47 protein-coding genes and 2 pseudogenes (1 of these 49 only partly in view) are annotated in these 57,671 nt (G+C 73.3%); 11 read left to right on the forward strand and 38 right to left on the reverse strand.

Annotated features, from left to right (window positions below; translation table 11 throughout):
* The 3 genes from JS756_RS11520 to JS756_RS11530 form a co-directional block, all read right to left on the reverse strand.
* Positions 1-669: the 5' portion of an AAA family ATPase gene (locus tag JS756_RS11520; protein WP_128803106.1), read on the reverse strand. 312 nt of this gene lie to the left of the window's left edge; 669 of the gene's 981 nt are visible here — the first part of the coding sequence; its start codon is at positions 667-669; its stop codon lies beyond the left edge, outside the window.
* Between the two features lie 1,048 nt (positions 670-1,717).
* Positions 1,718-2,131: a PIN domain nuclease gene (locus JS756_RS11525; RefSeq protein ID WP_205382947.1), complete on the reverse strand. Its 414-nt coding sequence runs from the start codon at positions 2,129-2,131 to the stop codon at positions 1,718-1,720.
* Positions 2,128-2,385, reverse strand: coding sequence for a type II toxin-antitoxin system VapB family antitoxin (locus JS756_RS11530; RefSeq protein ID WP_205382948.1), 258 nt, complete (start codon positions 2,383-2,385; stop codon positions 2,128-2,130). Before JS756_RS11530 ends, JS756_RS11525 begins: the two co-directional genes overlap by 4 nt.
* Positions 2,386-2,590: 205 nt before the next feature.
* Here JS756_RS11530 and JS756_RS11535 point away from each other — a divergent pair, with 205 nt between their 5' ends.
* The 3 genes and pseudogenes from JS756_RS11535 to JS756_RS36680 form a co-directional block, all read left to right on the forward strand.
* Positions 2,591-2,980, forward strand: coding sequence for a hypothetical protein (locus JS756_RS11535; RefSeq protein ID WP_205382949.1), 390 nt, complete (start codon positions 2,591-2,593; stop codon positions 2,978-2,980).
* Between the two features lie 158 nt (positions 2,981-3,138).
* Positions 3,139-3,240, forward strand: a pseudogene (locus JS756_RS38545) (XRE family transcriptional regulator); the annotation flags it as partial.
* Positions 3,222-3,371 (forward strand): annotated as a pseudogene (locus JS756_RS36680) (IS3 family transposase); the annotation flags it as partial. The pseudogenes JS756_RS38545 and JS756_RS36680, both read left to right, overlap by 19 nt.
* Positions 3,372-3,449: 78 nt before the next feature.
* On the opposite strand, the gene JS756_RS11540 reads toward JS756_RS36680, so the two are convergent.
* The 10 genes from JS756_RS11540 to JS756_RS11585 form a co-directional block, all read right to left on the reverse strand.
* Positions 3,450-4,631, reverse strand: a complete 1,182-nt coding sequence (locus JS756_RS11540) for a PAS domain-containing sensor histidine kinase (protein WP_205382950.1) — start codon at positions 4,629-4,631, stop codon at positions 3,450-3,452.
* 35 nt (positions 4,632-4,666) lie between these two features.
* Positions 4,667-5,716, reverse strand: coding sequence for a SpoIIE family protein phosphatase (locus tag JS756_RS11545; protein WP_205383133.1), 1,050 nt, complete (start codon positions 5,714-5,716; stop codon positions 4,667-4,669).
* On the reverse strand, positions 5,713-6,141 hold the full coding sequence (locus JS756_RS11550) for an ATP-binding protein (RefSeq protein ID WP_205382951.1): 429 nt from the start codon (positions 6,139-6,141) through the stop codon (positions 5,713-5,715). Before JS756_RS11550 ends, JS756_RS11545 begins: the two co-directional genes overlap by 4 nt.
* On the reverse strand, positions 6,138-6,524 hold the full coding sequence (locus tag JS756_RS11555) for an STAS domain-containing protein (protein ID WP_205382952.1): 387 nt from the start codon (positions 6,522-6,524) through the stop codon (positions 6,138-6,140). Before JS756_RS11555 ends, JS756_RS11550 begins: the two co-directional genes overlap by 4 nt.
* On the reverse strand, positions 6,521-7,741 hold the full coding sequence (locus JS756_RS11560) for a PAS domain S-box protein (RefSeq protein WP_205382953.1): 1,221 nt from the start codon (positions 7,739-7,741) through the stop codon (positions 6,521-6,523). The genes JS756_RS11555 and JS756_RS11560 overlap by 4 nt, the downstream gene beginning before the upstream one ends.
* Before the next feature lie 404 nt (positions 7,742-8,145).
* Positions 8,146-8,949 carry a sigma 54 modulation/S30EA ribosomal C-terminal domain-containing protein gene (locus tag JS756_RS11565; RefSeq protein WP_205382954.1) on the reverse strand — a complete coding sequence of 268 codons (804 nt, stop codon included), beginning with the start codon at positions 8,947-8,949 and terminating at the stop codon, positions 8,146-8,148.
* A gap of 481 nt (positions 8,950-9,430) precedes the next feature.
* The gene (locus JS756_RS11570; RefSeq protein ID WP_205382955.1) at positions 9,431-10,048 is read right to left on the reverse strand and encodes a TetR/AcrR family transcriptional regulator; all 618 of its coding nucleotides are present in this window, start codon (positions 10,046-10,048) and stop codon (positions 9,431-9,433) included.
* Positions 10,049-10,156: 108 nt separating this feature from the next.
* Positions 10,157-12,505: an ABC transporter permease gene (locus JS756_RS11575; protein WP_205382956.1), complete on the reverse strand. Its 2,349-nt coding sequence runs from the start codon at positions 12,503-12,505 to the stop codon at positions 10,157-10,159.
* Between the two features lie 8 nt (positions 12,506-12,513).
* Positions 12,514-13,239, reverse strand: coding sequence for an ABC transporter ATP-binding protein (locus tag JS756_RS11580; RefSeq protein ID WP_205382957.1), 726 nt, complete (start codon positions 13,237-13,239; stop codon positions 12,514-12,516).
* Positions 13,240-13,682: 443 nt separating this feature from the next.
* Positions 13,683-14,546 carry a LysR family transcriptional regulator gene (locus JS756_RS11585; RefSeq protein ID WP_205382958.1) on the reverse strand — a complete coding sequence of 288 codons (864 nt, stop codon included), beginning with the start codon at positions 14,544-14,546 and terminating at the stop codon, positions 13,683-13,685.
* 91 nt (positions 14,547-14,637) lie between these two features.
* Between JS756_RS11585 and JS756_RS11590 the strand changes: the two genes are divergently transcribed.
* Together JS756_RS11590 and JS756_RS11595 are read left to right on the forward strand one after the other, a co-directional pair.
* Positions 14,638-15,375 (forward strand): SDR family NAD(P)-dependent oxidoreductase, encoded by a 738-nt coding sequence (locus tag JS756_RS11590; protein WP_205382959.1) that lies wholly within the window; start codon positions 14,638-14,640, stop codon positions 15,373-15,375.
* Between the two features lie 176 nt (positions 15,376-15,551).
* On the forward strand, positions 15,552-15,860 hold the full coding sequence (locus JS756_RS11595) for a thioredoxin family protein (protein ID WP_205382960.1): 309 nt from the start codon (positions 15,552-15,554) through the stop codon (positions 15,858-15,860).
* Between the two features lie 88 nt (positions 15,861-15,948).
* Here the strand turns inward: JS756_RS11595 and JS756_RS11600 are convergent, their stop codons facing one another.
* Positions 15,949-17,349, reverse strand: coding sequence for a ricin-type beta-trefoil lectin domain protein (locus JS756_RS11600; RefSeq protein ID WP_205382961.1), 1,401 nt, complete (start codon positions 17,347-17,349; stop codon positions 15,949-15,951).
* 1,120 nt (positions 17,350-18,469) lie between these two features.
* On the opposite strand from JS756_RS11600, the gene JS756_RS11605 reads away from it, so the two are divergent.
* On the forward strand, positions 18,470-19,558 hold the full coding sequence (locus JS756_RS11605; protein ID WP_205382962.1) for a sugar ABC transporter substrate-binding protein: 1,089 nt from the start codon (positions 18,470-18,472) through the stop codon (positions 19,556-19,558).
* Positions 19,559-20,059: 501 nt separating this feature from the next.
* Positions 20,060-21,730, forward strand: coding sequence for a hypothetical protein (locus tag JS756_RS11610; protein WP_205382963.1), 1,671 nt, complete (start codon positions 20,060-20,062; stop codon positions 21,728-21,730).
* A 233-nt stretch (positions 21,731-21,963) separates the two neighbouring features.
* Here JS756_RS11610 and JS756_RS11615 read toward each other — a convergent pair whose 3' ends face one another.
* From JS756_RS11615 to JS756_RS11680, 14 genes are all read right to left on the reverse strand, one after another.
* Complete coding sequence (locus tag JS756_RS11615; RefSeq protein WP_205382964.1) at positions 21,964-22,686, reverse strand: potassium channel family protein; 723 nt, start codon at positions 22,684-22,686, stop codon at positions 21,964-21,966.
* Positions 22,679-24,058: a TrkH family potassium uptake protein gene (locus JS756_RS11620; protein WP_307790519.1), complete on the reverse strand. Its 1,380-nt coding sequence runs from the start codon at positions 24,056-24,058 to the stop codon at positions 22,679-22,681. Before JS756_RS11620 ends, JS756_RS11615 begins: the two co-directional genes overlap by 8 nt.
* Before the next feature lie 91 nt (positions 24,059-24,149).
* Positions 24,150-24,425: a hypothetical protein gene (locus JS756_RS11625; protein ID WP_205382965.1), complete on the reverse strand. Its 276-nt coding sequence runs from the start codon at positions 24,423-24,425 to the stop codon at positions 24,150-24,152.
* A 265-nt stretch (positions 24,426-24,690) separates the two neighbouring features.
* Positions 24,691-25,728, reverse strand: a complete 1,038-nt coding sequence (locus JS756_RS11630; protein ID WP_205382966.1) for a rod shape-determining protein — start codon at positions 25,726-25,728, stop codon at positions 24,691-24,693.
* A gap of 198 nt (positions 25,729-25,926) precedes the next feature.
* Entirely contained in the window at positions 25,927-30,399 is a 4,473-nt protein-coding gene (locus tag JS756_RS36685; RefSeq protein ID WP_240203612.1) for an SAV_2336 N-terminal domain-related protein, read from the reverse strand.
* Positions 30,389-31,420: an AAA family ATPase gene (locus JS756_RS11640; RefSeq protein ID WP_205382967.1), complete on the reverse strand. Its 1,032-nt coding sequence runs from the start codon at positions 31,418-31,420 to the stop codon at positions 30,389-30,391. The genes JS756_RS36685 and JS756_RS11640 overlap by 11 nt, the downstream gene beginning before the upstream one ends.
* Before the next feature lie 166 nt (positions 31,421-31,586).
* Positions 31,587-33,356, reverse strand: a complete 1,770-nt coding sequence (locus JS756_RS11645) for a VMAP-C domain-containing protein (protein WP_205382968.1) — start codon at positions 33,354-33,356, stop codon at positions 31,587-31,589.
* Positions 33,353-33,697: a CU044_2847 family protein gene (locus JS756_RS11650; RefSeq protein WP_205383135.1), complete on the reverse strand. Its 345-nt coding sequence runs from the start codon at positions 33,695-33,697 to the stop codon at positions 33,353-33,355. Before JS756_RS11650 ends, JS756_RS11645 begins: the two co-directional genes overlap by 4 nt.
* A gap of 634 nt (positions 33,698-34,331) precedes the next feature.
* The gene (locus JS756_RS11655) at positions 34,332-35,690 is read right to left on the reverse strand and encodes a carboxyl transferase domain-containing protein (protein ID WP_205382969.1); all 1,359 of its coding nucleotides are present in this window, start codon (positions 35,688-35,690) and stop codon (positions 34,332-34,334) included.
* The gene (locus JS756_RS11660) at positions 35,683-37,131 is read right to left on the reverse strand and encodes an acyl-CoA synthetase (protein ID WP_205382970.1); all 1,449 of its coding nucleotides are present in this window, start codon (positions 37,129-37,131) and stop codon (positions 35,683-35,685) included. The genes JS756_RS11655 and JS756_RS11660 overlap by 8 nt, the downstream gene beginning before the upstream one ends.
* Before the next feature lie 152 nt (positions 37,132-37,283).
* Positions 37,284-37,907 (reverse strand): O-methyltransferase, encoded by a 624-nt coding sequence (locus tag JS756_RS11665; protein WP_205382971.1) that lies wholly within the window; start codon positions 37,905-37,907, stop codon positions 37,284-37,286.
* Positions 37,908-37,936: 29 nt separating this feature from the next.
* Positions 37,937-38,998 carry a MerR family transcriptional regulator gene (locus JS756_RS11670; RefSeq protein ID WP_205383136.1) on the reverse strand — a complete coding sequence of 354 codons (1,062 nt, stop codon included), beginning with the start codon at positions 38,996-38,998 and terminating at the stop codon, positions 37,937-37,939.
* Positions 38,999-39,414: 416 nt separating this feature from the next.
* A complete protein-coding gene (locus JS756_RS11675; protein ID WP_205382972.1) occupies positions 39,415-39,822 on the reverse strand; it encodes a DUF3224 domain-containing protein in 408 nt (135 codons plus the stop codon).
* Between the two features lie 114 nt (positions 39,823-39,936).
* A complete protein-coding gene (locus tag JS756_RS11680; protein ID WP_205382973.1) occupies positions 39,937-40,560 on the reverse strand; it encodes a hypothetical protein in 624 nt (207 codons plus the stop codon).
* 274 nt (positions 40,561-40,834) lie between these two features.
* Between JS756_RS11680 and JS756_RS11685 the strand changes: the two genes are divergently transcribed.
* Both JS756_RS11685 and JS756_RS11690 read left to right on the forward strand, forming a co-directional pair.
* Complete coding sequence (locus JS756_RS11685) at positions 40,835-41,608, forward strand: IclR family transcriptional regulator (RefSeq protein ID WP_205382974.1); 774 nt, start codon at positions 40,835-40,837, stop codon at positions 41,606-41,608.
* Positions 41,605-42,456 (forward strand): SMP-30/gluconolactonase/LRE family protein, encoded by an 852-nt coding sequence (locus JS756_RS11690; RefSeq protein WP_205382975.1) that lies wholly within the window; start codon positions 41,605-41,607, stop codon positions 42,454-42,456. Before JS756_RS11685 ends, JS756_RS11690 begins: the two co-directional genes overlap by 4 nt.
* A 199-nt stretch (positions 42,457-42,655) precedes the next feature.
* On the opposite strand, the gene JS756_RS11695 is transcribed toward JS756_RS11690, so the two are convergent.
* Genes JS756_RS11695 through JS756_RS11705 form a run of 3 tightly spaced genes read right to left on the reverse strand, consistent with a single transcriptional unit; the run spans position 42,656 to position 45,931 of the window.
* A complete protein-coding gene (locus tag JS756_RS11695) occupies positions 42,656-44,080 on the reverse strand; it encodes an FAD-dependent oxidoreductase (RefSeq protein WP_205382976.1) in 1,425 nt (474 codons plus the stop codon).
* Complete coding sequence (locus JS756_RS11700; protein ID WP_205383137.1) at positions 44,073-45,317, reverse strand: MAB_1171c family putative transporter; 1,245 nt, start codon at positions 45,315-45,317, stop codon at positions 44,073-44,075. The genes JS756_RS11695 and JS756_RS11700 overlap by 8 nt, the downstream gene beginning before the upstream one ends.
* A gap of 35 nt (positions 45,318-45,352) precedes the next feature.
* Positions 45,353-45,931, reverse strand: a complete 579-nt coding sequence (locus tag JS756_RS11705) for a toxin-antitoxin system, toxin component family protein (protein WP_205382977.1) — start codon at positions 45,929-45,931, stop codon at positions 45,353-45,355.
* 268 nt (positions 45,932-46,199) lie between these two features.
* On the opposite strand from JS756_RS11705, the gene JS756_RS11710 reads away from it, so the two are divergent.
* Positions 46,200-47,156, forward strand: a complete 957-nt coding sequence (locus JS756_RS11710) for a sulfite exporter TauE/SafE family protein (protein ID WP_205382978.1) — start codon at positions 46,200-46,202, stop codon at positions 47,154-47,156.
* A 502-nt stretch (positions 47,157-47,658) separates the two neighbouring features.
* The gene (locus JS756_RS11715; RefSeq protein WP_205382979.1) at positions 47,659-48,324 is read left to right on the forward strand and encodes a DUF4360 domain-containing protein; all 666 of its coding nucleotides are present in this window, start codon (positions 47,659-47,661) and stop codon (positions 48,322-48,324) included.
* A gap of 36 nt (positions 48,325-48,360) precedes the next feature.
* On the opposite strand, the gene JS756_RS11720 is transcribed toward JS756_RS11715, so the two are convergent.
* The 7 genes from JS756_RS11720 to JS756_RS11750 form a co-directional block, all read right to left on the reverse strand.
* Entirely contained in the window at positions 48,361-49,893 is a 1,533-nt protein-coding gene (locus JS756_RS11720; RefSeq protein WP_205382980.1) for a pyridoxal phosphate-dependent aminotransferase, read from the reverse strand.
* A 168-nt stretch (positions 49,894-50,061) separates the two neighbouring features.
* A complete protein-coding gene (gene mmsB / locus JS756_RS11725; protein WP_205382981.1) occupies positions 50,062-51,309 on the reverse strand; it encodes a multiple monosaccharide ABC transporter permease in 1,248 nt (415 codons plus the stop codon).
* Between the two features lie 4 nt (positions 51,310-51,313).
* Positions 51,314-52,855: a multiple monosaccharide ABC transporter ATP-binding protein gene (mmsA, locus tag JS756_RS11730; protein ID WP_205382982.1), complete on the reverse strand. Its 1,542-nt coding sequence runs from the start codon at positions 52,853-52,855 to the stop codon at positions 51,314-51,316.
* Between the two features lie 32 nt (positions 52,856-52,887).
* Positions 52,888-53,994, reverse strand: coding sequence for a multiple monosaccharide ABC transporter substrate-binding protein (gene chvE, locus JS756_RS11735; RefSeq protein ID WP_205382983.1), 1,107 nt, complete (start codon positions 53,992-53,994; stop codon positions 52,888-52,890).
* Between the two features lie 153 nt (positions 53,995-54,147).
* The gene (locus JS756_RS11740; RefSeq protein ID WP_205382984.1) at positions 54,148-55,116 is read right to left on the reverse strand and encodes a hypothetical protein; all 969 of its coding nucleotides are present in this window, start codon (positions 55,114-55,116) and stop codon (positions 54,148-54,150) included.
* Between the two features lie 252 nt (positions 55,117-55,368).
* Positions 55,369-56,373, reverse strand: coding sequence for a zinc-dependent alcohol dehydrogenase (locus tag JS756_RS11745; protein ID WP_205382985.1), 1,005 nt, complete (start codon positions 56,371-56,373; stop codon positions 55,369-55,371).
* Positions 56,370-57,536 (reverse strand): mandelate racemase/muconate lactonizing enzyme family protein, encoded by a 1,167-nt coding sequence (locus JS756_RS11750; protein ID WP_205382986.1) that lies wholly within the window; start codon positions 57,534-57,536, stop codon positions 56,370-56,372. Before JS756_RS11750 ends, JS756_RS11745 begins: the two co-directional genes overlap by 4 nt.
* Positions 57,537-57,671 lie beyond the last annotated feature (135 nt).

The raw sequence follows: 57,671 nt of genomic DNA on the forward strand, positions 1-57,671 counted from the left end.
CAAGCTCTCCGCCGGCGCCTGATCCAAGAAGAGCAGGAACGAGTTCAAGATCCGACGAGCCTCACCGACATCATTGCCGTTGGCTCTGTCCGCACCCAGCGCGTCGAACTCGTCGAACAGATACACAGCCCGCGTCTGTGCCGCCGCATCGAACACCAGCCGAAGCTTTGAGGCAGTCTCGCCCATGAACCGGCTGATCAGCCCATCCAGGCGGATCGTGAACAGCGGAAGACCAAGCTCCTTGGCCAACGCCGCAGCGGTCATGCTCTTGCCCGTGCCCGGCGGCCCGGACAGCAGCAGACGGTGAACCGGCGTGAACCCAAAACGCTCCAAACGGCCACGCTGCCGCTGTTCATGCAGCACCTTCTCCAAGGCCGCCCGCGTCTCATCAGCCAAGGTCATGTCTGCCAGCCGGGTCTCTGGATAGTCTGCGGTGAGCAGACTCGCCAGCTCCCCACGCGGCTGCACAACTGGAGTAGGAGCAGGTCGACGGCTGATCTTCTCCGCACGCGATGTATCGATCAGCTCTCGCAGCTCCGCTGCAAGACGGCCATGGCCCTGTCGCGCAGACTTCGCCGCCACCTGCAGCGCAACGCTGTAGAACCGATCATCATCACCGGCCGCATGCGCGCTGAGCAGTGCTTTTAGGTGATCGGCGCTCGCCGACACGGTCCACGCCTCCCTCGCTCCTAGGTTCAGCCACCGTAACGCGAACCTCGGACAGTCAGCATCACTCCCGCCGACACCCGGACCTCAGAGTAATAGTTCCCAGCCAGCGCGCAGGCCAGCGCCCCCTGCTTTGCCGGACCGCTGGCGGCTCGATGGATCCTGTGACCGCTGGCTCCACGTGAACGGGGCTAAACTCTGCGTAGGCACCTGGCCTGCGGAAAGGCCACAGAGGCTCCGCCCCGGTTCAGGGGCGGAGCCTCTCCGCGTTGGAAGCAGAATCCGCTGCTGGCGAGTTCGACCGCTGAGTCCGACCTGCCGGGATCCTTCCCCAGGTACTGGAGTCCGTCCCCGCGGGGACGTGTTGGGGACGCGTTGGGGACGCAAGGACAGGAACAGGCTGACAAAGGCTGCTGAGAACGAGCGCGCTGCACGCGCTCTGAGCAGGGAAAACGTCAATGGTGAGCATAGAAAAGCAAGGGCCGCCAAGATCCTCAAAGGACTCATAATCCGTCGGCCGTGGGTTCGAGTCCCACCCGCCCCACCTAGCACGCTTCTGACCTGCGGAAACGTCTCTTCTGCGGTGTTGGAACGTCAACTCGGGCTCATCGGACTTAATCCGCTGCTCGTGAGCTCGGCGGCGAGTTGACGGATGGGGGCAGCCGTTGCGCTGACCTGTGTGAATGCGCCGGAGCGTGGTGGGGGAGGGGCCCAGGAGCGGCCTCAACGACGGGCCGGGGGCGTATGTGGGGACGCTGTGAGGACACGGGTACGGCGAAGTCTGCCTTCGAGGTCACCTCAGGGCAGGGTGCACGGTGCGGGCTCAGTGCTGCATGGGTGCCTGGCGTACATCCGAAGTGCGTCCTCGGCCACTCGGGACCGAGAGCAAGGGGTCACGAGCAAGGTTGACGAACGCTATGGGCCGCGGGTGAGTTCCCGGTTGGCCGGTCAATCCTGCGGCTCGGGCGCCCGGGCTTTGGTTGAGTTCTCGACAGGCCGTTGCCATAGGGCCACCCTGCGCCTCATCGCCGACTGTGCGGCTGTGGAGGCTCTACTGCCTGAGGTCCATCGTGCGGACCGGCTGTCCCGTGGTGCGGGCGATGGTGTCGAAGTCGTGGTCGCAGTGGAGCAGTGTGAGCCCGGCTTCCTCGGCGGCGGCAGCCACCAGGAGGTCGACGGGGCCTGCGCTGCGGTGCTCACCCTTGGCGGTCAGCTGTTCCTGGACGACGCGGGAGCGCCGGTAGACGCCGTCCGGCACGGGGCACCAGACGTAGTGGGCGTCGAGCGCCGCCTTCAAACGCGTACGGTCTGCGGCCGAACGGGCTGAGTAGAGGACCTCGAGTTCGGTGATGTCGCAGATCGCGACGAGGCCGGCGCCGATCCTGTCATCCCAGTCGGCCGTGTTCTGGCGGAGCAGGACGCGGGCGAGCGCGGAGGTGTCGATGAGGTAATCGGCGACGGTCACTCATGCGCTCCGGTGTCGGGGGTGGCGTCGGCCGTGCTCGTGGGCCGGTACTTGCTCTTGTCCAGGAGAAGGTCCATGTCCAGCGCGCCGTCGGCCACCAGCTCGCGGGCTTCGTCGAGTGCGCGCAGACGCCGGTAACGGGCCGTGACTTCCCGCAGGGCGGTGTTGATGGTCTCGCGCTTGGTCGTGGTGCCGAGTTCCTTGGCCGCTTCTTCCAGGGCCTCGTCGTCGAGGTCGATCACGGTGCGACTCATGGGCGCCTCCTTTGTGTATCAACTAGAGTATACCAAGATACAAGATCTTTTATATATGGGTCACCGATGAAGGTGCCTGCTCGCGGGGGGCTGAACCGAACCGCCGACTTGTATGGGGGTAGCGGGACGCGGTCGGGTTGGCCGCTCGTAGCGTGCCGTAGGACGCACGCAGGCCCAGGCTGCGACACCGTCAGCGAGGCGTCGCTTGGCGGGGATCATCGCCGACGGTGTCTTCAAGGTAGTGCTCGGTGCCGCCTACTTAATTGGCGCTTCCTGGCTTGGCGATCTACTTGGCGTGTCCGCCTGGTTGATGGCCGTCTCCGGCGTCGCCCTGCTGATCGGCGGCGGGATCGAGATCAAGTTTGTGCGCAGTCGCCCGATCCGGACCTACATGCGGCTCATGGTTGCCTACGACAGCGGCTGGGTGCTGACGGCGCTTGTCGGCTTACTGATGGCGTGGCAGGACGGCAGTGCCGGGGGTGAGGTGTGGATCGGGTACCAGACAGCTGCTCCCCTTGTGTTTGCCGCACTGTTGCTGGTTGCCACCCCCGTGCCGCCAGCCTCCGACATCCGTGCGAAGGGCGCCGGACACTGACACCGAACCTCTGCTGCGGGGTCGGCAATCCCGCTTGGCGAACCGGCAGTGGCGCCACAGGTGTTGCACACGATACTGTCGATCACACCGGCGCTGAGCTGCACAAAGTGGTCTCCACTTGCCTCGCGCCACACGGTGACCCCCAGAGAATGCGGCGGACGACGACGGAGGAGTCCGCCCAGCTCAAAGCGCTGAAGAAGGAGAACGCCGAGCTGAAGCGGGCCATCGAAATCCTCAAGGCCGCGGCGAGTTTCTTCGCACCACGCTCCCCGACCAGCAAGCCGAGCGGGCGCCCGACCGCGTCGAGCGCGACTTCGTCGCCAGCGCGCCGAACCGCTGCTGGGTTGCGGACTTCACGCACGTGGCGACCTGGGCCGCAGTGGTCTACGCGCCGCCGTGGACGCCGCGCATGCCCGCGGACGCACGGCACCGGACGCGTCCGCACCCGGTCCGGCCTTCGGGGAGCCTCTCAGGGGGTGTGGGCCGGGTCGCGGGAGGCGAGGGGGATGCGCCAGCACAGGCGGGTGCCGCCGCCGGGACGGCCGGTCACCTCGAAGGTGCCGCCCAGACTCTCCGCGCGGCGGCGCAGGTTGGTCAGACCGCTGCTGCGGGTGACTGCCGGATCGATGCCACGGCCGTTGTCGTGCACCTCCAGCAGCAGTTCGTCGCCGGCGCGGACGGTGACCCAGGCGGCGGAGGCGTGGGCGTGCCGGGCGGCGTTGGACAGGGCCTCGCGCAGTACCGCGAGCAGGTGGGCGGCCGTCTCGTCGGGCAGCGCGGCGTCGACCGGGCCGTCGAACCCGACCGTGGGGGTGAAACCGAGCCGGTCCTGGGCAGCGGTCGTCTCGCCGAGAACCTGGGCGCGCAGGCTCGCCGCTCTCTGGGCGGGCTGGTTGAGGTTGAAGATCGTGCCCCGCAACTCCCGGATGGTGGCGTCGAGTTCCTGGATGACCTTGTTGATGCGGTCGCCGGTGTCCGCCCGGTCGAGGCGGGCGCCGATACTCTGCAGGGCGAGCCCGGCGCCGAAGACCCGCTGGATGACCATGTCGTGCAGGTCCCGGGCGATGCGGTCGCGGTCGGCCATCACCTCGCGCTCCGCGCGGGCGGCGGCCAGCTCGGCCTGCGCGGCGAGTTGATGGGTGATGTCCCGTGCCGTCGTCGAGAAGCCGATCAGGGAGCCTTCCTGGTCGCGCATCGGGGAGACGGTGACGGCTACGTCCACCTCCGTGCCGTCGGCGCGGCGCCAGCGACTCGGGTAGGAGTCCGTGCGTCCCTGGGAACGGATCTGCTCCGTCGCGGTCCGCAGCGCGTCGAAGGCCGTCCCGGACATGAGCGTCTGGACCGGTCGGTCGAGGATCTCCTGCTCGGAGTGGCCGAACAGTCTGTGGGCGCCCGGGTTCCAGGTCCGGACGAGCAGGTCCGGATCCAGCGAGATCATGGCGTCGTCGGACGAGGCCACGACGGCCGCGAGCCGAGCCTCGGCCTCCCGTGCGGCCTCCAGCTCGGTGTGCAGGGCGATCAGTCCCCGGTTGGTGTCCTCCAGCTCCTGGCCGAGCTCGTCCACCAGCCGCGCGCGGCGCTCCAGTTCTGCCTGGGGCCCGGCCGCGGCGGGTGCGCCGTCGGTGGTGCGCGGGTTGGGCAAGTCCCTCATGTCCGACCCCGTTTCGCCTGATGACGGGAACCGACTCATGATGCCATGGCGCCGGCCTGGCGCAGCACGAGCACGGTGGCGTCGTCGGTGGGCCGGCCGTACTCGCGGTGGAGCACGGCGGCGACGATCGCCGGATGGCGTTCCAGCAGCCGGGGGTGGTCCTCCAGGTTCCAGCCGGAGCGGATTCCGTCGGAGACCAGGACGAGCGTCGATCGGGGCTCCCAGGCGGAACGCTGCACATGGACCGTGGGAAGGGGCAGGTGGGTGCCCAGAGTGCCGGGACGGTCCAGCAGATGGACCGACCGGGGACCGGTCAGGATCCGGCCGCAGATGTTGCCGACGGCCGCGTGGACGAGTTCGCCGCGGCCGGGGTCGATCACGCACACACCCGCCACACCGCCTCGCGTGCCGCGCATCGCCTCGTGGACGTGACGGACGGACAGATCCGGTTCGGAGGCGGGCGCCTGCCCGAAGGCGGCGACCGCAGTCCGTGCCGCCGCGGCCGCGGCCGGTCCGTGCCCGAGGCCGTCGACGACCAGGGCGGCCGCCCGCGGGCCGAGCGCGACCGCCCAGGCGTCCCCGGAGGCGCCGTCGCCGCCGAGCGGGATGTTGACGCCGCCGAACCGCCACTGCGCAGGCCCGGCGGACGCGGTGCCGAGCCGGACGTAGACGACCGTGCCGCGGCGCGTGGAGTACCAGTCGAACTCGGTGGCGTTGCGCCGCACCACGCTCAGCCCGGCACCCAGACCGCCCCCGCGGAAGGGCACCGCAGCGGGCGGGACCGTCCCGGAGGGTGGGGCGAGCGCCGCGGCGGTCGTCCCCGGGCCGTGGTCGACGGAGATCAGCTCGATCCCGTCCCCGGCCGTGCGGGCCAGCACGTACCCTCCGGGGTGGGCGTGCCGGAGCAGGTTGGTTCCCAGCTCCGTCGCCACCAGTTCGGCCACGCCCTCCCGCAGCACGTGCCGCCCGGCGGCCAGGCGGGCCACCGCGCGGCGCAGCGCGCCGACGTCCTCCTGCGCGACGATCGTGTGCCGGCGGTGCTCGTGTCCACCCGGCGCCGCCTCGCTCCCGGCCCCCGGAGTCATCGCTGCCACTTCACGATCACCACCGTCGTGCCCGACGCCGCGGCGGAGGTGACGGTCATGTCGTCCACCAGTCTCCGTGCCCCCGGCAGCCCCAGTCCGAGGCTGCCGCGGGTGCTGAAACCGTCGGTCAGCGCGGCGCCGATGTCGGCGATGCCCGGCCCGTCGTCGGCGAACGTGGCGCGCACACCCCGTCGGCCCTGACCGTAGACCTGCTCGACGCTGATCCGGCCGCGGCCGCCGTTGGCGTAGTAGAGGATGTTGCGGGCCAGCTCGCTGCCCGCCGTGATCAGTTTCGTCGCGTCCACCAGGTTGAGCCCCACCGCCTCGGCCTCGCAGCGCAGCACCTTGCGCACCCGGATCAGGTCGGTCTCGTCGACGATGTCGAAGACGGACGGTTCCCAGCCCCGCGCGGTACCGGTGGTCATGGCCGGCCTGTACCGGCGTCGGCGCGCCGCAACCGCTCCAGCAGGGCCAGGCCCTGCTCGGCGTTGAGAGCGGTGTCCAGATGGCCCATCTGCACGCCCAGTTCCACCAGGGTGATGGCGACCGCCGGCTGTATGCCGACCACGGCCGCCTGCGCCCCGAGCAGCCGGACCATCGACACGATCCGCGCCAGCACCCGGGCGATGAAGGAGTCGACCACGCTCAGCCGGCTGACGTCGATGAGCATCCCGGTCGCCCGGGTGCGGGCGACCTCTCGGGTGAGCTGGTCCTCGATCCGGACCACGGTGGTGTCGTCGAGATCGCCCTGGAGTGCCACCAGCAGCGTGTCACCGATCTGCATGACCGGAACCACGTCGTCGGTCACCGCGGCTCCCCGTCGATCAGCGTGTGGGCGGCGGTCTCCGCGGTCGCGGCGCGCTCCGCCAGCACCGCGAGGGCCAGTTGCAGGGCGTCCTGCAGCGTGTTGCGGGAGCGCAGCCGCCCGATGTCGATGCCCAGGTGGACCATGGACTGCGCGGTTTCCGGCCGTACCCCGCTGAGGATGCTGACGGTGCCCATCAGCGAGGCGGCCTGCACCGTCTTGAGCAGGTGCTGGGCGACCTGGGTGTCGATGGTGGGCACCCCGCTGATGTCCAGGATGGCGACCTCGGCCTGGTTCTGGGCGATCTTCTCCAGCAGGCCCTCGGTCAGCCGGGTGGCGCGCAGGGTGTCCAGGGTGCCGATGATGGGCAGCGCCAGTACCTTGTCCCACACCTGGATGACCGGTGTGGACAGCTCCAGGATCTCGTCCCGCTGGCGTTGCAGCCGCTGCTCGGTCTCCCGGCGCTCAGTGACATCCCGGATCGCGGCGGCCACCAGCCGCCCTTCGGCCGTCTCCAGCGGGCTGAGGCTGATCTCGACGGGGAACTCCGTACCGTCCCGGCGCATTCCGGACAGTTCCAGCCCCGCGCCCATCGGGCGCAGCCGGGGATCGGAGAGGAACCCGTTGCGGTGGCCGATGTGCCGGTCGCGGAACCGCGGCGGCACCAGCACCTCGATCTCCCGGCCGACCAGTTCGTCGCGCTCGAAACCGAACAGCGTCTCCGCCTGCCGGTTGACCAGGACGATCCGTGCGTCCGGCCCCACGATGACCATGGCGTCCGGAGCGGACTCCAGCAGACCGTGGAACAGCGACTCGGCCCGCGCGCTCTCCGTCACGTCCCGCAGGACCTTGACGAACCCGGTCACGGACCCGGCGTCGTCGCGTACCGGCGTCAGCGTGACCCTGGCGAGGAACCGCCCGTCGCCCTTGCGGACCCGCCAGCCCTGGAACTCCCGCCGCCCGTCCTGCCGGGCACTGTCGAGTTCCTGCTCCACCAGACCGGCCGCACGGTCCTCTGCGGTGTGCAGCACCGACACCGGCCGCCCCACCACCTCGTCCGCCGTGTAGCCGGTCATCGCCTCGGCGGCGCGGCTCCAGCGGACCACGTCACCGCCCGGCCCGAGCTTGACGACGGCGTGGTCGGTGACCGCGTCCAGCATCGTCTCCAGGTCCCGCAGGACCGCCTGCTGATCCCGGCCACCATCCGATGGCGTCGTCATACCGGTGCCCCCACCCTTCCGCGTCGTCCGTCCCCAGGCCGAGCCGACCGCTCGGCAGCAGCCGTGATGCCCGGCGCGGCCGATGCTACCCGCTGACGACGAGGCCCCGTCGGCTGTGACGAAGGGTCGCCCATCGGCAGCCCTTCCACGGCAGCACCGGCACGCGGCCCTGACGGCGCGGAACGCCACCGCGCGGCCGGGTGTGAACACCTTGTGCGCGACCCGGCGGTGGTCTCCCCGGCACGACGATGCCACCCGGCCCGGCGAAGGCGTTCGGCACAGGGCTGAACGAGGAGATTTCTTTCCGGCTCCCCCCGTCACCGCCCCGGCGCCTCCCGTGGCGGGAGCGCCCCGGGCCGGGCCGCACGTCGAGTGTGCGGCCCGGCCCGGGAACCGGGGAGGGACTACGCGGCGGGAACGATCAGACCGTAGTGCCCGTCGAAGCGGTGGTAGACAACGCTGCCGCGACCGGTCGTCCGGTCGGTGAAGAAGACGAACGGCAGGCCGGCCAGCTCCAGGCGGGCCACGGCGTCCGTGACACCGATCTCGGGTACCGGCACGGTGCCCGGGCCGGTACCCGCTCCCTCCGGCTCGACGAGACGGCCGTCCTGTCCGCTCGCCGACGCCATGCGGTGGTGGCCGTCCTCGTCGCGGTAGACGATGCTGTCCTGCCCGGACACGGCGTCGGTGAACAGGTAGAAGTCGTAGTCCAGCAGGTCCAGGTCGACGACCGCGTCGTGGACCGGCTGCCGCGGCAGACCGAACGACTTGCGCCGTACGATCCTGCGGTCCTCGGGGACCACGTGGTGGCGCACCGGCCGGTGGTGCTGACCGGCGCCGTCCCCGGCCGTCCGTGAGCGGGACTCGGCGGTCCCGTGGTGCCGGTCCTGCCGGTGCCCCCGCGCGCGGGCGAGGCGGGCGGCCAGCCGGTCGCGCAGCAGGTCCACGGCCTCGAACAGGGAGTCGGCGGCCACGTGTGCCCTCACCGGCCGTCCGTTCAGGTTCACCACGGCCTGCGCGTGGGCGGGCCTGGCCGCCGCGGGGTTGGCCGCAAGGCTCAGCTTGACCTGCGCCGCGAGGACCGGCTCGCCGACGTGCTCGATGACGGTGAGCGTCTTGTCCTGCGCGTAACGCGCCGCGTTCCGGGGGACCTGCCCCCGGGTCTCCACCTGGACATCGACATCCGGCCTGCTCTTGAGACGGTTCATCAGGCGTCCTCCATCCGTGATCACTCAGAGCCTGCCCGGCCGCGCGCGGCTCTCCCAGAGCTGGCCAGCCCCTGTCGGCAGGCCGAACGTCTCTCGGGCAGGTGCCGGAGGGCCCGGCCGAGGTGGCGTCGGGATCCGGCGCGGGCTCCCTCCGGGTGCCGGACCGTCAGGGTGCAGCGGGGAGGAGCACCTCGGGCAGGGGCCTGCGCGGTGTCGGGGGCGTCGGCGGCGCGTACCCCAGCCGCAGGATCACCTGCGGCCGCCGCCCGGATTCGGCGCCGGCCACCACTTCCCGCCGTGCAGGGCCGGTCGGGCCCCTCCGCACGGCCGACAGGCTCATGGTGCGGTCGGGCCCCGTCGCGGACAGCCTGTTCGAGACCGCGACGCGTCCAGCGGTCACCTCACCTTCCCACACGGCCCCGCGCCGGCAAGGAGGAACCGGCGGTGCGAGGAGGAGGCCGGCCCTGCCGGGCTCGCGGACTCAGGTGTGACGTCGGGGGGAGCCGTCCCCGTCGTCGGCCTGCGGCGGTCCGTCGAGCCCGGCGAGGCGGCGCAGCGCGGCCTCCAGCGGCACCCTGCGGAGTCGCGGGTCGATCAGGTGGTGCAGGACCAGACCGTCGAGCAGGGCGAGCAGGAGCACGGAGACGGCCTCCGCCTCCGGATCCCCGGTCTGCGCGGCGAGCCAGTCGGTGAGCGCGGACCGGCACTCGCCGAGCGCACCGGCCAGCTCCTCGCGCAGCCGTTCGTTCCGCGTGGCGGCGAGCAGCGCCTCGCTGAACAGCGCCGTGGTCTCGCTGTCGGCGGCGTAGCGGGCCACCAGGTCCAGGAAGAACTCCAACCCGGTTCCGGTGTCGGCGCCGCCGCGCAGCATGCTCAGCAGCCCGTCGACCTCCTGGCGCATCGTCTGCAGGGCCGCCTCGACCAGGAGGTTGTCCACCGAGCGGAAGTGGTAGTGCACCAGGCCGGGCCGTACCCCGGCCCGGTCGGCCACCCGCCGGGTGGACACCGTGCCCCAGCCGTCCTCGACGATCAGCTCGGCTGCGGCCTGCAGCAGCCGGGCTCGGGTCTCCCGCCCGGTTTCCTGCGAGGTCGGCGCCATGTCGTTTCCTTCTTCGTCAGCGACGCGCAATACGTCTTGGGCGTTCGACCAAATCGTACGGGTTGACCGATCGCACCGACAAATGGGTCGCGGGACCCGCGCGCGCCGTCACTGCGCCCGCTCCCGGACCACCCGTGCGATGTCCAGTCGTCCGACGGCCCGGAGGGCGGGAAGCTGTGAGACGGCTGCTGCCGCAACCACGGAGACCGCCGCCAGCAGCAGTGCCGGCCAGCCGAGGCTGAGTTGCATGGTGAACAGATCGCTGTTGAACGACTGCAGGAACGCCCAGGCCGTCGCCGCGCCCGCCGCCAGACCGGCCGGCACGGCCAGCAGGGTGGCCGTGAGGTTCTCGGTCGCGAGGACGCCCGCCACCCGGCGCAGTGGGACGCCCGCCGCTCGCAGGGTGGCGAGTTCGCCCGTGCGCTCCGCGACGTTGACGGTCATGGTCACGTAGATCACGGTGAAGGCGAGGGCCCCGCCGAGGACCAGCATGGCGCCGATGAAGATCCAGAAGAGGTTCAGATAGCGGTCCACCTGGTCGCGCAGTGCTTGCGCGTCCGTGTAGGCGACGACGCCGTCGAGGCCGGTGATCTGCGTGCGCAGGTGTGCGCGGTCGGCGCCGTCGGCGAACCGCAGCAGGTAGGTGTCCGGCTGCGCACCGGTCACGGTCCGGACCGTGTCGACGGAGCCGTAGAGCACGGTGCCCATGGGCTCGTGCACGAATCCGGCGAGCGTGACCTGCCGGGCTCGACCGTCGGGCCCGGTGAGGGTGATCCGGTCGCCGGTCGAGACGTCCAGTCGGTCGGCCAGTGCCGCGCCGGCCAGCACACCGTGCGCCGGCAACTGCTGGGCCACTCCGTCGGCGCGCAGGAACCGGTGCATCTGCGTGTCGGGACGGTATCCGGTCAGGGAGGTGCTGTAGGAGCCGTGCGCGGAGGAGACCGTGACCGGCAGGGTGACCGAGGGCTCCACCGAGGTCACCCCCTGCGCGGCACGCAGCCGGGCCGCGAGGTCCTCGGTGCCGGCTGCCGCCGTGACCGTGGCGTCCTGCCGCTGGACCTGGTCGAACTGCCGGCTGATCATGGCCCGCATGCTGGTGAGCATGCCGACCGAGGTCAGCACGAGGACGAGCGCGAGCACCGCGCCGCTCATCGTCGCGACGGTGCGTCGCCGGCTGCGACCCAGGTCGCGCAGGGCCATCCGCCAACCGACCGGCAGTCGCCGGGCCCGGGCCAGCAGCCGCGCGATCGGTCCGGGCCGCGGGGTCCGGCTCCCGTCGCCCCGCATCGCCTCGGCGGGTGCCGTGCGGGCCGCGGCGAGCGCCGGGGCCCCGCCCGCCACCAGCCCCACCACCAGCCCGAACAGGAGGCCGAGCAGGCTCGTCGGTACGTGCCGTCCGACCACGGTGTCGGGGATGTCGAGTGCGGAGGTGTAGGCGCGGGTCACCGCGGAGGTGGCCACGGCACCCAGGACGACGCCGGCCACGGCGCCGGCCGTGGTCGCGATCACGGCGTGCGCCAGATAGTGGCGTACGACGGCGCCGCGGTGGGCACCCGCGGCGAGCAGCGTGCCGATGATCCGGCGCTCGGCCAGCACCAGCCGGGTGATCAGGATGTAGGCGGCCACGCCGGCGGCCGACAGGAACAGCAGGGGGAAGGCCACGGCGAGTTCGGAGAAGCCCTTGAGGTCCTCGCCCAAGGCGGAGTTGGACGGCTGGTCCGCGCGCGGTTGCACATGGACCGCGCCCGCGGCGCGCAGGGCGGAGGTCGCCCGGGTCCCGTCCTTGTCGCCGGTGTCCGGGGTGAATCGGACCAGAGCCTGGTTCGGAGCGGACGTTCCCGCCAGTGCCCGTGCGGTGGTCTCGGGGACGTAGAGCACGGCGAAGGAGTGCGGATCGGCGAGCACCTCCTGGCGGTCGCGCGCGGGCCACAGGTATTCGGGTGATACGGCGATGCCGCGGACGGTGAGGGTGCGCCAGCCGCTGCCGTCGTAGGCGCGCACCGTGTCGCCGGGCCGGAGGCCGAAGGTGCGGGCCGCGTGCTGTTCGAGCACCGCGCCGTTCGAGTCGCCCGCGGCCGGCGTCCGGCCCGCGGTGATCTCCACCTGGTTCACCGCCGGGGCCTCGGCGTCGTCGGGCAGTCCGACGACGCGGCCCTGGAGCTTCTGGCCGGTGATGTCGAGCGGCACGTCGGCCTGGGTGCGCGTGGTCACCGCCGCGACGCCGGAGAGGTCCTCGGCCCGGGCGGCGAGCGGCCGTGCGTCGGGGGCGGTCGCGGTGAGATCGGCGAAGTGCAGTCGGCTGTAGGTGCGTTCGTAGGACGCGCTGAGGTTGAGGTAGGCGTCGTAGCTGGCGATGAAGAGGGTGACGCCCAGCATCACGGTGATCGCCACGGCGGTGAACTGGCTCAGCCGGCGCCGCAGATCGCGCCGGGTCTTGGTGAACATGATGTGTCGCACGGCGCGCCTCACCAGGTCACGGCGGCCGCGTCGGCCGGGACGGACTGTCGCTCGACGGACTCGACGCGCCCGTCGCGCATGTGCACGACCCGGTGGGCCATCGCCGCGATCCCGGCGTTGTGCGTGACCATCAGCACGGTGCGCCCCTCGCGGTTGCTGCGCTGCACCAGCTCCAGGATCGCGCGGCCGGTGGCGGTGTCGAGCGCGCCGGTGGGTTCGTCGGCGAGCAGCAGGTCCGGGTCGGTGACCAGGGCTCGGGCGATGGCCACACGCTGCTGCTGGCCGCCGGACAACTGGGCGGGGAAGTGGTCCATCCGGTCGCTGAGGCCGACGGCGGTGAGCAGCTCCGCCGCCCGCCGACGGTCGCCGCGGCCGGTGAGTTCCACGATGACCTCGACGTTCTCCCGTGCGGTCAGGGTCGGTACGAGATTGAAGAACTGGAAGACGAATCCGATGTGTTGCCGTCGGAAGTCGGCGAGTCGGGCGGGCTGTCGCTCCGTGAGCTCCTCTCCCGCGACGGTCAGCCGGCCGGCGTCCGCCGATTCGATGCCGCCGATGAGGTTGAGCAGGGTCGTCTTGCCGGACCCGCTCGGTCCGAGTACGACCACGAGCTCTCCCGGCTCGATGTCGAGATCGACGCCGCGCAGCGCGTGGACTGGTGCCTCGGCGGTGCCGTAGGTCTTGCTCACGCCGCGCAGTCGTACGCCGCCGCGGTCTTCCGGTGTGGTTTCCATGTCGCGTTCTCAATGCTCCTGGTCCGGTGTGGCCCCAGCGGCACCGACGGGCGTCCCGCGCGGCGGCGCTCCGGGCGGGCGGTGTTCCCCGCACCCTCTACTGGGCGAACGCCCAAAGCGTACGCCTTGGGCGTTCGCCCAAGCAAGGTGGCCGTCGGCCCCCGGACCCGAGGCCCGGCATCCGGGATCGGCACCGTTTCCGGCAGGGTGTGCGGACCGGTGCCTCTCGGGGGCGGCCTGCCTGGGTGCATGGGCTGCCGGCCTGCGGTCCGGCGACCTCGTGCACCCGGACGAGCCGGCCCGAACCGGCCCACCCGACCAGGTGATCGCGCGGGCTGGAACAACGGTCGGGACGGAGCCGACCGATCAGTCGGACGATCGGGGCGTCCTGAGAAGGGGGATACGGGCCCCCACCCGGTCCGGGCGCGTGCCCCGGCTCGGGTTCACAGCCGTGTGGCGGTGCGGATCAGCCCGGCGAGGGCGAGGGAGCGGCTGTGCGGCGGCCAGGCGATGTGGGTGACGACGGGAGAGGCGTCGGTGAGGGGGACGGCGGCGTGCTCGGCCCACAGCCAGGCGCGGGCGGAGTCGGGGAAGACGGCCATGGTGCGTCCGAGGGCGATCAGCTGGGCCAGCTGCGTCTGGTCGTGGATCTCGGGGCCCGGGCCGGGCGGGTAGGTGCCGTGGCGGGGCCAGCGGGCGAGCGGAAGATCGGGGATGTCGCCGACGTCGGCCAGGGACAAGGCCTCGCGTGCGGCGAGAGGGTGCCCTGCGGGCAGGACGGCGATCTGCCCTTCGGCCATCAGTTCCTCGCTGTCGAACCCGGCGAGCGAGTTGAACGGCGTGTGCATGAGTGCCACGTCTGCGCGGCCGTCACGCAGCATCTCCTCCTGCTCGCACATGCCGCTCGGCAGCACCTCGATCTCGGCGGCGTCGGGTTCGGCCGCGTAGGCGTCGAGGAGTTTCTGCAGCAGTTCGTGGGACGCGGCGGCCTTCACCGCCAGCATCAGACGGTTGCGCGGGCCGCCCGGACGGCCGACGCCACCGGCACGACGGGTGCGGCGAGCGGCCGCGGTGGTGGCGTCGAGGGCGGCGCGCCCCTCGTGCAGCAGCACCTCTCCGGCGCCGGTCAGACAGACGCCGCGGCGGTTGCGTTCCAGCAGGGAGACGCCGAGGCGCCGTTCGAGCTGCTGGATCGCCCGGGACAGGGGTGGCTGGGCCATGCCGAGGCGCTCGGCGGCGCGGCCGAAGTGCAGTTCCTCGGCGACGGCCATGAAGTACCTCAGCTCGCGGGTCTCCAGGGTGTCCACGACCTCAGCCTACGTGTGATACCCACCGGGTATGACAGGGCACTGAATCGGTGTTGGATGCGTCGTTCCTCCGCGGGTGAGCATCGACGGCGTGAACGAGACGAAGATCGCGCTGGTGACCGGCGCGAACAAGGGAATCGGGTACGAGATCGCGAACGGGCTGGGCACCCTCGGGTACCGCGTGGGCGTGGGGGCCCGCGACGAGGCGCGGCTTCGGTCCGCCGTCGAGGAACTGCGCGCCGCCGGGGTGGACGCGTTCGGGGTGCCGCTGGACGTGACCGGCGATCGGAGCGTCGCTGATGCCGCGGAACTGATCGACCGGCAGGCCGGGCGGCTGGACGTCCTGGTGAACAACGCCGGCATCTCGGGAGAGACGGGGCCGGGGTGGATACAGGACCCGACCGCTCTCGACCTCGACATGGTCCGGACGGTGGTGGAGACCAACGTCGTCGGTGTCATCCGGGTGACCAACGCGATGCTGCCGCTGCTGCGGCGCTCGGCGTCGCCGCGTGTCGTCAACGTCTCCAGTTCCGTCGGCTCCCTGACCCGGCAGGCGGACCCGGGCATCGAGATCGGCCCCGTCATGGCGGCCTACGCGCCGTCGAAGTCGTTCCTCAACGCCGTCACCGTGCAGTACGCCCGGCATCTCGCCGACACGGACATCCTGATCAATGCCGTCTGCCCGGGCCTGGTCGCCACCGACTTCAACGGCTTCCACGGACCCCGCACCCCTGCGCAGGGCGCGGCCGTGGCGGTCCGGCTCGCCACACTGCCCGACGGCGGCCCGACCGGATCGTTCTTCGAGGACGCAGGCCCCGTCCCCTGGTGACCCCGAACCCGCCGTGATCACGCCGCAGGCCCCGGTGCGGCTCGTCACGGCCGCGGACACCGAGGCCGGTCGAAGCCGGTGCCGACCCCGCACGGACCTCGGCCGGGACACCCCGACGCGGCGCCTGTCCCGGCTGCCTCAGCCGGCCGCCCGACAGCGCGGGGCACCATGGAACCGTGGACGTCGAACTGCTCTACTGCGCAGGCTGCCCGAACTGGCACCTGGCCCGGGAACGGCTCGGCCAGGCTCTCAGGGCCACGGGCCACCCCGACCTGGAGATCCGCCTGCACGCCGTCGAGACCGAGCACGAGGCGCAAGCCCTGTGCTTCCCCGGGTCACCCACGATCCGCATCGGCGGTCGCGACCCCTTCCCCTCCCCGGCCCAGCCCCACGGCCTGACCTGCCGGGTCTACGCGACACCGGACGGCCTGGCAGGCGCGCCCACCGTCGACCAGCTCGTCCAGGCACTCACCGGCACATCCTGAGGGCCGCGCACCGCGTCGTGACCGGGGCAGCGGAGGGGACCCGGGAGCGGGGGGAGGAGGCGGAACGGCTCCGCAAGGCGATCCGGTGCTACGCGGCCGGGACGGGGCGTGCCGCCCAGGCCTGGGCCTGTCCCGAGGTGCGGCCCTTGAGGGCCAGGACGAGCGGGTCACCCGTGAAGGTGCCCACGGGGACGACGGCCTCGTCGGGGCGGGGCCGGGAACGGATCACGCCGTCGCGGCCGATGAGGAACATCATCCGTGACTGCTTCTCCGGGTCGTCGGTCCCGCACGGCCGGATGCCGATGCCGGCGGCGTCGCCGTCGGCCTTGAGGCAGAAGTCGGGGGCGGCCATGTTGTGCAGCCGCCCCTCGGAATCGAGCGACCACGCCTGCGTCGGGGACGATGTGCAGGTCGCGGCCACGGCGTCGGAGTGCTTCTGCACCTGCCCGTTCTCCACGTCGAGGCACAGGCCGCTGCCGCTGTGCACCAGCTGAGCGGTGACGCCGACGCGGATCTGGGCGGACGGCTGTGCCCGGCTCGCCGACGTGGGCGGACTGCTCGGCTCCCGATGTGGTGAACCGGCGTCGGCGGGCCGGCCGTGGTCCAGCGCCGCGTTCGTGACCGCCGCGGCGACCACGGCCGCGGCGGTCACCGCCAGCGCGGCGGCGAGAGCCCGGTGCTTCGGGGCGGCGCGATGCGCCGGGCGGGAGCCACGGCCCGCGCCGGTCGGGGCCTGGATCGTGTCGGCCGGCGTCCACGAGGATGCGCGCGGATCGTCCGGAGGGCCGGACGGAGCCTGCGGTGCCGACCACGGCTCGACGATCTGGCGGACGGGGCGCTCTGCGGTGTAGGCCGCTCCGCCCCACGCCAGCAGCCCTCCGGCCAGGGCGGTCCGCGGCTCGTCCGACAACTCCGCCAGCTCGTCCAGCAGTTGCGTGCACGGGGCACAGCCGGTCAGGTGCGCGACGAGGTCCGGATGGCGCCGGGTCTCCTCCGCGTGCGAGGCGGTCTCGATGATGCGGCCGAAGCCCTGGCACTCCGCGGTGCCACGGGACGCCAGGTGTGCCGTCGCGTAGGCGTGCCGCAGGGCGAGGGGGGCCTTGCCCTTCAGCCCGGCGACGGTGGCCGGGTCGATGCCCAGGTACCGGGCCACGCGGCCGTCCGGCTCCTCGTCGACGACCGCGTACCACAGGACGCCTCGCACCTGCTCGGGCAGCTGGTAGAAGGCCTTGAGCATGGCGCCGGTCGTGCCGCGAGACGCGACGCCGATCGCGGACGTCCGGGCGGCCGCGGGCCGTTCGGTGTTCCGCGCCCACGTCAGGAAGTCGGCCCGCAGCCACTCCTGCCTGCCGTCGGCCGCCCACCGGAGTGCCGTCCCGGCCACCCCGGTGAGTGCGTGGTGGCGCCAGGTCCCCAAGGGGTCGATGCCGCTGCGCAGCTCTTCCACGGCACGGGTGAAGGCCTCCGCGGCAAGGCGGTTCCCGGCCATCTGGTGGACGGTGCACCCGCGCGCGCAGGTCACGACGGCGGCCAGATGCCGTCGGCGGAGTTCCGCCGCGGCCGGATCGGCACTCTCGTCCTGGGCACGCAGGCAATGGGTGAGTTCCGTGTCGGACAGCGATTCGAACGTGGGGGGTGTGGAGCCAGGACGGTGATCCGCGCTCCCGGTGTCCGCATGTGTCACCTTGGGCCTCGCTTCCTCGTATCGCCGGATTCACGGGTTGCGGCGCGCTGCCGCGCCGAACGGCGCCGGTGGATGGACACGGCCCGGCTGCCGTCCGCCCGGAGTGACGTGGGCGATCTCGTAGGGACGACATAGTGGGCGGTGAGGGGGCGCGGCGTAAAGGGATACCGGCGGTAAGTGCCGTACGCCGGAGCATTTTCGGGCGTGGGTGGGGAAGACCGTCAGATTCTCATGAGGAGTCGTCAGGGTCTGTGGCGCCTTGGCCCCATGCCGGACGGTTGACGCGTTTGCTCTGCGGTCAGGGGATTTGACGGGTGTGCCGTTCGGGCGGGGCTGTCCGTGGCCCCGGCCGGCCGGCCGTCCCGGTGCGGCAGCGTGGCAGGTGAACACCGGACGGCACAACCGCCCTTGGCAGGCGGGTCGAGTTCGCGGACATCCCGTCGCACGTACGGCCCTTCGCGGACATGCGCGCCCCGCGGCGGCTTCACGTGCTGCAACTCCGCAGTCGTGGGCAGGATCCGGCTGATCGTCGACCGGTCCCCACGCCGTGCGGACCGCGGCACCTGCCGGTGACGCGGCGGGACTGCTGGTTCCGGATGCGCGATGCGCAACCCGGCGCGTAGGCGGGGTGGTTCGGGTTCCTGTCGGTCCGGCAGGTGGCACCGGGCCGGCCTGTCCACGGGCGCCGTGCGGGGCGGTGCGCGCACGCTGGGCAGGTGGCAGCGAAGAACGTCCAGGTCGTCGCGCCCCGGGGGGCATTCCACCTCGCCCCGGGAAGGTGGCGTAGTGTAGCGCCGCGCACGGGTTCGGTAGTTCCGCTTGACGCCGGCCGCGGTGGCCCGCTGTCCTTTCGTTCCGCAGGGCTGTGAAGAGGCCCACGTTCCGGAAGGCGCCTGAAGTGAGACCCCCAATACGTCGTATCGCCATGGCCGCGGCAGTCTCCATGACGACCCTCTCGCTCGGATGCGGAGCGCTGAACGAGACGGAGAAATCAGGAGAATCGAGCCCGACCAAGGGCAACGACCTCACGGTGGGGCTGCTGATGCCGGAGACGACGAACACGCGATACGTGAATTTCGACTACCCCATCATCAAACGCAGGATTGCCGAACTCACGGATAATCGGGGCAAGGTCGAGTATGCCAACGCGGGCGCGAGCGCGAGCAAGCAGGCCCGTCAGATGCAGGAGATGATCGACGGCGGGGTCGACGTCATCCTGCTCGACGCCGTCGACTCGCACGCCGTCTCCGGGCTGGTGAAGAAGGCCAAGAGCGCGGGCATTCCGGTCATCGCGTACGACCGGCTCGCCGAGGGTCCGATCGACGCCTACGTCTCCTTCGACAACGAACTCGTCGGCGAGGTGCAGGCCCGCACCCTGCTGGCGGCGCTGGGGCCGGATGCCGGCCCCTCCACGAAGATCGTCATGATGAACGGCTCGCCCACCGACCCGAACGCCGCACAGTTCAAGAAGGGCGCCCTCTCCGAGCTGAGGGGCAAGGTGACGATCGCCGAGTCCTACGACGTCAAGGACTGGAGCCCGGACCTGGCCCAGACCCGTATGACCGAGGCGCTCGGCGCGATCGGCGCGGACGACATCGCAGCCGTCTACTCCGCCAACGACTCCATGGCGGGCGGCATCGTCCGGGCGATGAAGGCCGCCGGCGTCAGCCCCGTGCCGCCGCTCACCGGCCAGGACGCCGACCTCGACGCGGTGCAGCGCATCGTCACCGGCAAGCAGTACATGACCGTCTACAAGCCCTACCCGGACGAGGCCGAGGCCGCCGCGGAGATGGCTGTCGACAAGGTCCAGGGCAAGAACATCCAGTTCGACGCCCTCACCCAGGACCACGTCGACAGCCCGACCGACAAGGACATCCCGGCCCAACTGGTCACGGTGAGCGCCCTGACGCAGAAGAACATCAAGGAGACGGTCGTGGCGGACGGCATCTACAAGATCTCCGACATCTGCATCGCCAAGTTCGCGGCGGCCTGCACGGCGATCGGCCTCGACTAGGAGTCGCCCTCAGGCGCGCCGAGGCCTTCGCCTACTCCGCCGGCGCCTTCGCCTCGGCGCGCCTCGCTTGTGCGGTCCCGATCCGCCGCGCCGACCGCGTCCGCCCCTTCCCACACGCGGCGGATCCAGCGGCTCCCGCCCGCGGAGAACGCGCGGGACGTCACCGTCGGCCCGACCGCCGAGCCCGCACGACGACGACGGTTTTCCGACTTGGACGGTCATCTCCTGCCGGAATTCGCCATTCGCCGATCATCGGAGTTCGGCGGTCGACAACGCTCGGTATCGGTGTCGCACCGATGTGCGAAATCCCTGCGTATGCCCCGCGGCTGCGCCGCTCCGTCGCGCGATATCAGAACCGGCGGATACGGCGAATTGACCCGCAGTCGTGCCGGATAAGGAGCGGGCGTCCCGCTCCGCCGATCGGGCGGGTGCGGCGGTGAACGTCGCCCGCCCGTCGGTCGTATTCCTTCGACGGGGGGAAAGCAGAGAAAGGAGCAGCCAGTGTCCAGAAACAGATCGCCACGGTCACCACGCGTCGTACGGAGGGACCGGGCCCGGCGCTGGAAGCGGTCGAAGCTGACCGTCGCGTTGGTCGGCGGGCCGGTCATCCTCGCGGTCGTCGCCGGTTCGGTGTTCGCGGCGGGCAGCCGCCACCACCGTCGGCAGGGGGACGGGGAGGCCTCCGCACAGCCCGCGTCGGCCGGCACGCCCAACGCGGACTGCACGCTGATCGTGCCCGAACACCCCCTCACGGCCCGGGGCCTGGCCACGCCCTATGAGCTGGTCGCAACGGACCCCGCGAAGGGGGCGTGCCACGAGTCCCATCCGGATCAGGCCGCGTTCGTGGAAGCCGCGATCCTCACCAAGGACGGCAAACTGACCGTCTACAACCCGCTGGTGGTCGACAAAGGGACGAAACCGGCCGCGCGCCCGGTCCGGCCCTCGGTGCCCGCGGGCTCGACGGTCGGCATCTGGTTCGGTTTCAACAGCGCCAACCTGACCCTGCGGACGAGCCGCCACTCCAACAGCCTCGCCCAGGGCAAGTGCGTCAACGGTGTGCGGGGATCCGTCTTCGGCCAGTTCGCCTACTGCAACGCGCCGGCCTTCTTCCGGGCCGCCGACGACCGGATAGCCCACAAGCAGCTCGCGATTCCGGCCCTCGGGACCGCCAAGGACGGCCTGCCCTGCCCCACCACGAGGGACTTCTCCGTCGTGGACCAGGACGGGAGCGACAACGTGGTCACCCACTACCTCGCCGACGCCCGCGGCCGGATCGCCCAGAACAACGCCGCGAGCGCGAGGGCGATGAGCAGGGCCAGGCGCATGGACAACCGAGGCGACCGCCATCACCACCACGACGGCCGAACCAGGTCGGCGCAGGCGGCCACCCCCTCGGACCTGGCCAACGGCAGCGACAACCTGCTTTTGACCCAGTTCATGGATCCGGCCCTGGGCTGCAAGCCGTTCACCGCGCCGAACCAGTCCAGCGACGGCCGGGCCACGTCCGCCCTGGCGCTGGACGAACTGTCCGCCGCGGCCAACCAGAAGGCCCCGATCGCGCTGATCCCGCAGAACGACCCGATGACACGCGTCGACGGGCGGGCCAGCGTCGAGAAGACCAACGCCTACCGGGCGGGGGTCGGCATGCCCGCCCTCGGCGCCGACGGCGACGGTGACGGGGCCGCGTACTGCAGGACCCTGTTCGGCGACCCCACCGGCATCCAGCGGATCTTCAAGGACAAGTCGCTCTTCGAGGAGGCGCCCTCGCCCGACCCGGCCACGGCCCCGAACCTCTTCGCCTTCCTGGCCGCACGTGCGAGCGGGACGTTCGACGACCTCGGCTGCGACACACTCCTCGGCGTCTCCAACCCCGTCGCCCTGACGGCGGACGCCGACGGCAGGGTCACCGACGGGGTGCTCACACCGCTCGGCCAGACACCCCCGGCCCCCGGCACCGCGGACCCCGGTACCGCGGACAGCGCATCCCCGACCGCGTCGGCGAGCAGTTCCTCGTCGCCCGCGGGCGACCGCCCGACCGCGTCGGCTCCGTCGAGTGCCGGGCCGTCCGCGTCCGTCTCCGCCCCCGACTCGGCGCCCGCCTCCGTACCCGCCTCCGCGTCCGCTTCCGGCGGGACCGCGAAGCCGTCCCGGTGGACTGACGGCGGCCGCTGAGGCGACGCAGGCCGTCCCGTTCGCGCCACCCCGCTCCGGAGCCCCCTCCGCACGTGGCGTGCCGGGGCGATGACAACGCCGCCGTCGACTTCGGCGTCCGACTCGGTGACCGACAGCGCCGTCCCGCTGTCGCTCGCCCGCACCGCGCGATCGACCACCCGGCATGCCGTCGGGACCCGACGCCCGACCGCACCGGGTGCGGCGCACCGCTCCGCCCGGACGGACCCGGGCGTTCAGCCGAGTTCGGCGAACGACTCCACCGTGTGCGTCTTGCCGGTCACGACGATGACGTCGCCCTTCTGCACCACGGTCTCGGCGGTGGCGTACGTGAAGTCCTCGCCCGGGCGTTTGACGCCGACGACCGTGACGCCGTACTTGCTGCGCACCTGGCTCCGGCCGAGGGGCATGCCGGTGACGATGTCCGGGGCGACGGTCTTGACCAGGGCGTAGTCGTCGTCGAACTCGATGAAGTCCAGCATCCGGCCGGTGACCAGGTGGGCGACGCGCTCGCCCGCCTCGTGCTCGGGCAGGACGACGTGGTGGACGCCGAGGCGTTCGAGGATCTGGCCGTGCTGGCGGCTGACGGCCTTGGCCCAGATGTTGGGCACCTTGGCCTCCAGCAGGTTGGAGCTGACCAGGATGCTCGCCTCCACGTCGGTGCCGATGGCGACGACGGCACTGGTGAACTCGTGGACGCCGAGCTGGCGCAGCGCCTCCCCGTCGGTGCAGTCGGCGACGGCCGTGTGGGTGAGGGCGTCGCTGTACTTCTGGACGAGGCGGGTGTCGGTGTCGAGACCCAGCACGTCCCAGCCGCGGTGCATCAGCTCGTTGGCCAGCGAGTAGCCGAAGCGGCCCAGACCGATGACGGCGACCCGCTGGTCGCCGGTGCCTCGGACGGGAAGCTCGGCACGGCGCTCGCGGCGTCGGCGGCGCAGGGAGTGGAGGTAGTTAGCCAATGACGGGTCGCTCCTCGGGCAGTTCGTAGCGGCGGGTGCGCTCGCGCAGGGCGAGGGCCGAGACGAGGGTGATGGGACCGAGGCGGCCGATGAACATCAGGCCGACCAGCAGCAGGTGCCCGCCGGTGGGCAGGCCGGCGGTGATCCCGGTGGACATGCCCACCGTGCCGAAGGCGGACACGACCTCGAACAGCACGCTCTCCATGGGGTACCCGGTCATCGTCAGCAGGGCGAGCGTGGAGGCCATGACGACGCCGATCCCGGCCAGGGCCACGGTCAGGGCCTGGCGCAGGGTGTGCGGGGCCAGGCGGCGCCCCAGCATGACCGAGGCGGGTTCGCCGCGCATCTCGGCCAGCATCGCCGCGGCCAGCACCGCGAAGGTGGTGACCTTGATGCCGCCCGCGGTACCCGCGCTGCCGCCGCCGATGAACATGAGCACGCACGTCATCAGCAGGGTGGAGGCGCGCATCGCGCCGATGTCGAGGGAGTTGAAGCCCGCCGTGCGGCTCATCACGGAGTGGAAGAAGCCGTCGAGGATCTTCCCCCCGACGGTGTGCGGGCCGAGGGTGCCGGCGTTGGTCCACTCCAGCAGGCAGGTCAGCACCGTTCCCGCGGCGAGCAGGGCGGCGGTGGTGATCACGGTGAGCCTGGTGTGCAGGGTCCAGTTGCGGCGCCCGGTCGTACGGCGCCGCCGCCGGTGCCGCAGGAGCTCCAGCAGGACCGGGAAGCCGATGCCGCCCAGGATCACGGCCGCGGCGATCGGCAGGAGGATCCACGCGTCCTGCGCATAGCCGCTGAGGCTGTCGGCGTGCAGCCCGAAGCCCGCGTTGTTGAACGCCGACACGGCATGGAAGTACCCGAGGTAGACGGCGTCGCCGATGCTCTCGCCGTACCCCTGGCGCAGGCGCACCGCCAGCACGGCGCCGACCACCAGTTCGACGGCGAGCGTGCAGCCCGCGACGCCGAGCAGCACCCGGCGCACGTCCCCGATGCCGAGGCTCCTGGTCTCGGCCTGGGCCGTCAGCTGCATCCGCAGCCGCAGCCGTCCCGAGATGAGCAGGGCCAGCAGTGAGGCCATCGTCATGATGCCGAAGCCGCCGACCTGGATGAGGGCGAGGATGACGCCCTGCCCGAAGCCGCTCCAGTACGTTCCCGTGTCCACGACCGCCAGGCCGGTGACGCAGACCGCCGAGGTGGAGGTGAACAGAGCCGTCACGAAACCGGGTTCGGTGCCGTCCGCGGAGGCGATCGGCAGCGACAGCAGCACCGTGCCGACCATGACGACGCCCGCGAACGCCACGACGACCGCGCGTGCGGGATGGACGGCCAGGAGCGACAACCGCGCCCGTGCCTTCGATGCCGGTCCCGCCACCGCTGTCCCTTCCCGTCCGCCCCCGTCTGCCGTGACGGTCACCGTTGTGTGTGCTGATGCCGAGGGACTGCCAAGATCCCGGCCGCACACCCTACCCGGGCACTCCCGCGCAGGCAGGGCGAGGTCCCGGGTGGCGCGGCGGACGGGCGGTCCGGGCGCCCGGCCGGCGGGTCGGTCGCCGACCGTGAACCACGGCGCCGGCCCGCGGGGGCGGCGGCGTACGGACGCCGGTGAGCCCGTCGCGGGCGGCGTGGCGGGCGCCGGTCGGCTCGGCGGCGCCGTCGACGACGCGTTCCAGGCTGCTGCGCAGGTCGAGGCCGGTGCCGACGGCGAGGAGCGCGCCGGGCAGCGGCGGCAGTCCGGGCACGCCGGGCAGGCCGGTGGTGCTCGGCGTGGCGGGGCGGCACGCGGGTGCCGGTGCTGTCCGGGAGGGCGGGGGCGTCGGGAACGGCGCGGCGGTGGGTGCCCCGCGGTCCTCGGTGCGGTCTCCGGGAACGGGGCCGTCGGGTCCGGTGTTCCCGGCGGGGGCCCGGGGCCGGGGCTGCCCGGGGGGATCTCCGACGCCGGGGCCGTCGGCGCGGTCTCCGGGGCGTGGGCGGTCGTCGCGGGGGGTCCGGGGGCCGTGGGTGTGCTCAGCCGGCCAGGGGGTCCAGGGTCAGCGGTTCGATGCGGCCCTCCAGCATCTGGCCGAGTCCCTGCACGGCGCACACGTCGGGGCGCTCGGCGATGTGCACCGGCATGCCGGTGGCCTGACGGAGCATCTGGTCGAAGCCGGGGAGCAGCGCGCTGCCGCCGACCATCATGATGCCGCGGTCGGCGAGGTCGGCCACCAGGTCGGGCGGGCAGTCCCGCAGGACCTTGCCGATGCCGTCGAGGACGGCCGTCAGCGGGGTCTGGATGGCGTCGCGGACGGCGGCGGTGTCGATCTCGACGGAGCGGGCGAGGCCGGTGGCGACGTCGCGGCCGTGGATCTCGGTGGAGGTCGGTCCGTGCGGGGCGAGCCCGTTGCCGGACAGGGCGACCTGCAGGGGGCGGACGGACTGGCTGGGCAGCATCAGTTCGTGCGCGTGGCGCAGGTGCTGCACGATCGCGTGGTCGACGGCCTCACCGCCCACCGGAATGCGCTGGGCGGTGACGATGGACCCGAGGGAGAGCACGGCCACCTGGGTCGCGGCGGCCCCGCACACCATGATCATGGTGGCCTCGGGCTGCTCCACGGGCAGTCCGCAGCCGACGGCCGCGGCGATGAGCGTGTCGACCAGTTCCACGCGCCGGGCGCCCAGGCCGACGAGCGTCTCGATCGCGGCGCGCTGGGCGAGCGGGTCGGCGTCGTGCGGGGTGCAGGCCGCGGCCCGGAGGAAGGGCTTGCGGCGCAGCTGGCGGCGGATCTTGTCGCCGATCAGGTGCCGCAGCATGCGCTGCGCCATCTCGATGTCGACGACGGTTCCGCCGGAGACGGGTCGGACCACGCGGATGTAGTGCGGGGTGCGGCCGGTCATCTTCTCGGCGAACTCGCCGACCGCGATCAGGGCGCCGGTGCGGGTGTTCACGGCGGCGGCGGAGGGCTGGTCGACGACGAGCCCGGAGCCCTTGACGTAGACCCGCGTCCGCGCCGCCCCCAGGTCGACGGCGAAGTGGCAGCGGCGCAGCTGCTCCAGGCTGGCGGTCATGGCAGGTCCTCCCGAGAGCGCAGGCCGTGGGGACCGCCTTCGTGGCGGACCCTTGCGCGGGCCGCCGGGCGGCGGGCCGTACTCGCATGGTGCGGGGGCGGCACGGTGCGGCGCCTGCTGGAGGGGGCCGGGTGGGGCGCCGCTGAATGGGGGGTTTGCCCCATGTGTTCAACGTGGACCATGGACAACGTTCCGGGGTCACCGATTCCGTGCCGCCTCCAGCAACGGCGTCAGTGACGACACGACCTGCTCACACCCCGCCTCGCTCAGCTCGCGCTCGGCGGCGGGGGTGCGGGCCAGGCCGATGAAGCCCAGGCCCAGCTCCCGGGCGGCCCGCAGCCCCTCGACCGTGGAGCCGATCAGCACACCCGTCGCGTCGGGGCCCGGGGAGGAGCCCAGGGCCCGCCGCAGGCAGTCGGGACGCGGCAGCAGCCGGTCCAGATCGTCACTGCGGCCGTGGACGCCGGCGAACGGCAGATCGAAGGGGGCGAGGCTCTTGTGGATCGCCTGCTCGCCGACGTCCGAGACCACGCAGACCCGGCGGCCCGCCTCGTGCAGGGCACGCACCAACGCCACCGCGTGGTGCGTCGTCGGCGCGTCGGGCGCGGCCCTCAGCTCGATGACGTCCAGGTGCCTGCGCAGCATGGGGCCGAGCGGATGGCGGGCGAAGGCGCGCAACACGTCCAGCGGGTGCGCCGGCGCCTCGCGCAGGGGGCGCGGGAAGCTGCCGCCCTCGGGCCGGCCGTCGTCCTCCCCGAGGCGGGTCTGGGACAGGCGCAGCAGATCCAGGGCCGCCTCCCGGGCCGTCCGCGCCGAGTACAGCCGCACGAGCGGCCCGTCGAAGCCGATCAGTACGGTCCCGGAGCCGGCGAGCAGGGCCGTCGGCGACGCCGGTGGACCGTCCGTCCGCTGCGGCACCGGCGGCGGCGTCCCCTCCCGTGCCAGCTGCACCGAGTAGGACACCGACAGCCCCGGCACCGGCCATCCGCCCACCCCCGCGTTGACCGCGCGCTGCGCCGCACCGGCCCGGCGCAGCGGATGGCGCCGGGTGATCCGCGACGCCTCCTCCAGCAGATGGTCCAGCAGCCGCTGCTCCGGCGGACCGCTCTCGGCGTGCACGAACGCAGGCGCGTCGTCGACGTGCCAGGACAGTTCCACCGCGGCGCCGAAGACACCCTTGCCGGAACTGGGCAGGGACACCTCGTGGCGGGTGCGGTGGGGGGTGAGGTCGACCTCGTAGTACGTCCGGGCGCGCGGCGGACGCCCGCCGTAGGGGTCGGCCGGGTCCAGGAGGGTCAGCGACCCGTCGGGCCGCGTGTGCACGATCGCCGTGCGGCCCGCGGTGGGAATGCCCAGCCGGCGCAGGTCCTGCGTGATGAACGGGCCCTGCACCGGGCCCCGTTCGCCGGTCTCCTGCTCCGGCTCGCCGACGGCCACCGGGCAGAACCACGCGAGCGAGGGGCTCCCCGGGCCGCCGTCGTGCAGCGGCCGGAAGCGGTGCGGGCCCCGGGCGGCGGAGCTGGCCGCGAACTCCTCGTACAGGGCGGGGGAGACGGCGACCAGGTGGGAGGCGGTGCTCCGCTGCCACAGGTCCGGCAGCTCCGGCGGTTCGGCGGAGCGGTCCCACAGCAGCGCCCGCAGCCGCGGCGCCCGCGGCAGCCCCGCCACCGCCTGCGGCAGGCCGCGCAGCACCGCGGCCAGCACGGGCAGCAGATATGTGTCGGGGTCGGTGCGCACGACATAGCCGTCGGCGAGGACCCGCACCTCGTACCGGTCCGGGGTCAGCCCGCCGCGGGCGAGCATGTCGTGGACGGCGGACTCCAGGGTGATGCGGGCCTCCGGGCGGCCGTCGAGGCCGTCCTCGGCGTGGACGGCGATCGTGGGACGGGCCTGCGAGGGCCGGAACTCGATGTCCAGTTGGGCGCGGATCGTCCGCAGGCGGGTGCGGGCGGTCGCGGCCGCCGGTCCGGGGACCCCGTCCAGGGGATCGCCGTAGAAGAGGTCCCAGGCCTGACGCAGACGGCGGCTGTCGCTGATGGACTCCTGAAGGACGCGGACGTCGATGTGGTCGTCGGGCGCGTGCAGGGCCCAGCCGTCCCGGAGCGCGACCAGTGCGCCGGGGGCCACCACCCGGCGCACCTCGGCCAGCAGGCCCTCGATGCGCTCGACGGCCTCCTCCCGGGGCGGTGGAGCGTCCCACAGGCCCTCGGCCAGCTCGGCCCGGCCGACGCGCCGCCCCGAGGCCTGCACCAGCATGCACAGCAGGGCCAGCGCCTCGGGGGAGGGCGGGTCCAGATACCGCGCGCCGTCACTGACGCGGGGCGGGCCGAGCAGCGTGTACGTGCGTGCGGGGACGCGGTCGGGGGCGCTTCCCAGCCGGGCGGCGAGGCGGGCGGCCTCCGTCAGGTCGTACCGGCGGACGAGACCGACCAGGTTCCACCGGTCCTCGGCCGGCAGCCCCGTTCGCGGGGCCAGTTCCTCCAGCAGGCGCCGGAAGTCCTCCTCGTCCGCGTCGACATCCCTGCCCCGCGACTCCTCGCCCAGTGCGAACCGGCAGATCAGCACGGTGCCGTCGGGCCGCAGCAGCAGGCCCGCCCAGCCCGGCTGACCCCGGACCAGACCGCGGGCGTGCAGGGCGCCGAGGCCGCTTTGGCCCTGCTCCGCGAGGCGGGCGAACGCCGGGAGGGACAGCTCCGCCCTCCGTCCCGGGCAGAGCTCGCTCAGGGTCACCCCGTCCACGAACTCCGTCACGAGATGCGGCGCGCGCTCCTCCACCCCGAAGTCCAGCACCCGCACCACGTGCGGGGACTCGACCTGCGCCAGCTCTCGCGCCTGGCGAAGGAACAGTTCGGTGTCCTCCGCACGCTCGTGCTCCGGATACCGGTGCACGACCACCCGACGGTCGCCCACCACGTCGACGGCGTCCCACATCCGCCGCCCCGGCCCCCGGAGCGCCACCAGCCGGTACCGCCCGTCGAGCAACGCGCCCGGCTCGTCCCCGCCCAGCCGCCGCACCGTCTCCTCGCTCACCGTCGCGAACGCGGCACCGTCGCTCCGCTCCGGTCCGCCGTGCGACGCGGGCCGGGCCCGGAACTCCCCGGCCGTCACACCGGCCCGCTCGTCGATCAGGCCGCCGACCTCGGCGAGGAACTCCCGGGTGCGTCCGCGGGCGGTCCGCGGAAGGCTGCGCAGCAGCAGGTCCCGCACACCGGGCCGGAACGCGTAGGTCCCCGCCGGGCCCGGCACGGCGGTCAGCATGCCGCTGAGGATCACCTCCGCCAGGTGCTGCGGGCGCGGCTCGCGTTCCACCGCGCGTTGGACCAGCCGCATCACCGGCACCGACGGCACCGCCAGCGCAAGATGGCCGGCGAGGCGGAAGGCCTGCGGGGAGGCCGTCGCGCGAAAGCGCAGGACGAGGTCCTCGGGGGACGACGCGGCGGGGTCGGACGCCGGGTCGGCGGGGCGCGGCGGGGTCGGAGGCAGCCAGGCCGCCGCCCCGGGAACCCGGCCGGCATCGGGTGAGGCGACCAGCGCGGCCCAGTGGGCCAGCCAGGGCGCGCCGGGTTCGAGGACCGGCAGAGGCAGGGCGCCGTCCGCGGCGGGTGCGGCGTCGGGATCGTGGGGGGTGAAGGCGAGCGCCGCGGAGGGCGCCGCGGCGGCGGGCGCGGTGAGCACTCCCGCGGCGGCGGGCAGGGCGGTGGCGGCCCACAGGCGCTCGGGCAGCGGTTGTACGACGGCCAGCGGCATGCGGGCGGCCCAGCGCCGCAGAGTGCCGTACCAGCGCTCGCCCGCCGGGCCGGGCCGCCACTGCGGTCCCATCTGGTCGCTGACGACGAGGGTGACGGTGCGGCCGTCGCCCGGGTCGGGGACGTGCGGGGCGTGGCCGTCCGGGCCGGCCGGGCGCAGGGCGACCGTGCGGAAGAGGCCCGACTGGGCGAGGAGGGCGTGCAGTTCGCGGACGAGCGGGCGCCAGACGGGCATCGTCGGGCCGGCGTCGTGCACCACATTCAGGCGCAGCCAGCGGTCGGAGGCCGGGCGCAGCACCGGTAACCACACCTCGGGACGGGCGCCGAGCAGGGCGATGCGGTCGGCGGTGGCCCGCTCGTCCAGGACGCGGACACGGGGCGACGGCACCCGGCGTCCCAGCGGACGCAGGGCGCGCTGGAGCGCGAGCGGGTGATGCAGCATCGGCGGGGCCGGCGCGAGCAGCGACCGGCCGCCCCCGTCCGACCGGGGGCCGTCGGCCGGAGCGGGCAGGTGCAGGGGAACCCGGTCCTCGCCCGCGGGGGCGGATGCGGGCCGCGCGGGCGACGGGCCCCGGTCGGGTTCCCCGATGCAGGCGGGGCCCACGGACGCGGCGGGCCCGGTCGGCGGGTCCGTCCCGGCGTCACGGCGGCCCGCACCCGGCTCCGGCTCCGCCGCCCCGCTCTCGGCCTCCTGCCCCGACCGGGCGGCCAGCCAGAGCACTTCCGCCAGCTCGCGCGGCGTCGGCACCGTGTTCGCGGCGGCCGTCAGCAGCGCGGACAGCCGGTCCAGCGGGGCCCGGCCGCCGGGCGGCTGCGCGGCGGGGAGATCCGGCTCCGCCCGCCGTCCGACGCCCGCCGGGCCGGCGTTCGGCCCGGCCGGCGGGGACGGACGCGGGTCGCCGGTCCCGGAGGTCTCAGAGGCCATCGCCGTCCGCCGCGGCGCCGAGATGCGGCATCAGGCGCTCGGCCAGCGCGTCGCGGGATGCGGCGTCCAGCCCGGCGACACCGGTGAGGTAGAGGGCGTTCAGCAGGTGGTCGGTGGCGAGTTCGCCGCCGGAGGCGCGCTTCAGGAACCTCTCGATCACCGGCCCCGCCTCGTCGGCAGCGCTGCCGAGGTGGGCGCGGACGATGTCGACGAGCTGTTCCCGGCCGGGGCGGCGCAGCTCCAGCCGGACGCAGCGGCGCAGGAAGGCGGGCGGGAACTCGCGCTCGCCGTTGCTGGTCAGCACCACGAACGGGAAGGCGCGGCAGCGCACCCGCCCCCGGCCGACCGTCACCGGGGTGTCCGAGCCGTCGGCGAGCACCTCGGCGGTGCCGCCGTCGGGCGCGTGCCGGGTGGCGCGGAGCAGTTCGGGGATCTCGTACTGGCCCTCCTCCAGGACGTTCAGCAGGTCGTTGGGGAGGTCGAGGTCGCTCTTGTCGATCTCGTCGATGAGCAGCACCCGGGGCCGGTCGTAGGGGAGCAGGGCGGTGCCGAGGGGGCCGAGGCGGAGGTGGTCCTCGACGTCGTCGGCGGCGGGGACCACCTCGTCCGGGCGGGCGGCGGCCTGCCGGGCCGCGTACAGCCGCGACAGCGGGTCGTACTGGTAGAGACCGTCGGCGAGGGCGGTGCGGCTGGTGATGTTCCAGCGCAGCACCGGGCCGAGCCGCAGCTCGCGGGCGACCGCGTAGGCCAGGGAGGACTTGCCGGTGCCGGGCGGGCCGGTGACCAGCAGCGGGCGGCGCAGCACGAGCGCGGCGTTGACCAACTGGACGCTCTCGTCGGTGGCCACGTACGTCTTCGCCCGGTGCACCCGGTCGGGGGAGACGGCCGCCTCGTCGTCGCCGTCCTGCGGCGCCGACAGCGTCGGACCGCCGTCGAAGTCCCGCCACGGCGGGGGCGGGGGCAGGGTGTCGATGTCGTCGTGCGGCTCGCGCGTGCCGGTGTACACGGACCAGGGCGGCATGGAGTGGTTCGACTTCCTTGTCTCGGCGGTCTCGGCGGTCTCGGCGGATTTCGTGCGGTCTCGGCGGCTTTCGGCGGTCCGGGTCCCGGCCGTCGCGGCGGTGGCGGTGCCTGCGGTCGCGGCGGGTCGGCGGTCGTCCGGGGGCCGGGCTCCCCCGCGACCTCCGTCAGCCCACCGGTGATCGGGCGGGGGTCGCGCCGCCGGCGTGCGGGTCGGTGAAGACCCGGGGGTCGTCCCAGAGCAGCTGGATGTCCTGCGCCCAGTGCCCGTCCCCGGTGGCGGCCTCCTCGCGCAGGTCCAGGACGCGGCGCGGGAGTTCGGCGGGCGGGACGGCGGTCACGGCCACGTCGAGCGCGTCGAGGAACGCCTTGCCCGTGCAGCCGCCCGCGCCGGCGCACCGCCCGGCGTCGCCGCCGGTCGTGCCGCAGCCGCGGCGCGACCACACGACGACCGGCGCGGGAGCGGTGAGCGAGGCCTCGAAGTGCGGCCTGGTGGGGGCGGCGGCCGGCGCGGCGGCGAAACCCGCGAGGCAGGCCTCGGCACGCCGCAGTCGCAGCCGCAGCCGTGCGGGCTCCTCCCCGTCACCGCACGCCACCCGGTGCATCCGCGCGCCGGGCCAGGAGTCGAGCCGGTTCCAGGCCCGCGTGAGCACATGGCGGGTGCTGGCCTTGCGGCGGGCGTGGTCGGTGACGACGAGGGGGTACAGGCAGCCGAGCGGGGTGTCGTCGTCGGGGGCGCTCTCCCAGCGGTCGACCGGCCAGTCGAGCCAGTCCCGGGGCAGCGAGAAGGTGATCAACTCGTCGGCGCCGGGCGTCAGATGGTGGAACGCCGCCTCGATGCCCTCCTGTACCCGGGCCCGCAGCCGGGCCTGCGGCACGGTCTCCGAGGCGACCGGGTGCCGGCGTCCCGCGCTGTACGCGGACACCTCGACGCGGATCATGTCGTCGCCCGCGCCGCTGTGCGCCAACTCCACCAGGATCGGCGCCCAGCCGGGCGCGGTCGGCTCGGCGGCCGCCGGCGCGTGCAGCCGCGCCTGGAGCCGGTCGGCGAACCGGGCCACCGTGTGGGCCGCGCCGGGCCCGTCCAGCTCGCACAGCACGAACAGCGCCGCCGACCACAGCGAGTCGAAGCCCTCCTCGGGCGGCGGCGGGTCGAACGGGTCGGCCGCTGCCGTGTACAGCCGCGCCGGATCGCAGTCGAGGCCCGCGCGGACCGCCCTCTCCACCAGGCCGCGCAGCCGCGCCCGGTCGGCCGCCGTGTGCCCGGCCGCCGGGACCAGGCCCGACAGGCCGGACCAGTACCGGGACATGACCTGCGTGGGCATCATCCGCCCGTTGTGCACGTCCCGCGCGGCGGCTGCCGCCGTGACCATGCCGACGACCTCGCCGGTGTCGACGAGGACGACCGCGGCGCCGGAGAACCCGCTCGCCAGCGGCTGCCCGCCCAACTGCCAGGCCTCCAGCTGCAGCCACTCCCGCTTGATCAACCGGGGGGCGGTGATGCGGTACTCCGCGAGCGTGCCCTCGTCGAAGCCCTTCGGGTAGCCGTGGACCACGAGTTTGCGGGGCGGTGTGCCGTAGGCGGTGTCGGCCGGGGCGAGGGCCGCCGGGGCGGCGGCGACGCTCTCGTCCAGCCGGAGCACGGCCAGGTCGCCCAGGTCCGTGTCGCCGCCCGCCCAGCCGCCGTGGGCGACGACCCGGGCCGTGACGGTGGGGCAGCCCGGCTGTTCGGTGAAGGTCACCGTCAGCGGGTCCACGTTGCCCACGGCCACGTGCGCGCAGGTCAGCACGGTGTCCGGGGCCACCAGGAAGCCCGCGCCCGCCACCCGCCCGCCGCACTCGATCCGCGCCTGCCACTCGCCGCCGGCCGCGCGGCCGACCGCGGCGGCGCCCGCACCGCCGCCGGGGCCGCGGGCGCACTGCGCCGCGTCGCTCATGAGGGGCCGCCGGTCTCCCCGGCCGGACCCGACGGCGACCAGGTCAGTTTCACCACCAGATGGCCCTCGGTGGTGCCCTTGGCGATGATCGCGCCGGCCTCTGCCGACAGCTTCACCCCGAACTCGATCTCCACGCCGTCGGGTTGCAGCGAACCGTCCCGGAAGACGCGCAGCGCCGACTCCGCGGCCGAGCGCACCCCGTCCAGGGCGTTCTCGAAGGTGCGGGTCGCCTGGACCGTCCCGTCCCCGCGGGCCACGAGCCGCGCGCCGGAGGCCTCCTCGTCCGCCTCGACCGCGACGACCGCTCCCTCGGCGGTCTTGAACTCCACCAGGCCGTCCATGTTGCCCCCGTCGCCCTCCGACACCGTGCATCCCCATTGTTACGGAAGGTGCTCGGCGCTGTCGCGTGAACCACCCGTCACGTCAGGCCCGTTGGCGGGAATCCGCCGGGGCGCGATGCCGCCCTTCCCCGCCCGCCCCCCTGCGGCACGCGCCCCCGGCACCCGTCGGACACGCGGCGAAGAGAGGCCTGTTCGGCATCCTCGCCCGCTGGGGGGCGGGGGGCCAGCGGTCGCCCGCCGGGGCCTCCGCTCCGCCGACGGCCGCCCTGTCCGGCAGACTCCTGGTGGGGGGCTCACGCCCTCTCCGCAGGCGGACGCCGCCGGCCCGGCGGCCAGGAGGGTGCGTGCCGCGTGCACGTCACGGTCCTGCACCGCGCCGCAGCGGCCCTGCCCCGGACACACGTACGGCGGCGCCGCCTCCCTGGGACGGGGAGACGGCGCCGCGTGCCTACTGCCTCGGGCCTCAGACCAGCCAGCCGATGAAGTGGACCAGGCCGGCGAGGACGTCGGTGAGCAGATTCATGTGCGTGCTTCTCCTTGCGGTGATACGTGTGGGACCTGTGCATCGGCTACGGTCTGCAGCCCGTCGCTCGCACACCGTGAGTATCGTCCGCCGCGCGCGCCGAAGTCGCTCCTATGACCGCCGATCACCTGTTCCGGGGAACAGGTGATCCCCTGTTCGGATCACCCCCAGGTCGATCAAGTCCTGTGGCCTGACGTGGAGTTGGTCCGCCGTCGCCGCCACCTCCGTCGGCGGCCGCTTGAGGATCGCGGCGGCCATCTCCGGCGCGATCACCGAGAAGTAGCTGTCGGGCGTGGCCCAGGTGCGGCCGGGCGCCGCCAGCGCCAGGGCGCCGCCGGACCCGCCCTCGCCGATCAGCAGCGTGGTCACCGCAGTGCGCGCCGCGGCCACCGCCTGGAACAGATCGGCGATGGCCGCGCCCGCCCCCTGCCGTTCCGCGTCCGCGTCGTTGGCCGCGCCCGGGGTGTCCACCAGCGTCAGCACCGGAACCCCGAGCCGGTCCGCCAGCCGGATCAGCCGGGCGGCGGTGCGGTAGCCCGCCGGGCGGGTCGCCCTCCCCGTCTGGGCGGCGTAGGCGACGGTGCGCCCCGCGTGCTCGCCGAAACCGCACCGCATGCCCTCCGGGTCCCTGCCGCCGCAGCGGTCGCCCGAGATCTCCGCCCGGTCGGTGAAGTAGGCGTCCAGGTAGGCCTCCGCACGGGGCCGGTGCGGGTCCCGCGCCCGGCGTACGGCGTCCCAGCCCGTGTCCGGCAGCTCACGCGTACCGAGCGGCACCGGCACCGGAGCGGGCGCCTGCGACGGCCGGGTGAGCAGCCGCAGCCACCGGCCCAGCACCGACCGCAGTTCCTCCGCGGGCACGACGGCGTCGGCCGCACCGGCGTCGACCTGCGCCTCCGCCGTGTACGCGGCCGGGTCGGCGTCCGGCGGGCGCACGCGGGACCCCGCGAACCCGACCTGGGCCCCGGGCAGCGCGAGGATCACGTCGGCTCCCGCACCCAGAGTCGCCCAGCCGCCGCCGGTCGTCGGGTCCCGCAGCACCGCGATCTGCGGGAGCCCGGCGTCCCGGGTCAGCACCGACTGCCGCGCCACGCGCTGGAGCTGGGTCAGCGCGAGCATCCCCTCCTGCATCCGGCTGCCACCGGTCGCGATCAGCGGCACGACGGGCAGCCGGAGCGCCCGCGCGTGCGTGTACGCCGCCTCCAGCCGGTCGCCGGTGCGCTCCCCGAGTGAGCCGCCGAGGAAGCCGAACTCGAAGGAGATCAGCACCACTCGGGTGCCCTCGACGGTGCCCGTGCCGCAGACGACGGACTCCTCCTCGCCGGTGCGCTCGGTGGCGCGGGCGCGCGCTTCGCCGTACCCCTGCCAGCCGAGCGGTCCGCCCGGTGCGAAGGGCCGTGCGGGGGCGTCGAGTTCGACGAAGTCGTCGGTGACCAGGGCGAGGGCCCGGCGGGCGGAGAGCCGGTCAGCCATGGACCAGCGCCCGCTTCATGATCTTCCCCATGTCGTTGCGGGGGAGGGCGTCGAGGTAGCGGACCGTGCGGGGCCGCTTGTGCGGGGCGAGCCGGCGGGCGACATGGCCGGCCAACTCCTCCGCGCCGGGCGGTGATCCGGGATCGGTGGGCACGATCCATGCCACGATCCGCTCGCCGAGGTCGGCATCGGGCTCCCCGGTGACGGCGGCCTCGCGCACGCCCGGGTGGTCGAGCAGCGCGTTCTCGATCTCGCCGGCCCCGATCTTGTAGCCACCGCTCTTGATGAGGTCGGTGGCCTTGCGGCCGACGATGCGCACACAGCCGTCGGGGTCGCGCACGGCCATGTCCCCGGTCCGGAACCAGCCGTCCTCGGTGAACGCGGCGGCCGTGGCGTCGGGCCGGTTCAGATACCCGGTGAACAGATTCGGCCCCCGCACCTGGATCTCCCCGACGGTCTCCCCGTCGTACGCGGCGACGGGCGCGCCGTCCTCCTCGACGAGCCGCAGCTCCACCCCCGGCAGCGGCACGCCCACCGTTCCCGCCCGCGGCTCGCCGTCGGCGCGGACGCTGGTGTTCATCAGCGTCTCCGTCATGCCGTAGCGCTCCACGACCCGGCGCCCGGTCGCCGCGGTGATCCGCTCGTGGTCGTGCAGCGGCAGCGCCGCCGACCCCGACACCAGCAGCCGGGCCCCGGCGAGCGCCTCGGCCAGCTCCCGGTCGGCGGGCAGGGCCTCGGCGATGCGGTGGTACATGGTCGGGACACCGAAGAACATGGTGGCGCCGGTGCTCAGCTCCCGGGCGACGCCCTCGGTGCCGAACCGCCCGAGATGGCGCACCGAGCCGCCCCGCCGCAGCGGACCCAGGATGCCCAGCACCAGCCCGTGCACATGGAACAGCGGCAGCCCCTGCACGAGCACGTCCGCCCCGGTCCACTGCCAGGCGTCGGCCAGCGCGTCCAGGGTCGCGGCGATCGCACGGCGCGGGATGACGGCGCCCTTGGGCGGGCCGGTGGTGCCGGAGGTGTAGACGACGAGCGCCGGGTCGTCGTCCCCGGCGAGGCGGTCGTCGGGGACGGGCCCGGTGGCGTGGACGTCGACGTCGGCGCGCGGCACGCCGCGCAGGGGTGCGGGCAGTTCGTCGCCGGGAGCGGCGAGCACCAGCGCGGGCGCGCTGTCGCCCAGGATGTGCCCGAGCTCCTGCTCTCCCGACCTCGGGTTGAGCGGCACGGCGGTCACCCCTGCGAGCAGCACGCCCACCGCCGCGACGGCGGTCTCCAGTGCGGGCGTCGCCCACAGCGCGACCCGCTCCTTCCCGCGCACCTGCCGGCCCACCGCCCCGGCCGCCGCCGCGAGTTGGGCATACGTCAGGGCCCGGTGACCGAACCGCAGGGCGGCCTGCTCGCCCGGGTCGCCCGTGAGGGCGGGAAAGAGGGAGGACACGGCAACTCCTCGGGTAGGGATCGACAGGGCCTTCCTACCCCGGGCCGGGCGTTGTCCGCCGCCCGTGGAGGTTGACGCCGGTCACGTCGGCGGCCGGCCCGCGTCCATCGGCGTGCACCGGCCGGGCGGTCGGCCCGACCCGCCCGACCCGCTCACGCGGGCTCCGGCCCGCGCGGCCACCGCCGGGTTCCCACCAGTGCGGCCAGGTCCTCGGCGAGCCGCAGTTCCACCGTGTGCAGCGCGGGATGCTCCAACCAGTGCAGCCGTGGCACGTCCACCGCGCCCCCGTGCAGCGGGGGCCAGGACGCGGCCGGGGTGAAGTCGTCGAGAACCACCGTCCCGCCGGGGGCGAGGAGGCGGCCGACGTCGGCGGGCGGGTCGTGGGGCGTCTTGCCCTGGCCGCCGCCGTCCAGGACGAGCAGGTCGTACGGGCCGTGCTCACCGATCCGTGTCCAGTCGCCGGTGAGGATCTCCACCTGCGGCCGGTCCGCGAAGACCTCGGCCGCCGCCCGGGCGCGCCGGGCGTCCCGCTCGACGCCGACGAGCCGCACCCCCGCGTGCGCGCCGGAGGCGAGCCAGGCGAGACCGACACCGAAGCCCGTGCCGGTCTCGCCGATCACGGTCCGGGCGCCGCCCGCCAGGGACCTGAGCAGACGGCCCTGTTCGGGGCGGCAGGAGAAGGGGAAGCCGTGGGCCCGCGCGACCGCGACGGCCCGGGCGACGAGCGGCGGGAGACGGTCGAGAGCGGCGTGGGCGTCCGTGCCGGAGAGAGACATGCCGTCGAGCCTGCCGCATCGCGGCGCGGTCAGGCCGCTTCCGACACATCGGCCACGACGCAGCTGACGTTGTCGGGGCCGCCGGCGTCGTTCGCCGCGTCGATCAGGACCCGCACGGCGTCGTCGGGGACGGGGGCGGAGGCGAGGAGCGCGCGGATGCGGTCCTCGGGGACGACCGTGGACAGGCCGTCGGAGCACAGCAGGTAGCGGTCGCCGGGGCGGGCGTCGTGGAGGCGCAGGTCGGGGGTGGCCGGCGTGTCCTGGCCGAGGGCCTTCAGGAGCAGGGAGCGCTGCGGGTGGCTCGCCGCCTCCTCCGCGGTCAGCCGTCCCTCGTCCAGCATCGACTGCACCAGCGTGTGGTCGTGGGTGATGCGGAACAGCTCGCCGTCCCGCAGCACGTACGCGCGCGAGTCGCCGATGTGCACCAGGGCGAGCTGCGGGCCATCCGTCCACAGCAGCGCCGTCAGCGTCGTGCCCGCATCGCCGGGTCCCCCGGTCGCGTCCCGCACCGCCCGGGCCGCCCCCCGCAGGGCGTCCTCCAGGAGGTCGAGGACACCGCCCGGGGCGGGCTCGGCGGTGTCCAGGACGCGCAGCGCCTCCACCGCCGCGGTGCTCGCAGGCCCGCCCGCCGGGCCGTAGCCGTCGGCCACGGCCAGCAGTCGGCGCCCCGCGTGCGCCGCGTCCTGGTTGGCGGGGCGCACCAGGCCCCGGTCGGAGTGGGCGCAGTAGCGAAGTTCCAGCATGGTGGTGTCCTTCCGCGGTACGGCCGACAGCTCTTCGACGAGGAACGCGGCGAGGTCCCGCCGGGCCGCGGTCTCCGCCTCGACGCGTGCCCAGAAGGCGCGGACCTCGCGGGCGGCGGCAGCCGGGGCGAGGGCGCACACCCGGCTGATGTCGGCCAGCGGCATGCCCAGCCGCCGCAGCCAGGCCACCAGCCGGGCCCGCTCCAACTGCCCGGCGGCGTAGTAGCGGTACCCGGTGTCCGCATCGACGCGGGCGGGCCGCAGCAGCCCCAGCTCGTCGTAGAGCCGCAGTGCCTTCGGCGACAGCCGGCACGCCTTCGCGAAGGCGCCGATCGTCATCGTCGCCAGGTCCGGCTGCGCGTCCGGCTCGCCCGTGGAGTTCATCGGGTCTCCTTCGTGGACACCCCGGCCTTCGGGCCGGGGAGGAAGCGAAGTTCCTGCGGGCAGGGCAGGGCAGGGCAGGGCAGGGCAGGGAATGGCGAATCGCCTCCAGGGCGATTCGGCGTCTGTGGCCACCGGCCGACACGCGCCGCTCACATCACCTTCGATGCTGGGGCTTCACCGAAGGGGAAGGTCAAGCGGCTCGTCCCGGTTCCGGGCCCGGCGGCCACGCGGCCCCGCACCTCCGGATCGCCGGGCTGCCACGGACCGCACGGGCGGCCACCGGCCGACCCGGCCGGTTCCGGGCTTGCTGTCGCCGCACCCCGGCTCGCCCACGCGGGTCGCGGAGGCGATCCGGCGCGCGGCTGCGGCGGGCTGAGCGCTCAGTCGAGCCGGTACTCGAACCACAGGCGGTGCGTGCCGTCGGTGTCGACGGCCATCCCTCCGGCGCCGGAGATCCCGGCGAGTTCGCCGGTGCCGCTCGCGGGCACGACGGTGAAGAACTCCGCCGTGCGGTCGGTGCCGGACGTGGTCGCCGAGTGCACGAAGTTGAAGGCGCCCGCGCGGCCGTTCAGCGAGCCCTCGAACGACTCCATGGCCACGTAGGTGCCCACACCCGTCGCCTGGTCGTACGCGGCGGTGAAGACCGTCGCCGAGCGGCCCGCGATCTCCCCCTCGAAATGCTTCTCCATGGTCGCGACACCCACCGGCAGACCTGTGGTCACAGCCGGCTCGGGCGCGACCTCCGTCGGGACGAACGCTTCGACGGTGAACGTTCCATCAGCTCTCATGCCCCGACCGTACCGAGGGGGTGTGACAACGCCGCCGGGACCTGTGGCGGCCGTCCCGCCCGCCCGCGACGCCGGCATGCACCGGGCCGGCGCCTCCCGGCACCCGGCGGCGCGTCACCGCCCGGCGGGGCGGTCCGCCGGGCCGGGGGGCGGGTCCACGACCGCCGTCCGCTGCAGCAACCCCCAGGTGAACTCGGCGACGACCTCGCGCGGCACCCCGTCTGCGTCCGGCGCGGTGAACGCCAGGCCCCAGCGGGTCGGGGCGGTGCCCTCCAGGGGGCGGGCGGGGGCGAACGCGCGGGCCGCCTCGTCGACCGTGCAGGACCAGGGGGTGAGGTCGTCGAGGGTGCGCAGCGGGGGGCCGTTGGCGTCCGGCGCGCGGACGAGCCACTCGTTCCACACCGCGCCGTGCGGGCCGACCAGCACCTCGAAGCGCAGGTCGGGCCAGAGCGGGAGCGGCCACTGCCACGCCGCGCACTCCAGGTCGCCGACGGCGCGCTTGCCCTCCCGCTCCGGGGCGCCGAGGACCGAGCGGTAGCGGGACGCGGCGGAGCGGGCCCGGGGCGAGCGGACCATCGCCTGCCAGCGCTTGTTGGCCTCCCGCATCCCGGCCAGGGAGACGCCCAGCTCGCGCCGGGCGTCCGCGACCAGATCGGGATTGTGGTCGGCCATGCGGCGCAGCAGGACCAGCTGGAAGTCGTGAGCGGTGAAGGGCTTCGCGGGTTCGCGGGAGGGCATGGGTCCATCCTCGCCCCCGGCGGTGACATCGGGGGCGGAGCCCGCGGGAGGCCGCCGGGACGGCGGGGCCGGGCGCTGTGCGGCGAGCCGCAGGACCGGGCGGTGGTCTGGGGTGCGCGGGCCCGGCGTGTCCTGGGGCCGCGGGGCCGGGCGCTTTCCGGTGCCGCAGGACCATTGCCCGTGATCCGCACCGTGGCTAGCCTGTGTTCGTCATGCCGATCGCCTGCTGAAATATCGAACACAGGCGCCTCAGATCACCAAGGAGGGGCCGGTCGTGGGACGCCTCGTACCTGCTGTGACCCGGGCTCTGGACATTCTCGAGCTCTTCCTCGACGGGGACGGCACACTCTCCGCCCCCGACATCGTGCGCAGACTCCAGTTGCCGCGCACCACCGTGCACGAACTGGTCACCACGCTCGCCGCCCGCGGGTACATCGCCCCCGTGCCCGGCCGGTCCGGCCGGTACCGGCTCGGCGTGCGCCCCTACCAGCTCGGCAGCCGCTACGCCGAGCAGCTCGACCTCGCCGCCGAGGGCCAGCAGGTCGCCCGCGCCGTGGCCGAGACCTGCGACGAGACGGTCCACGTCGCCATCCTCGAGGACACCGACGTCATCTACATCGCCAAGGTCGACTCCACACACGCGGTGCGCATGGTGTCGGCGGCCGGCCGCCGGCTGCCCGCCCACTGCACGTCGGTCGGCAAGATGCTGCTCGCCTCGCTGCCGGAGCGGGAGCTGGCCGCGCGGATCCCGGACGGTGCCGAACTCGCCGCGATGACGCCCCACAGCATCACCGATCCGGCCGCCCTGCGCGAGGCCCTCGCCGGAATACGCCGGCGCCAGATCGCCGTGGAGAGCCGCGAGTCCAACCCGGACGTCAGCTGCGTGGCCGCCCCGGTCCGCGACCGCACCGGCCAGGTCGTCGCCGCGCTGTCCGTCTCCGTGCCCATGATCCGCTGGAACGACGGACGCCGCGCCGAGCTGGAGCAGCTCGCCGTCAAGGGCGCCGCCGAACTCTCCGAGCGCCTCGGCCACCGGAGCGCGGAGTGACCGCGGCCCACGAGGTGGCGGTACGGGCCGAGGCGGCGCTCGGTGAGGGGCCCACCTGGGACCCGGCGACCGGCCGCCTGCTGTGGGTCGACATCCTCGGCTCCCGCGTCCACGGCTACGACCCGGCATCGGGCGGGCGCACGGTCCGCACGACCGGGCAGCACGTCGGCGCGGCCAAGCCGAGGGCCGGTGGGGGGCTGGTCCTCAACCTGCGCGACGGGGTGGGGCTGCTCGACCCCGACGACACCTTCCGCTGGCTGCACCGCGAACCGGTGCCCGGCCGCCGCGCCAACGACGCAGCCGTCGCCCCCGACGGCTCCCTGTGGGCCGGGACCATGCGCTACGACGAGGCACCCGGCGGCGGCACCCTCACCCGCTTCACCGCCGACGGCACCGCCGACACCGTCCTCGACGACGTGACGGTGAGCAACGGGACCGGATGGAGCCCCGACGGCCGTCTCATGTACTACATCGACTCCCCGACCCGCCGCGTCGACGTCTTCGACCGCGCACCGGACGGACACGTGACGGGCCGCCGCCCCCTCGCCGAGGTCGAGGAGGGTGCCGGGTTCCCGGACGGCCTGACGGTCGACGCCGACGGCTGTGTCTGGGTGGCCCTGTGGGACGGGGGAGCGGTGCGCCGCTACACCCCCGACGGCCGCCTGGACCGCACGGTCACCCTGCCGGCGCCCCGGGTCACGGCCTGCGCCTTCGGTGGCCCGGACCTGACGGACCTGTACGTCACGACGGCCCGCGTCGGCCTGCCGACGCCGACGCCGCTGTCGGGGTCGGTGCTGGTGGTGCCGGGCGCGGGGCAGGGGACGGCGCAGCCCGCGTTCCGGGGGTAACGACCGGCGGATCCCGCCCGCCGCCCGCCGGGCGCCCGAGGCCTCCCGGCCCCCGGGCGCGGCTGCAGCCGCCGGAGCCGGGGGCTCGCGGCACGCGGGCAGTGTCCCGCCACCGCCTCCCGCCACGGCCCCCGGCGGCGGACCCGCCCGCCCTGCCGGGCCCGCCGCCGCGTGCCCGGGCCGCACCGGCGCCGGGCGGTTACCTCAGCCCCGCGCGTTTGAGCTCCTCCGAGGTCAGCGGCGGTCCCGGCAGCGCCGGCTTCAGCGGTCCGACCACCGCAGCGAGCAGCACCGACGGCGTCAGCAGCACGCCCGCACCCCGCTCCAGCGACGTCACGTCGGTGACCCGCCGCGCGATCCGGCCGTTCCCCGTCGCCGTCAGCATCAACCGGTCGACGTACCCCGCCACCAGCCGGTCACGCAGCGACGGCCCGTCCTGCGTCGCCCCCGGATAGAACACGTCCTGACCGATCGCCAGATCCCAGCCCGCCGCGACCGGCCGGGCCACCGCGGCCTGGACGCGCCGCGCCAGCCCGGGCACCCCCCACCCGTGACGCCGTATCACGTTCCGCAGCAGCAGGGCGCTCTGGGCGCCGACCGCGAGCCCGTGACCGTACACCGGGTTCAGCGCGGCGAGGGCGTCGCCGAGCACGGCGAAATTCTCCGGCCACGCCGGCATCCGCTCGTAGTAGTGGCGGCGGTTGACGGTGGTCCGGGTCACCGACACGTCCGTCAGCGGCTCGGCCTGCTCGATCAGCTCACCGATGAGCGGGTGCCGCAGCTCGTCCCGGGCGAAGCGGACGAAGTCCTCCTCCGCACTGCTCGGCTCCCCGCCCCGGGTGCCGGAGAGGGTGACGATCCACCGTCCGTCCTCGACGGGCAGCAGGAAGCCCGCCCGTCCCGGGCCGCCGTCGCGCGGGTCGGGCTGCACGTTGACGATCGGGAAGGCCTCCCGGGCCGGCTCGGGGGCGAGGAAGAGCCGGCTGGCGTACACCAGGCCGGAGTCGACGACGCGGACCTCCGGCTCGGGCAGCCCGAGCCCCGTCAGCCACCGCGCGGCCCGCGAACCCCGCCCCGTGGCGTCGACGACGAATCCGGCCTCCAGGGTGCGCTCACCGCCGTCCCGTTCCCTGATCCGGACGCCGGTGACCGCCGCGCCGGTGCCGGTGAGGCCGAGCGCCTCGGCCCGCTCGACGACCTCGATGCGCTCGTCGGCGAGCACCCGCGCGCGGATCACGGAGTCCAGCAGGTCCCGTCCGGCCAGGACGACGTGGTGGGACTCGGGCCAGCGCCGGAACCAGCCCTGCCCGCTCAGCGCGACGATGTCCGTGGTGACGGGCTGCCTGCGCGCCCCGGCCCCCCGGAGCACCGAGGTGATCCCGGGCAGCAGTTCCTCCGCCGCGCGCACCCCGCCCGACCACAGCATGTGCGCGTGCCGGGCCTGCGGCAGCCCCTTGCGCGGCTCGGCACCGGCGGGCAGCACGTCCCGCTCCACCACCACGACCCGGTCGGCGGAGGCCGCCAGCGCCCGCGCGGCGAGCATGCCGGTGTGGGAGCCGCCCAGGACGACGGCCGTCCTGGCGCCGCCGGCGGCGGTTCTCGAGGGGGACGCTGGTTCACTCATGCGCGGGCACGCTCTCTGCCAGGGCGGTCGCTCGGGCGCGGACCGCCTCGATGTCGTCGGGACGGCGCAGGACCCGGGACACGGCCTGGATCTCCTGCAGCAGGTACGCGGTGTCCGGTCCGGACGGCGGAGCGGTGCTGTCGGTCCGGGGGGACCGCTCCCGGGCATCGACGGCGTCCAGCATCGTCACGGCGGCGGCGAGGGCCTTCGCCCTCCCCGGTTCGAAGCCGAGGCCGAGCGCCGCCTCGTGCGCCCGCGCCCGCAGCTCCTCGTCGAGGTACCGGGAGAGCGGCAGCAGCGCGTCCCGGATGAACGTCTCGCGGCGGATCAGGCGCAGTTCCGCGGTGGAGCGCGGCGCGAAGGGCGCACGCCCGCCGCTGACCGTGCGCATCAGCCGGTACAGGGGCCGCAGCCGCCAGTGGTCGGCGCGGACCCGCCACCGCTCCCGGAGGTACTGCCCGCCGTGCGGAAGGATGAAGCCGATCGCGACCAGGGTGGCGGAGACACAGGCGGCCGAGGGCGCCAGCTCGGTGCTCAGCCAGTCCAGGCGGCCGGTTCCGGTCCAGCGGGCGCCGACGGCGGTGAGCTTGGCCGCGTCGAAGAGCAGGTTGGTGCCGTAGCCGATGCCGAGCAGCCGCAGACCCCAGCGCAACCAGGCGTCGAGGCCGTCGGTGCGCACCCAGTTCCAGATCAGCCGGGCCGTCACCGAGCAGGCGGCGGTGTGCGCGAGCAGGTAGAGGAGGATCTCCTCGCGCATGAACGGCGTACGGGCGTAGTAGGTGTCCAGGTCCCGGGTGCGTTCGACGGGAACGTCGGCGAGGGCGAACAGCACCCACAGCACCACCACCACGCCGGCGTACACCACGACGACCCAGCGGGCCGCGCGGCGGGTCGAGCGCGAGCGGTCGGTGCCGTTGCGCCAGGCCACGATGAGCAGCAGCCACGACGCGCACAGCGCGGTCAGCAGCGAGTACACCCAGGGGGCCGAGATGTTGGGCACGCCGGTGACCCGGTTGGTCCAGCTGATCGTCGAGGGGTAGGCGAAGACGAACACCGCGCACGCGAACAGGAGCAGTCCGCCGACGGCCCGCAGCAGCGGGTCCCGCCACATCTTCACCAGGCTCGGCAGCTTGATGGCGAGCGCGATCGCGAGGGCCGCGATCGGCAGCCAGAAGGAGACGGAGAAGCGGCTGAGCAACCCGGCCGGGTCCAGAGCCAGTTGGGCAGGGCCCGGCATGCCCGCCGCCATGGGGCCGGCCGCTGTCGGGGAGCTCACCGCACCGGGCCTCCGCGTCCGCGGTAGCCCATCGACCGCTGCACCGGGCCCAGGAGGGCGCCGCCGTCCCCGCCGGAGGTCAGCGGGCGGAACGCGGCCGCGAGCCGGTGCCCGAAGTCGTCGGACTCGGCCTCGTCCCGTGCCCGGGAGCCGTTGCGTGCGGCGATGCTCAATGCTGCGTCCTTCCAGCCGCGCGGCCCCGCCAGCGCGTCGGCGACAGCACTGGCGGCGACGTGGTGGTGGCGGTGCCCGGCATGCAGATGCCACAACTCATGCCCGAGGATGACCAGTTGCTGGACGTCCTCGGCCCGCTCCTCGACGATCACCAGGTCGAAGTCGGTGAACTCCACCCACAGGCCGGTGACCTCGATCTCGTCGGGGAACTTCTCGAAACGCAGTTCCAGGGGCCGCCCGCCGCGGCGTGCGCTCATCTCCTCGCACAGGGCTCGGCACAGCGCGCGCACATCGGCCGGCGGCTCGGGTCTGCGACGCACCGCCGCCGCGAGCTGGGCTGCGAGGTCGCGCATGGCCGAGCCGCGCCGTGAACGTCGGCACAGCGCCGCCACGAGGTCCATCACGCCCCCTTCCCCTCCGCCCGTCTCGTCGGGTCCGCCGCGTGATCCCCGCGGCGTGACCGGGTGTTCGAGCCTACGCGGCCGGAACTGTCCTCGTCATGCGATCCGGCGACCGTTGTTCAACCGGTAACGACCGCGGCTGTCCGGAAGGTCGCCGGGCGGCGGGCCGCGGGCTCTTCGACGCGCGGCGAGCCGCCTGCATGTTCCTGTGAGGCGTCTCGTCCGCGCCTCAGCTCGTCCTCAGAAAGGCGGCCTAGCGTCGCCCCCCATGCGCACGCTGACCCTGCTCGCCCTCGCGGGCCTCGGCGCCCAGCTCGTGGACGGCAGCCTCGGCATGGCCTACGGCGTCACGTCCACCACCCTGTTGCTGGCGCTCGGCACCAACCCGGCCGCCGCCTCGGCCACCGTCCACCTCGCCGAGATCGGTACGACGCTGATGTCCGGTGCGGCACACTGGCGCTTCGGCAACGTGGACTGGCGGGTGGTCGCGAGGATCGGCGCGCCCGGGGCCGTCGGGGCCTTCCTCGGCGCGTCCGTGCTGTCCCGGCTGTCGACGCGGGCGGCGGCCCCGGTGATGTCCCTGATCCTGCTGCTGCTCGGCGTGTACGTGCTGGCCCGGTTCACCTTCCGCGGTCTGCCGGAGGGGCGTGTGCAGCGACCTCTGCGGCGCCGCTTCCTGGCACCGCTCGGCCTGCTCGCCGGCTTCCTCGACGCCACGGGCGGGGGCGGCTGGGGTCCGGTCGGCACCCCGGCGCTGCTGGCCGGCGGGCGGATGGAGCCCCGCAGGGTGATCGGCTCGATCGACACCAGCGAGTTCCTGGTGGCGGTGGCGGCGAGCCTGGGCTTCCTGTCCTCCCCGGGGTCCGCGCAGCTCCGCTGGACGTGGGTCGCCGCGTTCCTCGTCGGCGGTCTGGTCGCCGCCCCCGCCGCCGCTTGGCTGGTCCGTCTCCTGCCGCCGCGCGTCCTGGGGTCGGCGGTCGGCGGCCTCATCGTGGTCACCAACGCCCGTACCGTGCTGAACAGCATCTGGGGGGCGGTGCCCGGTGCGGTGAGCGCGGCGGTGCACGTGGGGCTGCTCGGGCTGTGGGCGGCTGCGCTGGCGTACTCGATCGGGGCGCACCGCAGAGAGCGCGTGGGGCTCGCGCCCGGCCGGCCGGAGGGCCGCACGGCGCAGGGGGAGGAGACCCGGGAGCGGGCGACGGCGGGGTCCCGTCGCGCAGGGTAGGCCCACCGCGATCGGCGGCCAACGGGTGCGGTGCACCACCGGGCCACGACGGTGCCGCGGCCGACCGACCGCACGGCGCGGCACTTCCGGCGCCGTGCTCGGCCGCGGCCCCGCCGGGCGCGGTCGGGTTCCCGTTGGACGGCCTCGACGCCCTGCCCGGGGGCGGCCTTCTCCAGGCTGTCGCCCTCGCGTCGGCCGAATCGCTCGCCCTCGGCGAACTCCTCCGGCCCGGCGGTCCGCCCGTACCCGTCGACGGTGGCGGGCTCCCGGGCCGTCCGGCGATCACACCGCCGGCGACGCCGAGACCGGCGAGGAGGTGCCGGCCGGGGAGGACGGGGAGTCGGTGGAGCCCACACGTCCGGTCACAGCCGTGTCACAGGCCACGTGTCAGGGGTGAACGTTCCGGATGTGAATGGCCGGGGAACGGCCTTCACAGGGAGCACACGACGGTCGCACAGTCTCACCAACGACCGAACACCCCCCACGGAACGGATGGTTCACCATGCCTGGCGCCTTCCTCATGAGCGGTGCGGCGGCCGCACTGCTCACCGGGACCACCGCCTTACTGCCGGCCCAGCACATCGCGTCCCCCGTGTTCACCGACCCGCCGCCCGACCAAATCGTCATCCAGGTCGCGACCGTGAACGGTTCCGGCTGCCCGCAGGGCACCACGGCCGTGGCCGTCTCCGAGGACAACACGGCCTTCACGGTGACCTACAGCGACTACCTCGCCCAGGCGGGCGGCAACTCCGACCCGATCGCCTTCCGCAAGAACTGCCAGATCAACCTGGTCGTCCACGTCCCGCAGGGCTTCACGTACGCCATCGCCAGCGCCGACTACCGGGGCTTCGCCGCCCTCCAGGCCGGAGCGAGCGGCACGCAGAAGGCCTCGTACTACTTCCAGGGCTCACCGCAGACTGCGTTCCGCAACCACCCGGTGAACGGCCCCTACAACGACAACTGGCAGGCCACGGACGAGACGGACTGGGCCCAACTGGTGTGGGCGCCCTGCGGAGTCCAGCGCAACTTCAACATCAACACGGAGCTGCGCGTGAATGCGGGCACGTCCGCGCCCGACAAGGTCAGCTTCATGACGATGGACTCGACCGACGGCGACATCAGCACGGTGTACCACCTGGCGTGGAAGGAGTGCCCGTCGTCGCGATGACCGCGGTGCCGGGCTCCCGCGCCCGGACGGGGCCGCTCATCCCGCCGCGGCAGGCCAGCCCGCGGCGCTGGGCCAGCCCGTCGCCGGCGCCGGTGTGAGCCCGTTGGTGCCCCTGACCTGGGCCGCGGTCAGCCCGCCCTGGGCAGGCACGCCGGGCGGCGTGAGGCCCGCCGCGGCCGGCTGCGGCACCGGTACGGGCTGCGGTGCCGGTACGGGCTGCGGTGCCGGTAGGGGCTGCGGCAGGGGCTGGGGCACGGGCAGGGGCTGCGGTGCCGGCATCGGCTGCGCCACCGCAGCCGGCTGCTGCAGCGGCCGGGGCGCCTCCGGAGCCGGCAGGGGCGCCGCCGGGACCTGCATCCCCGCTCCGTTGGTGGCACCGACCAGCCGGTCCACCGCCGCCGTACCCGAGCTGTAGCTGGTCCCGGTGCCCAGCTCGGGCACGGCGGCTCCCCTCCTGGTCCCGTAGAGCACCTGTTCCAGGCCGGACACCAGGCGACGCACGTCGACCTGGGGGCGCACCACGAGCCGCAGGAAGCGGCTGGACGAACCGATCTTGTTGCCGCACTCGCGGACCAGGATCCGGTGCTCGGTGAGGAGCCGGTCCCGGACCGCGGTGCCCTCCGCGCCGACGGGCAGGCGCACGAAGAGGAAGTTGCCCTGCGAGGGGTAGACCGTCAGACCCGGCAGCTCGGACAGCCGGCTCGCCATCTCCAGCCGGTCCCGGCGCACCTGCTGCAGGCTCTGCGCGTACTCCGTGGCGTGTTCCTTCAGCATGAAGACGACGTGCTCGGCAAGGGAGTTGAGGTTCCACTTCGGCAGCATGGAGCGGATCCGGCCGGCCAGGGCCGGGTTGGCGACCAGATAGCCGAAGCGTATGCCGTGCAGGCCGAAGTTCTTGCCGAGGCTGCGCAGGACCACGACGTTGGGCCGGAGCATCGCCTCCTGGACGACCGACGGTTCGGTCTCCGCGTCGGCGAACTCCAGGAAGCTCTCGTCGATCACGACCAGGTCCCGGTCGGCCATCGCGTCCATGAACTGCACCACCGCGTGCTTGTGCAGATAACCGCCGTCGGGGTTGTTGGGGTTGCAGACCACCACCGCCCGCGTCCCTCGCGTACGGATGAAGTCGGCATACTGCGCGAGGTCCAGGGCGAAGCCGCCGGACTCCTGCAGCGGGAACATGTCGACCCGCTTCCCGGTCTCCATCGGCTGGTCGGTCCAGCGTCCGAAGGTGGGCACGGGCACGGCGAGCGACTCGCGGACCAGCAGGTGGTCGATCCAGGTGATCAGCTCGGTGGACCCGTTGCCCATCGCCACGCACTGCGGCGGGAGCTGGAGCAGGCTGCACAGCTCCGCGGTGATCGTGTCGGCACTGCTCGGGTAGTAGGTGACGATCTCACGGAGGCGGGCCGCCATCTCGTCGAACATCGCCGGGGTGGGGAAGTACGGATTGCAGGGGATGCAGAAGTCCACCGGCCCGGCCCCGTCGCCGTCCTCCCGGGTCAGCGACGCCATCGACGGGCTGTGCGCCGTGGTGCTGCGGAAGAGCGAGGTGACGTTGCCGGTCAAGGGGACCTCCGTGTCAGGGTGGCCCGTGCGGGGGAGCACGGGCCACCCTGAGATACGGCGGCGGGTTCCGCTTCCGCTTCGCCGGCCGGGCCGCCGTGGGTGCGACGCCCTCGGGCCCGGTGCCCCCGCCCTGTCGGCCCGACGCCGGCCGGAGGGTGCCGAGGCGGTTCAGGAACCGGACCGGCGCTTGTTCCACACGTCGAATCCGACGGCCGCCAGCAGGGCGAAGCCCTTGATGACCTGCTGCCAGTCGGTGCCGACGCTCAGGAGGTTCATGCCGTTGTTCAGCACGCCCAGGACCAGGCCACCGATGATCGCGCCGAGGACGGTGCCCACCCCGCCGCTCATGGACGCACCACCGATGAACGAGGAGGCGATCGCCTCCAGTTCGTAGTTCAGGCCCGCCTTCGGGGAGGCCGCGTTGAGACGGGCGGCGATCGCCAGACCCGCCAGCGCCGCGAGTGCGCCCATGTTCATGAAGACGAGGAAGGTGACCTTCTTGTCCTTCACGCCGGACAGCTTGGCCGCCGGCAGGTTGCCGCCGATCGCGTAGATGTGCCGGCCGAACACCGCGTTGCGCATGACGTAGCCGTAGCCGACCACCAGGGCGCCCAGCACCAGCAACAGGATCGGCGCGCCCTTGTAGCTGGCGAGCAGGAGCGTGAGCACGAGGATCGCGGCGACGATGGAGACCAGCTTGAGCAGGAAGAGGTTGAGGGGGACGACGTCCAGCGAGAACTCCCGCTGGCGCCGGCGGTCGCGGACCTCCTGGAGGACCGCGAAGACGATCAGCACCAGGCCCAGCAGCAGCGTGATGTTGTGGTAGTTCGTGTGCGGGCCGACCTCCGGCAGGAAGCCGTTGCCCATCTTCTGGAGGCCGTTCGGGAACGGGCCGAGGGTCTGCCCCTGGAGCAGGATCTCGGTGAAGCCGCGGAAGATCAGCATGCCCGCGAGCGTGACGATGAACGAGGGGATGCCGAGATACGCGATGAAGAAGCCCTGCGCGGCGCCTCCGATCGCACCCGCGATCAGGCACAGCACCAGGGTGATCGGCCATGGCACGCCGTGCTGCACCGTCAGCACGGCGGCGAAGGCGCCCACGAACGCCGTCATCGACCCGACCGACAGGTCGATGTGGCCCGCGATGATCACCAGCATCATGCCGATCGCGAGGATCAGCACATAGCCGTTCTGCAGCACCAGGTTGGAGACGTTGCGCGGGAGCAGCAGCTGGCCGTCGGTCCAGATCGCGAACAGGGCGACGATGAGGCCGAGGGCGATCAGCATGCCGTACTGCCGCATGTTGCCGCGCAGGTTGCCGGCCAGGAGCTGGAGGACGTTCCCGCCCCGGCCCCCGCCGGCCGGGCCGCCGCCCGGGGGTGCCGCGGCCGGGCTCTTGGTCACTTCGGTGCTCATCGCGTTACCTCTTGTCCTTCGTCATCCGGCGCATCAGCACTTCCTGTGTGGCCTCGGCCCGCGGCACCTCGCCGGTGAGCCGCCCGGCGGCCATGGTGTAGATGCGGTCGCACATGCCGAGCAGTTCGGGCAGTTCGGAGGAGATGAAGACGACCGCCTTGCCCTGCGCGGCCAGCTGGTCGATGACCGTGTAGATCTCGTACTTGGCGCCCACGTCGATGCCGCGCGTCGGCTCGTCCAGGATCAGCACGTCCGGTCCGGCGAAGATCCACTTGCTGAGGACGACCTTCTGCTGGTTGCCGCCGGACAGCTTGCCGACGGTCTCGAAGACGGTCGGCGCCTTGATGTTCATGGACTGCCGGAAGCCCTCGGAGACCTGCCGCTCCTCGTGCTCGTCGACCACGCCGCGCCGGGCGACCTTGTGCAGCGCGGTGAGCGAGATGTTGCGGTTGATGGTGTCGATGAGGTTGAGCCCGTAGTGCTTGCGGTCCTCGGTGACGTAGGCGATGCCGTGCCCGACCGCCTCCGCGACGGTCCTGGTGCGGATCTCCTCCCCGTCCTTGAGGACCGTGCCGCCCGCGTACCGGCCGTAGGCGCGACCGAAGACGCTCATCGCGAGTTCGGTGCGGCCGGCGCCCATCAGTCCCGCGATGCCCACGATCTCCCCGCGCCGCACCCGGATCGACACGTCGTCGACGACCTTGCGGTGCTGGTCGATGGGGTGGTGCACGGTCCAGTTGCGGATCTCCAGCGCCGGGGCCGCGCCCTCCTCGGTCCGGTGCGGGGTGCGCTCGGGGAAGCGGCTGTCGAGGTCCCGCCCCACCATGCCGCTGATGATCCGGTCCTCGGTCGTCTCGGGCGCCCTCACGTCGAGGGTCTCGATGGACAGCCCGTCGCGGATGATCGTGACGGAGTCGGCGACTCTGCGGATCTCGTTGAGCTTGTGGGAGATGATGATCGAGGTGATGTCCTGGTCCTTCAACTGCAGGATGAGATCCAGCAGTTTGCCGCTGTCCTCGTCGTTGAGCGCCGCGGTCGGCTCGTCGAGGATGAGCAGTCTCACCTTCTTCGACAGAGCCTTGGCGATCTCCACCAGCTGCTGCTTGCCGACCCCGATGTCGGCGACCCGCGTCTCGGGATGCTCGTCGAGGCCGACCCGGCGCAGGAGTTCGGTGGCGTGCCTGAGGGTGTCCCTCCAGTTGATGAAGCCGCGGGCGGCGTGCTCGTTGCCGAGGAAGATGTTCTCCGCGAGGGAGAGGTGGGGTACCAGGGCCAGCTCCTGGTGGATGATGACGATGCCGCGCTGCTCGCTGGCCCGGATGTCCCGGAACCGGCACACCTGCCCCTCGAAGAGGATGTCCCCCTCGTAACTGCCGTGCGGATGGACGCCGGAGAGCACCTTCATCAGGGTGGACTTCCCGGCGCCGTTCTCCCCGCAGACGGCGTGGACCTCGCCCTGACGGACCGTCAGTGTGACGTCCGACAGCGCTTTGACACCGGGAAAGGTCTTGACGATCGAGCGCATTTCCAGGACGGGTCCCGCCATGGTCGTGTCTTCCAATCCGTTGGTGTCGCCCGTTACTTGAGCTGGTCGGCGGTGTAGTAGCCGCCGTCGACCAGGACCTTCCGGTAGTTGTCCTTGTCGACGCTCACCGGCTGCAGCAGGTACGAGGGGACGACCTTGGCGCCGTTGTCGTAGGTCTTGGTGTCGTTGACCTCAGGCGTCTTGCCGTCCAGGACGGCGCCGACCATGTTCGAGGCGACCTCGGCCAGCTTGCGGGTGTCCTTGTAGACGGTCTGCGTCTGCTCGCCCGCGGTGATCGACTTCACCGAGGCCAGCTCGGCGTCCTGGCCGGTGAGCACGGGCAGCGGCTTGTCGCCGGAGCCGTAGCTGTCCGACTTCAGCGCCGACAGGATGCCGATGGAGATGCCGTCGTAGGGGGAGAGGACCGCGTCCACCCGGGCGCTCTTGTAGGACTTGGTGAGGATGTCGTCCATGCGCCGCTGCGCGGTGGCGCCGTCCCAGCGCAGGGTGGTGACCTGGGTCAGCTCGGTCTGACCGGAGCGGACGACGAGCTTCTTGCTGTCGATGTAAGGCTGGAGGACGCTCATCGCCCCGTTGAAGAAGTACTTGGTGTTGTTGTCGTCGTTGGAGCCGGCGAACAGCTCGATGTTGAACGGGCCCTTGCCGTCCTTCAGTCCGAGCTTGTCGACGATGTAGTTCGCCTGGAGCTCGCCCACCTTGCTGTTGTCGAACGAGGCGTAGTAGTCGACGTTCGGCGTGCCGAGGATGAGCCGGTCGTAGGCGATGACGGGGATGCCCGCGTCCTTGGCCTGCTGCAGGACGTTGTTGAGGGACTTGTTGTCGATCGCGGCGACGATCAGTGCCTTCACGCCCTGCGTGATCAGGTTCTCGATCTGCGAGACCTGCTGGTCGGGGTCGTCCTCGCCGTAGACGAGCTTGGCCTTGTAGCCCTTGGCCTCCAGGTCCTTCTTGACGTTGTCGCCGTCGGCGATCCACCGCTCGGAGGACTTCGTCGGCATGGCGATGCCGATCGTGCTCCCCTCGGCGGGCCCCTTGTCCTCCTTGCCGCCGCCCTCGCTGTTCTGCCCGCAGGCGGTGAGGGTGAGGGCGAGGACGGCGGCTCCGGCTATGGCTGCGAGGGCGGCTCTGCGGTTGCGCATGGTCATCTTCCTTGATGTCTGAGCACGGCCTGGTCGGGAGGTGCGGCAACGCGGGGGAGGTGCGGTCGGTCCGGGCGGAGAACCCGGGAGCGGATGGCTGTGTGCGATTCTGTTTGACTGCGTCGCCTTCTGTGAAGTGGTGTGTCTGAAAATTTATGAACGTGTTTCGAAGCGCCGAAGGCTTCCCGGTAGCCGCGAGCCCAGCGGTGCCATGTCCCCGTCGGCGCCGTGCCGTGCCAGCAGGTCCAGCGCCAGCCGGCCGCGCCGCACCCGCTCCCGGGCGGTGGCCAGTGCGGCGTCCCGCAGGTGATGGCCGTAGGGGTAGAGGGTGGGCGCCTTCGACAGGCCGAACTTCAGATACAGCGGCGCCCCGCGCCGGATCAGCTCGGCGACCTCGTGCATCCGCACATAGCCGCCGAGGTCGTCCGGCGCCTCGATGTACATGTCCAGCGGTGCGCCCGACGCCCGCCGGATCTCGGTGAGGTGGCCGAGCGTCAGGTCGCTGGGCACGTTGACGGAGTCGGCGCCGAGGCGCTCGTACACCGCGTAGCTCGTCGGGTTCACGGGTCCGATGAGCGCCGAGACCTTCAGTGTGGTGTCGGCCGGGAGGATGCCCTGAGTCCGCGCCCGGTGCAGGGTCCACAGCACGCCCTCGTCGGCGACGAGGAGGCACCTGACGCCCAGCTCCGCGGCGCGCAGGGCGTCCTCGACACACCCGGCGACGGCGTCGCGGCCGCGGGCGCGCGCTCCGGCGCCGCCCGAGTCGGTGCGGGTGGAACCGCCGATGTCCCAGGTGCCGCGCGGGCCGGTGAACAGGCAGAGCTCGATGCCGCGCTCGGCGGCGGCCTCGACCATCTCGGTGATCTCGGCGTCGGTCAACATCCACACGCCGCTGCCCTGGCTGATCCGGTGGATCGGCACGTCGAGCCGCGCGGCCTCCTTCAGGATCACCGCCAGCGCCTCGGGTCCCTCGCACGAGGGGATCTCGGTGCGCCAGCGGCCGCCGCCGGGGAACGAGTGCGGCGAGGTGTCGGCGGGGTCGGGCGGTGGTGCGGCCAGGCCGAGCGCGGCGAGCGCCCGCTCGCCGGGGCGTCGGGCGGCGGGGATGCAGGGGTCGGTCACGAGCGGTCCTTCCGTTCGGTATGTCGGACGAGGTTCGGGGATCTCGACATGCAGGGACCGGGCCCCGTCGCGTGCGGGCCGGGCTTCGCGGCAGGGCTGCGGCGCGGGCGGGGCTGCGGTCCCGGTGCCGCGGTGGCCCGGTGCGGCGGGACGGGATTCCCGGTGCGGCGGGGTCGGTGGTCAGGTCGGCATGGGGATGCGGTACGCCGGTCGGGGGAGGTGGCCGTCGGAGTGCCCCGGACCGGTGTGCGCCTACGGGCGGACGAGCACCTTGCCGACCTTCGGATCGCCGGACCCCACCAGCTCGACGGCGCGGGAGAACGCGGCGAGCGGCAGCTCGTGCGTCACCAGCGGCAGCGGATCCAGCAGCCCGGCGGCGAAGAACCGCACCGCGTGCGCCCAGGCGCCCGGCGGCGCCCCGAACACGGTGCGCACCTCCAGCTGCCGTACGACGAGGTCGGTCGGGTCGAGCCGGTCGGCGCCCGGTGCCGGGATCCCGGTCAGCACCAGCCGTCCCCCGCGCCGCAGCAGTGCGGCGGCGGTCCGGGCGGCGTCGGCGGACCCGGCGGTCTCGATCACCACGTCGAAGTCGTCCGGCAGCGGCCGGTCCCGGGTCAGGAAGGCGGTGGCGCCGAAGTTCCGGGCGAGTTCCGCACGGTCGTCGCGCGTGCCGACGACGAGCAGCTCGCCCGGGGACACGGCACGCAGGAACTGCACGGCGAACATGCCGAGCGTCCCGGTGCCCACCACCGCGACCCGGTCGCCGGGGCGAGCGTTCGCCCGCAGCGCGGCGGCGGCCACGCAGGCGGCCGGCTCCAGCAGCGCCGCCGCGGTCAGGTCGGCGTCGTCGGGCAGCACGTGCAGCAGCCGGGCCGGCAGGGTGAGGGTGGCGGCCATGGCGCCCGGCTGTGTGAACCCCGTCTCCTCGTAACCGGCGGAGCACAGGGTCGTCTCCCCGGCGTGGCAGCGGGCGCAGACCTGGCAGTTGCGGAAGCCCTCGCCGACGACCTTCCTGCCGACCAGCGAGGGCGGCACCCCGGCACCGGCGGCCTCGACCGTCCCCGACCACTCGTGGCCGGGGACGAGGGGGTAACGGACGTACCCTTCGGGCCGGTTGCCCTGGTACACCTCGCGGTCGCTGCCGCAGATGCCGGCGGCGTGCACGCGCACCAGCGCCTCGCCGGGTTCCGGCTGCCGGGGCTCGTGCGGGACGAGCCGGTGCACGCCGGGCGCCTCGACGACGACGGCGGTGCTCATCGCCCGGCCGCCTTCGGCTGCCGCTTCTCCCAGCCCTCGGCCCACAGGTCGAAGCGGGCCTGCTGCTGCGGGAACTCGGCGGCGGCGTCGACGTCGAGTTCGACCCCGAGGCCCGGCGCGTCGGTGAGCGGGAAGCAGCCGTCCTCGGGGTCCACCTGCGGGGCCCCCTTGACGACCTTCCTGATCTCCGCGTCGGCGAAGTCGTTGAAGTGCTCCAGGACCTTGAAGTTGGGGGAGGTGAACCCGACCTGGAGGGAGGCGGCGGTGAGGACGGGACCGCCGACGTTGTGCGGTGCGACGAGCATGTAGTGGGTCTCGGCGGTGGCGGCGAGCTTGCGCGTCTCCCAGATGCCGCCGATGTGGCCGACGTCCGGCTGGACGATGTCGACGGCCTGACTGTCGAACAGCTCGCGGAACTCGATCCGGTCGTGGATGCGTTCGCCCGTGGCCACCGGCACGTCGACCTTGGCGGCGACCTTCTCCAGCGCCTTGAGGTTCTCCGGCGGAACCGGCTCCTCCAGCCAGGCGGGCCGGAACGGCGCGAGCTCCCCGGCGAGCCGGACCGCCGTGGCGGGCGAGAACCGCCCGTGCATCTCCAGCATCAGCTCGGCGTCCGGGCCGATGGCGTCGCGCACGGCCTCGACGAGGGAGACGGCGTACAGGGTCTGCCGGTGGTCCAGCTCGAAGTGCCCGGTGCCGAACGGGTCGATCTTCAGCGCCCGGTACCCGCGCTCCATGACCCCGTGCGCCGCCGCGTGGTAGGCCTCGGGCGTCCGCTCGGTGGTGTACCAGCCGTTGGCGTAGGCCTTGACCCGGTCGGTCACCTTCCCGCCGAGCAGCTGCCAGACCGGCACGCCGAGAGCCTTGCCCTTGATGTCCCAGCACGCCATCTCCACGACGGCGATCCCGGACATGACGATCTCGCCGGCGCGCCCGTAGTCGCCGTACTTCATGCGCCGGACGAGGTCCTCGACGGCGAACGGGTCCGAGCCGAGGACGTGGTTGGCCTCGGCCTCCTCGAGATAGCCGAGCAGGGCGTCGGTGTGCCCCAGCATCCGGGTCTCGCCGACACCGGTGATCCCCTCGTCGGTGTGCACCTGGACGTATGTCAGGTTGCGCCAGGGCGTCCCGACCACGTGTGTGCTGATTCCGGTGATGCGCACGGCAGTCGCCCCTCGTGAACGTCGGATCTGTTCGAAATTTCGTCACACGTTCGAAATGCTGGCGTGACAGTAAGGACGGGGCCGAGGGCGTGTCAATGGGGGGTGGGCGGAAGCCTTTCAGCGGTTTCGGCGGCT

The organism is Streptomyces actuosus (assembly GCF_016921115.1).
Lineage (GTDB): Bacteria > Actinomycetota > Actinomycetes > Streptomycetales > Streptomycetaceae > Streptomyces > Streptomyces actuosus_A.

What these genes read in the sequence shown, in the direction of transcription:
- JS756_RS11530 (WP_205382948.1), bottom strand. Translation starts at nt 2,385, where the DNA reads ATGAGTCGCACCGTGATCGACCTCGACGACGAGGCCCTGGAAGAAGCG.
- JS756_RS11540 (WP_205382950.1), bottom strand. Translation starts at nt 4,631, where the DNA reads ATGAGGGACTTGCCCAACCCGCGCACCACCGACGGCGCACCCGCCGCG.
- JS756_RS11545 (WP_205383133.1), bottom strand. Translation starts at nt 5,716, where the DNA reads ATGACTCCGGGGGCCGGGAGCGAGGCGGCGCCGGGTGGACACGAGCAC.
- JS756_RS11550 (WP_205382951.1), bottom strand. Translation starts at nt 6,141, where the DNA reads ATGACCACCGGTACCGCGCGGGGCTGGGAACCGTCCGTCTTCGACATC.
- JS756_RS11560 (WP_205382953.1), bottom strand. Translation starts at nt 7,741, where the DNA reads ATGACGACGCCATCGGATGGTGGCCGGGATCAGCAGGCGGTCCTGCGG.
- JS756_RS11565 (WP_205382954.1), bottom strand. Translation starts at nt 8,949, where the DNA reads ATGAACCGTCTCAAGAGCAGGCCGGATGTCGATGTCCAGGTGGAGACC.
- JS756_RS11570 (WP_205382955.1), bottom strand. Translation starts at nt 10,048, where the DNA reads ATGGCGCCGACCTCGCAGGAAACCGGGCGGGAGACCCGAGCCCGGCTG.
- JS756_RS11580 (WP_205382957.1), bottom strand. Translation starts at nt 13,239, where the DNA reads ATGGAAACCACACCGGAAGACCGCGGCGGCGTACGACTGCGCGGCGTG.
- JS756_RS11600 (WP_205382961.1), bottom strand. Translation starts at nt 17,349, where the DNA reads ATGGCCGGGAACCGCCTTGCCGCGGAGGCCTTCACCCGTGCCGTGGAA.
- JS756_RS11605 (WP_205382962.1), top strand. Translation starts at nt 18,470, where the DNA reads ATGGCCGCGGCAGTCTCCATGACGACCCTCTCGCTCGGATGCGGAGCG.
- JS756_RS11630 (WP_205382966.1), bottom strand. Translation starts at nt 25,728, where the DNA reads ATGACCGCCAGCCTGGAGCAGCTGCGCCGCTGCCACTTCGCCGTCGAC.
- JS756_RS36685 (WP_240203612.1), bottom strand. Translation starts at nt 30,399, where the DNA reads ATGGCCTCTGAGACCTCCGGGACCGGCGACCCGCGTCCGTCCCCGCCG.
- JS756_RS11640 (WP_205382967.1), bottom strand. Translation starts at nt 31,420, where the DNA reads ATGCCGCCCTGGTCCGTGTACACCGGCACGCGCGAGCCGCACGACGAC.
- JS756_RS11645 (WP_205382968.1), bottom strand. Translation starts at nt 33,356, where the DNA reads ATGAGCGACGCGGCGCAGTGCGCCCGCGGCCCCGGCGGCGGTGCGGGC.
- JS756_RS11650 (WP_205383135.1), bottom strand. Translation starts at nt 33,697, where the DNA reads ATGGACGGCCTGGTGGAGTTCAAGACCGCCGAGGGAGCGGTCGTCGCG.
- JS756_RS11655 (WP_205382969.1), bottom strand. Translation starts at nt 35,690, where the DNA reads ATGGCTGACCGGCTCTCCGCCCGCCGGGCCCTCGCCCTGGTCACCGAC.
- JS756_RS11665 (WP_205382971.1), bottom strand. Translation starts at nt 37,907, where the DNA reads ATGTCTCTCTCCGGCACGGACGCCCACGCCGCTCTCGACCGTCTCCCG.
- JS756_RS11675 (WP_205382972.1), bottom strand. Translation starts at nt 39,822, where the DNA reads ATGAGAGCTGATGGAACGTTCACCGTCGAAGCGTTCGTCCCGACGGAG.
- JS756_RS11680 (WP_205382973.1), bottom strand. Translation starts at nt 40,560, where the DNA reads ATGCCCTCCCGCGAACCCGCGAAGCCCTTCACCGCTCACGACTTCCAG.
- JS756_RS11695 (WP_205382976.1), bottom strand. Translation starts at nt 44,080, where the DNA reads ATGAGTGAACCAGCGTCCCCCTCGAGAACCGCCGCCGGCGGCGCCAGG.
- JS756_RS11700 (WP_205383137.1), bottom strand. Translation starts at nt 45,317, where the DNA reads ATGCCGGGCCCTGCCCAACTGGCTCTGGACCCGGCCGGGTTGCTCAGC.
- JS756_RS11705 (WP_205382977.1), bottom strand. Translation starts at nt 45,931, where the DNA reads ATGGACCTCGTGGCGGCGCTGTGCCGACGTTCACGGCGCGGCTCGGCC.
- JS756_RS11710 (WP_205382978.1), top strand. Translation starts at nt 46,200, where the DNA reads ATGCGCACGCTGACCCTGCTCGCCCTCGCGGGCCTCGGCGCCCAGCTC.
- JS756_RS11715 (WP_205382979.1), top strand. Translation starts at nt 47,659, where the DNA reads ATGCCTGGCGCCTTCCTCATGAGCGGTGCGGCGGCCGCACTGCTCACC.
- mmsB (WP_205382981.1), bottom strand. Translation starts at nt 51,309, where the DNA reads ATGAGCACCGAAGTGACCAAGAGCCCGGCCGCGGCACCCCCGGGCGGC.
- mmsA (WP_205382982.1), bottom strand. Translation starts at nt 52,855, where the DNA reads ATGGCGGGACCCGTCCTGGAAATGCGCTCGATCGTCAAGACCTTTCCC.
- chvE (WP_205382983.1), bottom strand. Translation starts at nt 53,994, where the DNA reads ATGCGCAACCGCAGAGCCGCCCTCGCAGCCATAGCCGGAGCCGCCGTC.
- JS756_RS11745 (WP_205382985.1), bottom strand. Translation starts at nt 56,373, where the DNA reads ATGAGCACCGCCGTCGTCGTCGAGGCGCCCGGCGTGCACCGGCTCGTC.